Here is a 57,671-nt window from a genome sequence, read left to right on the forward strand (position 1 = left end):
CACAATAAGGGAAAATGTTGTGGCACGCCAACTCGTTATGTCCCGGAAGCCTTGATTTTCCGGGGTTTTGTTGGGATTGGGTGTTAAAGTTCAGTTAATGAGAGATAAACGGTTACTGGCAGCTATTATTGGTTTCCTTGAGGTGTCGATATTTATTTTAGCACTCAATAAAGTACTGGCCGGGGGGTTAGATGATCCATTAAAAGTGATCGCATACGCAGGTGGATTTGCAACAGGTAACTACATTGGTAGTTTTATTGAGAACAAGCTTGCCCTGGGATACCTTTCACTGCAGGTATTTCCCGAACCACAATTAACCCCGCATCTTATTAATAAATTGCGTCAGGAAGGTTTTGGTGTTACCAGCGTAGATTGTCAGGGCCAGTGTGGAGAAAGAACGGTACTGTTTGTCTTATTGAAGAGACGAGATCTGCAAAAAGCTTTATCCATTTTAAATAATTTAGACCCCAATATATTTTTTAATGTATCCGATGCACGATTAATCCATGGAGGAGTATTTCCAGCTAAAGGTAGCAGATTGGGAAAATAGTTTTCAATAATCGGGTACCGTAATTGCAGCCCGGTCGCTCGATGGTGAATTTTCTTTTAGTGGAATAACTGCTGGAGCACCATTCAGTCCGGTAATAACTAAATACTCCTGTCCAGTTACAGTATCCCGTAAAACAGTAAAGCCGCCTAAATTCTTTGTCTCAGGATGTTCATAAATTACTTTAAAACGTTCAAAACGTTCTCCAGATATATCAGGTACCTGGTTATTATTTACCTTATCATCAACCCGTGAACAGGCAGTTAGCGTTACAAAAAAACAAACAAAAAGGAACATGAAAATATTACGTAACATAAAATTATAACCCCCCATAACAAAGCTAAAATAGGCCATTTACATCTATATTATAATTCAATTCGATTTGTATTCAATGACTTGATTTATAAAGACTTGATTTATAAACAGCCGTGAAGCCACAGGGCTTTTGCAAGCGCAGTGCCCGGCCCGGAGCGCGCCGAAGTGGCAGGAGTTTCCGGGGCCGGTTGACATAATACTTATTATAGGAACTTATAGGAACTATCCTGTGAAATCGAAATGGTCGTTTGTAATTAGTTTAATAAAGTGACTAGAAAAACGATACACTACTTACATTTGCCTAGTAAGTAGCCATCCATATATATATGATATGTATCAAGCAACATTAAAAAAAGGAGGAGTAGTAAAAATACTACTCCCAAAAGTTTAATGCCGCCGGCTTACCCCTTAAAACCATATTATTTAATTATTCAATTCTTCTATGGAATTAATAGTTACGTATTTCGGAACGACCAGACCTATCTTTGCTCCCTCCAGATTGGGGCCAAGGTTTTCTACCTTATCCTTTACCTGATCGTAGTAATCTCCGTGGGTATACGGTAACCAAGCAGCTACAATGGCATCAAATTGCCCGGCACCAATACCCGTCCACATAACTCCAGCATCCACTGCTTTGAGTTCAACATCATAACCCATCTTTAAGAGTACATGCTTCACCACATGAGTACTAGCAATTTCAGAATCCCACTCCACATAGCCCAGGCTTAGTTTTTTCTGGTTACCCAAAGGTACCCCTTCTGGAATCCATTTATTAACCGTATCCTCATTTTCACGGATCCATTTTTGAGCTGCTTCATCGGGGTCCATATTGTTAACATTAATATCCAGCATTACCGCTTCCATATCAGATGGTTGCCAGTAAAATGCATCCAGCATTTGATACGCGGCCGGAGCATCATCCTTTAAACCTTTGCGCACAATGGTGGCTATATGTTCTTCTTCCCCATAAACTCCTTTGGGGTCATCCAGGTACTTGAGGTCCCACCTGGCAAACATCCAGTGGGGCGTCCAGCCGGTAACCACAATCCACTTTTCATTTTCAATAGCCGACTTCAATGCAGCTACCATAGCGGCACTGGAACTATCTTTTAAAGTATAGTCAAGATTGTATTCTTCAATTGCTTTTTCAGTGGCCTTCATGATTCCTGCCCCAGGTTCGATACCTATAATCTCCCCGTTAAATTTCTCCTTAACCGATCCTCCACTGCTTTCCCTTTCAGCTGCTGTTGTCGTACAGCCAAATACGGCAGCTACAAGAAATAACATCAATACAGGCAACATCATTACCCGGTATTTTCTGAGCATGGTCAATTCCCCTTTCTTTTATCTTTCTGCCCTAAAGCCTGGGTAACCCTATCCAGAATGATGGCCAGGATAACAATGGCCAACCCGCCTTCAAAACCCCGGGGAATGTCCAGCCTTTGCAGGCCACGCAACACCTCGCCACCCAAACCTCCAGCCCCAATCATAGCCGCTATTACGACCATGGATAGTGACAACATGATACACTGGTTAATACCAGCCATAATCGTGGGCAAAGCCAGCGGCAGTTGCACTTTTAATAATTTTTGGGCACGTGTGGAACCGAAGGCTTCCGCTGCTTCCAGAAAATCCACGGGAACCTGCCTGATACCCAGACCCGTTAGCCTGATCACCGGCGGCATGGCAAAGATTACCGTAGCCAGAAGAGCCGGTACCCTGCCAATACCTAATAGAATTACTGCGGGTACTAAATAAACAAAGGGAGGCATAGTCTGCATAAAATCGAGAATGGGCATGGTCACCCTGTGCACCAGGTTGCTCCACGCAGTTAATATACCCACAGGTAAACCTAGAATCAGGGCTAATAACGTTGCACAAATTACCAGAACCAGGGTTTCCATAGCCGCTTCCCAAAGGTTAAGGTTATAAATAAGCAACAGACCAATACCACTCCATAAAGCTACATTTCTCTTGCTAAAAAACCAGATCAGTGCAACTAGCAATATAATCAAAATGTACGGGTTTATCACCAAAAATAGGCTGGTTAAAAGCCCCATCAAATTATCAAGATTATCATTGATAAAGTTAAAAAAACCACCGCAATGTTCCTTGAGGAAATTTATAAACAGCTCTACCCAATGACCTAAAGGAATACTGAAAATCACTTCATTCCCCCTTTCCGTACCAGGGCTGCTAGCAATGCTCCGCGCACAATAACTCCTAACAGACGTTTCTGATCATCGATAACGGCCAGGGGAAATTTGGAATGGACCAGGAGGGGGATAAGATCATTTAAAGGTGTTTCTGGAAGAGCCGTGGGAAAATCATGACGTAAAATTTCCGAGAGGTCTTCTTTATCTTTTTCGCTCGCTTCCAATGCCTCTTCCGCCGTGATCAGTCCAGCCAGCTTACGATCACGGGTTACCACAAAGATACTGGAATATCCTTCCTTGCGCATGCGACGCAAGGCTACCCTGGGCCCGTCTTTTAAGGAAACAGACCCAGCTGGCCTCATTACATCTTCAGCTGTCAATACCCTGGTGACATCCACGTCTTCGATAAATTTGGCCACATATTCATTGGCCGGTCGGGTAAGAATTTCCTCAGGGGTGCCTACCTGGACAATGCTTCCGTCCTTCATCAGGGCAATACGGTCGCCAATTTTCAAAGCCTCGTCCAGGTCATGGGTAACAAAAATAATGGTTTTATTTACTTTGCTCTGCAAGGACAGTAACTCATTTTGCATTTCACGGCGAATCAATGGATCCAGTGCACTAAAAGCCTCATCCATTAAAAGGATATCAGGGTCACTTGCCAGGGCACGTGCTAGCCCAACCCGTTGCTGCATTCCCCCGCTAAGCTGGTCCGGCAGAGCCATTTCCCATTCGTTCAACCCTACCAATGCTAGCATTTCCCGTGCCCGGGCATAACGCTCGTCCTTTTCCACGCCTTGTATTTCCAGTCCGTAGGCCACATTGTCCAGCACCGTACGGTGAGGAAAAAGAGCAAAACGCTGAAAGACCATACCTACTTTTTTGCGTCTAATTTCTCGTAAACGTACATCGTTAGCTGCAGTAACATCTTCATCATCAATGAACACTTTTCCTCCAGTAGGCTCTACAAGGCGGTTAATACAGCGTAAGACAGTAGATTTTCCACTTCCGGAAAGCCCCATAATAACAAAGACTTCCCCTTCACGCACTGTAAAATTGACGTTAGTAACAGCAACAGTTTGCCGGGTTTTGGCTAATATCTGCTCTTTACTATAGCCCTGTTGGAGCAGGGATAAGGCACTTTCAGGATTAGGACCGAAAATCTTCACCAGTCCCTGGACTTTAATTTTATCCGTATGTATCCTCCTTTCCTATAAAATCTTTTTATCTAACCTTTTATTTTATCAATTACTATTTTATCAATTATCATATTACCCAGTCAACCCATCCAAACCTAATAAGTTGCCGGGAATAAATAAAAAAATAAATAAAAACGGCCAGCCCGTCGATGGACTTGCGCAAATCGTTAGCCCGTATTGGATTGTAAACCCGGCGATGCCTAATTCGTTCAACATAACGATACCAGAACCCGGACTACCTGAGAAAGCAAAGCTGGATCAAAACCGGGTTTTACCTCGATATTTCCTTCTTCCACAATACGCCCGTCATCCATAAACAGAACCCGATCTCCCACCTCCCGAGCAAATCCCATCTCGTGGGTCACAACCACCATGGTCATACCCTCCCGGGCCAGATCCTTCATTACGGAAAGAACTTCACCGACCATTTCGGGATCTAGAGCTGAAAGGCCTGGTAGGTAGCCCCCACAATGAGCTGACCCCGGCGGAAAAGTTCCTCAAAGCCGATGACCGAAAGGAGGGAGGTGTCTTTAAGCATGGCGATAAACTCGTTGCCCAGGGGGGGGATCACCCGCTTAAAAGCCTGGGGTAAAATAACGTAGCGCATGGCCTGTCCATGGGTCATCCCCAGAGAAAGGGCTGCTTCCATCTGCCCTTTCTCAATGGACTGAACGCCGGCCCGGAAAATCTCAGCAATATAGGCTCCACAGGCCTGTACTAGCTGATTTTGAATATCTTTTAAGATCTGGGGGATGCCAAAATAAACAATCACGATCTGAACCAATAGCGGAGTACCCCGGAAAAAATCCACATAACAGACGGACAGAAAACTTAAAACACGATTACGGGAAAGCCGCAATAACCCGGCAATTAAACCAAGAATACACCCGATAAACGAGGTTGCCCGCCGCAACCGGCCACTGCCAGGGCCAAAAGCCCGGTGTTTTTGCTGCCATAGGTGTAGTCCTGGCCGCCACCGGGCTGGGGTTATTGTCCCTGGGAAGAGGATTAAGTATTAATTATGGGGATTTGCTGGTTTTCTTTTGTGCCCTTTGTTTTGCGATACATATCATCACGGTTGGGCGTTATGCCCGCCACCTCCACCCTCCCCTGTTGGCTTTAATTCAGATCGGAATTGTTTCCCTGGCCGGTTTTCTTTTTGGACTGGCTACCGAGACCTGGCCGGAGCAAATTAAACCGCCCGGTATGGATAGCTCTGCTGCTGACCGCTATACCGGCCACCGCCCTGGCCTTTCTGATTCAAAATAACGTTCAACGCTTTACCTCCGCTACCCATACGGCGATTATCTTTACCATGGAACCCGTCTTTGCCGCTTTAAGCGCCTATTTTTTAGCAGGGGAAATACTCACCCCGCGCCAAATCATAGGATGCATCTTAATCCTTAGTGGCATGTTGCTGGCCGAACTGAAGGGAAAACACATCCGCATGACAAATAATAAATCAAAAGAAGTGCAAACCAGCACCCTGTAGGCAGGAGGAACGCATATTGATTGTAGGTATACTGGTAATGGAGTTACGCATGAGTGAAGCTGATTCTTTAAAAAGCAAGCGGCGGGTGTTAAAAAGCTTGCTGGATAAGGTAAAGGCCCGCTACAACGTTTCCGTAGCCGAAGTAGATAAACAGGACACCTGGCACTTCTCTACCATAGGGGTATCTTTTGTCAGTAATGACAGTGCCCATGTTCACCAGACCCTGGCGGCAGTGGTACGTTTTGTTGAGGACCTGGGAACGGTGGAACTGCTGGATGTACGGATGGAGCTACTATAAATTTTGACGGCATCATATGAACCAGCTTTCCTCTCCCCTTGTTACATTTACCCTTATAAATTCGTTAATAAGGGTATTTGGCTTTAAACATATATTGTCTTTAAAAAAGCGGGACTGACGGTATTGTACCGCAGTCCCTTTATATTGAAGAAGGAGGTAGTGGGGCATAGGATAAAGGTTACGTAACCCGGCTTAAAAAGTAAGCTAAAAAGCCGGCAGTGGTGCGCTGGGCCAGGCCCAGCAGCACACCGGTGACTTCGTGATATTCCTGCCCGGCGCTAACCCGGGGGTAATATTCCCTGGCCAGGCGGGCATTGGCATAAACCCAATCACCGGCCCGGGAAGCAACCTGGTAATAGCCACCGCTGTCAACCCTGAAGAGGCCACAGTGTTCTCGCACCCAGGCTTCATATCGTTGATGCCCGTTAAAAGCTACGCCGCGCGCATGATGGGGAACACATAAATCCTGCACCAGGTGAACGGCGGCTCCCAGGTAAAAAAAGGCCAGATCCTTTTTCCCTTGATACCAGCAGGACAGCGCCCGCTGAAAATACTCCTCGCACTCACCAGCCGCATCAGGCCACGATCCGAGGCCCTTTCCGGAACGAGGGTCCAGGTAGTGGGCGAAACATTTCCACCCCCGGTCGGCCCAGAGTGTACCCCGGTTGAATGTCACCAGGTGCCTGCGCAACAACCGAACCTGTTCTTTTAAACCATCCTGTTCTAAAATGGTTAAGGCCTGCTGGTTACAAAAAGTATGGGTTATCCCCCCGCGGTCCACCAGGTTTTGCAAAGGATCGGCCACGGCTAAGAACCGCTTGGCTATGGCCCACGTCGAAGGATTAATCACCAACGGCAAGTCCTCCCCCGTAAGCGCTCTATTATCATAACCTGATTTTGCAAGGATTAATCAGCACACACGGGGGAAAACTCGACCCCGCCCTCTTTATCGGGGTGGAGGGACTGTTACCCCACTTTACTAAACAGTTGCTCGTCCAACCAGAGACGAGCTCCCACCGCAAGAAACTTGGAAAGCACCTTGTCCTGGGCATTGATCACTTCCACCCGGATACCTCGTTGAGAGAGTTGATCAATGAAACTAAAAAGCTGGCATACTCCCGGCTCATCAATAAACTCTAGCTCACGCAAATCCAGGACAATACGCCCTTCTTCCCGGGCCGTATCTTCCAGTACCTTTTGTAACTTCTTAAAATGGTGGTTAACTACAATGCCACCCACGCGAAGAAAATTACGATCTCGCCAAATCTTAACCAACGGCCTCACCTCCTGACTCCTATTATAACGTTTTTTATTAACCTGCTGGTAAGTTTTAATTAAACCATGGTTAATTATTTATGAACTTTTAGCAAGTTTTGCGTAACCTTTTCACAGCTAGATTAAAAAGGCCGGCCAATGGGTGGGAAAATGCCTGCCGGGCCGGCCAGTTAAATTCTTCCTGGGCTTATCTACTTAATTTGCTCTCCCCGCGTGATGAGTGACAAAATTACGTGGCGGTCAAACGGCGGTAGATGCGCCGGCCCAGCCAGCGGGCACAGATATTAAAAAGCAGTACAACCAGAATAAGCACGGCAGACGAACCGTCGGCCACCCGGCGCACATCGGGGATCAGGGCTTCGGAATTGATTTTCCAGATGTGCACCGCCAGGGTTTCGGCTGGACGGAAGGGATTTAGGGGCGAAGTGGGACTCAAGGGATTGAGATCGGAGAAATTTAAGATGGGGCTGCTCATGCCGGCAGTATACAGCAAGGCCGCCGCCTCACCAAAAACCCTACCGGCAGCAATAATGGCCCCCGTAACCAGACCGGGAAAGGCGGAAGGCAATATCACCCGCCACATGGTTTCCCAGCGAGTGGCCCCCAGGGCCAGGCTGGCCTCCCTTAGCTCAGAGGGAACGCTGCGAATGGATTCTTCGGAAATCCGCACCATTAGCGGCAAGTTAATCACCGCCAGGGCCAGCGCCCCGGACATTAAGCTATACCCCCATCCGGTCATGTTGACAAAGATAAGCAGACCAAACAAGCCCACTACAATGGAGGGCAGGGAGGTAAGGGTTTCGATGGACAGGCGGATGTATTCGGTAACACGTCCCTTACCGGCGTATTCGGCCAGGTAAATACCTGCCAGCAAACCGAGGGGGGCGGTAATGAACATGGTTAACAGGAGCAAATAAAAGGAGTTGAAAATCTGTGGTCCCACCCCACCGCCTGCAGCAATGGTCTGGGGGGGCATGGTCAGAAAACGCCAATCAATAACCCGGATGCCGTGCCAGAGAATATAACCCAAAAGTAATGCTAAAATGGCCAGAACCGCAGCGGCACCCATCCAGAACATGATGGTAGCCAGGCGATCCGCCAGCCGGGCATTCATCTAACCATCCCTCCCCGCACAACCACCCGAATAACCAGAATAAACAGGAAAGACATGAGCAGGAGAATCAAGCCCATAGACCACAGGGCGCTATTCCACAAGGAGCCCATGATGGTATATCCCATATCCATGGTAATGGCGCTGGTTAAAGTAATCGTTGGATCGAGAAGGGAATGGGGAATGGTCCGGGTGTTGCCGATCACCATTTGTACAGCCAGGGCCTCACCAAAGGCCCGGGCCAGGCCCAGGACAACGGCTGTAATTAAACCCGAGCGGGCCGCCGGCACCAGTACCAGGCGGATGGTTTGCCACCGGGTGGAACCCAGGGCCAGCGCTGCCTCCTTCCACTGGGGCGGCAGGGCCCGCAAACTGTCGGTAGATACGCTGATTATGGTTGGTAAAATCATGATCGAAAGAACAATAAAGCCGGCCAAAACGGAAAACCCTTCCCCACCTAAATAATTGCGGATAAAAGGCACCAGCAGGCTTAAACCCACATATCCGTAAACCACCGAGGGTATGCCGGCGAGAATCTCAATGGCCGGTTGCAATACTCTCTGTCCCCATACGGGCGCAATTTCCACCATAAAAACAGCAACAACGACGCTCAAGGGTGCGCTTACGGCCACCGCCAGCAGGGAAACCAGGAGGGAACCCAAAATGAAAGTTAATGAGCCAACAGCAGGGCCGCCTTCCTCAAGGGGCCGGTCGGGCCACCATTGGGTGCTGAAAAGGAACTCGGTAACCCTGACCCCGTGTACCGTAAAGGTGGCCAGTCCTTTACTCCCAATGAAATAAATAATAGACACAGTGAGTAACACTACCAGTGCTGCTGCCAGAAAGGCCGCCGAGCGCCCCAAAAATTCCCCGCATCTTTTGCGCCTTTGAATATTCCCTTTATCCGGGACCCGGAAGCTTTTTTCTGCATCCGGCTCCGGGGAAAATTCCTTGTGCATAACTACCTCCTCTTCTGACAACACGAAAGGCAGCGAGGCAGTGCCGGTTCCATAACCGCCGGCTGCCCCGCCACCGTCTAAAGCTGAATCCTAGACCTTATTTCTTGGTTACATTACCCTGGGCATCCCGTTCTACCTGCATCTTGGTAATGGGGATATAACCCATTTTCTCAACCAGTTGACCCTGTACCTCGTCACCGAGCATGTAATCCAGGAAGGCCTTCTTTAAGCCGGTGGGTTCACCTTTGGTGTACATGTGCTGGTAAGCCCATACCGGATACTTGCCGTTGACAATATTTTCTACAGTGGGTTCCACCCCATCGAGCTTGAGGGCCTTAACACTATTGTCAATGTAAGACAGTGCCAGGTAAGAGATAGCGCCCGGTGTTTCGGCAACCATCTTGCGCACGGTGCCGGAAGAATCCTGCTCCATACCGGGGGCGCTGTCTTCCACGCCACCCAGGGCAAATTTCTTGAAGGTGGCGCGGGTGCCGGAACCCTTGGGCCGGTGGATGACCACAATTTTCTGATCTGGTCCGCCAACTTCCTTCCAGTTGGTAATCTTGCCTGTGAAGATATCCACCAACTGCTGTTTGGTCAAGTTATCCACCGTTACGCCGGGGTTGACCACGGTGGCCATCCCCACCACACAAACTTTGTGGTCCACTAACTGGGAGGCATCAATACCGCTCTTTTCTTCAGCAAAAATATCGGAGTTACCGATATCCGCCGCACCGGAGGCCACCTGGGTCAGGCCTGTACCGCTGCCGCCACCCTGGACCACAATCTGTGCCTTGGGATTTTTAGCCATGAACTGGGTGGCAGCCTGTTCCACCAGCGGTTGCATGGCTGTAGAACCAACCGCCGTAAGGTTACCTGCAATCTCTGCTTGTCCACCGGAAGGCTGCTCTCCACCACCGCAACCGGCCAGGGCCACTACCAGCACCAGCACTGCAGCCAGCACCAGCATCCACTTTGCCCTGTTACCCAACATCTGCTCCCCCCTTTTCTTTTTTACTATTTTTATCTCAAGCAGCCTCTGGGGGCTGCATTATTTTTACCAGGAACATTGTAAAGTAGAAGTGTTACGGGTGAGTTATCCTTCGGTTAGCTATAGATTAAATTTATGTTAAAAGGAATTTAATTTACATGCTTTCCGTGCTAAACCAAATTCAAAACAAAAAGCGCCAGCATATCGCCGGCGCTCAACAAGTGACTCCAGGGGAGTTTTGTCCACATATATTTAAGCGGGGTAGAATTCACTGCCTTGGGCAGCCAGTTCCAGGTCCACTTTTAACTTTTTGGCCAGGCGTTCTTTTAAAAACTGAGGTGCAATCTGCGGGAAGAGGGCCACTGAAATAACATCTTCCTCCTTTTGCATATAAGGAGCCGCTTCTTTGCGGGCAGCAGGCAATCCGGGCTCCAGCATGTCTGCCGGCCGGCAGGTAATGGGCTTTTCATCACCAATGATCATTTTACGTACTTCCTCATCCACCGGGGCTGGAGGCTGGCCATAGTATCCCCGCATGTATTGTTTAACTTCATTGGTAGGCAGTTTATAACGGCCAAATAACACATTAAGCACAGCCTGGGTACCCACAATCTGACTGGAAGGAGTCACCAGAGGCGGATAGCCAAATTCTTTGCGTACCCGTGGCAGTTCCTCCAACACTTCGGGTAAGCGATGGAGAGCATTTTGCTGGCTGAGCTGGGAAATAAAGTTGGACATCATCCCGCCAGGAATTTGATAAATCATAACGTTGACATCAACATTTGGTGACGCCACATCAAATTCCTTATAATGCTTACGCACTTCCTTAAAATACTCAGCAATTTCAGAAAGCAGTTTTAAATCCAGCCCCGTATCGTAAGGCGTACCCTGCAGGGCGGCTACCATGGTTTCAGTAGCTGGCTGGGATGTTTGCAAGGCCATGGTGGAAATGGCGCAGTCAATGATATCCACTCCTGCATCTATAGCCCGCAGGTAAGCCATAGAAGCCATACCACTGGTGTAATGGCAATGAAGCTGCACCGGTATCTTCAATACTGATTTCCATTCTTTAATAATTTCATAGGCAGGTTGAGGAGCGAGAATACCCGCCATATCTTTTAAACAAATGGAGTCAGCACCCATTTCCTCCAGGGTCTTGGCGGTTTTTACGTAATACTCCAGATCATGAACGGGACTGATGGTATATACTACCGTGGCCTGGGCATGGGCACCTTCTTGTTTAACCACCTCAATAGCTTTTTGCATATTGCGCACGTCATTCAAGGCATCAAAGATGCGGAAAATATCCAACCCGTTATAAACCGTCTTTTTAATAAATTCAGTAAGAACGTCATCAGGATAATGTTTATAGCCCACCACATTCTGTCCCCGCAGGAGCATTTGCAGGGGTGTTTTCAAATGACGGCGCAAAATGCGCAACCGCTCCCAAGGATCTTCGTTGAGAAAACGCATGCACGCATCAAATGTGGCTCCACCCCAAACTTCCAGTGAATGAAAACCCACTTGATCCAGTTTCTCGCAAATGGGCAACATATGCTCTATGCGCATACGGGTAGCCAGGAGAGACTGGTGACCGTCCCGCAGGGTGGTATCGGTGATTTTAACTTTCCTTGGTTCAGTCATTTCTATCCTCCCCTCAACCGGCAAAATTTTAAAGCTGCGGCAATACCTCCATCAACCTGCGCACGGAGTTTGCTGACTTATCCAGGGCAGCCTTTTCTTCGGGCGTAAGCTCAATTTCAAGCACCTTTTCTACGCCACTCCCGCCAATAATTGCCGGTACACCAAGGTAAATATCGCGGTAACCGTATTCCCCTTGCAAATAAGCAGCCACAGGCAAGATTCTCTTCTTATCCTTTAAAACAGCTTCAACCATTTGTATGACGGAGGCACTGGGAGCGTAATAAGCGCTGCCGGTCTTCAAGTAGTTAACAATTTCACCGCCGCCCTTACGGGTCCTTTCCACCATGGCTGCAATACGCTCGGCAGGAATCAGCTTTTCAATGGGGATTCCCCCGGCATAAGTGTACCGCACCAGGGGTACCATATCATCACCGTGGCCACCCATGACAAAGGTGGTAACATCCTCAAAGGAGATACCCAGTTCCAGGGCAACAAAAGTGCGGAAACGTGCTGAATCCAGTACACCCGACATACCGAAAACCCGGTTGGGCGGGAAACCGCTGGTTTTCAAAGCCACATAAGCCATTACATCCAGCGGGTTGGTTACCACAATGATATAGGCGTCGGGTGAATATTTAACCACTTGCTCGGTAACAGACTTAACAATTTTACAGTTCGTTGCCAGCAGGTCATCCCGGCTCATCCCCGGTTTGCGGGCAACGCCGGCGGTAATTATCACTATATCGGAGTCCCTGGTGTCTTCGTAATTATTGGTGCCGGTGATCAGGGCATCAAACCCTTCTACAGGTGCTGCTTCCATCAGATCCAGGGCCTTACCCTGGGGAATTCCTTCCACTACGTCTATAAGCACGATATCGCCCAGTTCTTTGGCTGCAGCCCAGTGGGCGCAGGTTGCACCTACGTTTCCAGCCCCGACGATGGTTATTTTGTTTCTCTTCAAAACAGGTCCCTCCTTAAAAGATTCAGTAAAAACTCTTTCATGTTAACCTATGATAACCAGAATATCGCCATTATTAACGGTTTGTCCCGGTTTTACCCTTACTTCCTTCACCGTCCCGGCTACCGGGGCAGTTATTTCGTTTTCCATCTTCATTGCTTCCAGGATTACCAGTGGGTCTCCCACCTTGACCTGGTCTCCCACTTTAACTTTAACGGCATTAATATTCCCGGGCATGGGAGCGGTAACCGTTCCTTCCCCGGCCGGAGCTGCCGGTTTCGGGGCAGACGGAACGGCAGCCTGTGCCGGCGCCTGTGCCGGGGTGGTAGTGGCTGCTGCTGGAGGAGGCGCAGCCTGGGCCGGCGGAGCCGGGGGAGCAGCCGGGCGGCTCTGTACCACCTTCATACTTGGTGGAACAGTTGCCTCCTGAATTTCCTGTACCTGAACTTCAAAGGGCTCTCCGTTAACCAGTACCTTAAACTTTTTCATTGTTTTCCCTCCTGTTTACCAAGCCCAAAACTATAAGCTATTTAAATCTCGACCAAGCATTAATTCGCGCAAACCGGCCATTTTCCAAGGGTTCATACGTTTAAGAGAACGAACGGAAGCAATCCGGCTACCTTTGCTCAGATAGCCAGCAGCAACCAGGGCAGCAGTAATAGCCGCCACGACCTGAGGACGTACATTTATGGATACTACTGGCTTATTCAAAGCCACATTACGCAACCCCCTTTCGATTACACCGGCATGTTACCATGCTTTTTACGGGGCCTTGTTTCCCGCTTACCAGCCAGCGATTCCAGGGTAACAATTATTCTCGATCTGGTGTCACGGGGATCGATAACATCTTCTATATAACCCCTGGCGCTGGCAACATAAGGATTGGCAAACTTCTCCCGATATTCGGCGGTTAACCTGGCCCGCATTTCCATGGGGTTCTCCGCTTCAGCAATTTCTTTCCGGTAGATGATGTTCACGGCTCCCTCGGGACCCATCACGGCAATTTCGGCTGTTGGCCATGCAAATACAGCATCCGCTCTTAAGGAACTGCTGCACATGGCCAGGTAAGCTCCCCCGTAAGCTTTTCTCAGGATAATGGTGATCTTGGGTACAGTGGCTTCGGAGTAAGCATAAAGCATCTTGGCCCCGTGTCGTATAATTCCACCATATTCCTGTGCAGTTCCTGGAAGGAAACCGGGTACATCCATAAAAGTAATCAACGGCAGGTTAAAACAGTCACAGAAGCGAACGAAGCGGCTGATTTTATCGGAAGCGTTAATGTCCAGACAGCCGGCCAGATAATCGGGCTGGTTGGCTACTATTCCCACGGCCTGCCCATTTATCCGGGCAAAACCAATTACAGCATTACGAGCATAAAGAGGCTGTACCTCAAGGAATTGTCCCCCATCCACAATCAGGTTAATTATCTTGCGCACGTCGTAAGACATATTCGGGTTATCGGGGATAATCTGCAACAGCTCTTCCGGATTGCCTGCCGGTTCCTGAGGAGCATATAACGGGGGTTCCTCCAGGTTATTGGAAGGCAGATAACTCAGCAGCAAACGAACCATTTGCAGGCAGGTTTCTTCATCAGGGGCCATAAAATGAGCAACACCGCTGGTCTGGTTATGGGTGGCCGCCCCGCCCAGGGCTTCCATGGTCACCTCTTCACCGGTTACAGCCTTAATTACCTGGGGCCCCGTAATAAACATCTGGCTGGTACCTTGAACCATGAAAATAAAATCAGTCAATGCCGGTGAGTATACAGCTCCCCCTGCGCAAGGCCCCATTATCACGGAAATCTGGGGAATTACTCCGGAAGCAATGGTATTCCGGAAGAAAATCTCACCATAACCGTTCAGCGCATCCACACCTTCTTGAATACGCGCTCCCCCGGAATCGTTCAAACCTACCACCGGTGCACCTGTCTTCATGGCCAGATCCAGTATATGGCATATTTTGGCAGCATGGACGCGTCCCAGTGATCCTCCGGCTACTGTAAAATCCTGGGCAAAAATGTAAACTTTACGTCCGTCAACTTTGCCGTAACCGGTTACCACACCTTCACCGGGATTTTTAAGATTAGAAACATCGGGATCGCCGGCAAAGGTATTTATTTCAACGAAGGTACCGGGATCGAAGAACATTTCAATCCGTTCCCGCGCAGTCCTCTTACCGGCTTCATGCTGCTTCTCGATACGTTTTGGGCCACCGCCCGCTTGGATTTTTTCACGCAGCTGTTTTAGCTGTTCCAACCTCTCCTGCATACCCAATGGCTTCCCCTCCCCTTTTAATCCTCACGTTCGCACAATTCCACCAGTGTCCCAAAGGTGGACTTGGGATGAAGAAAAGCAATCCGGGCCCCTCCGGCGCCCCGGCGAGGCTTTTCATCAATAAGCCGCACACCCTTAGCTTTTAACTCCTCAAGAACCTGTTCCAGATTATCCACCCGGAAGGCAATATGCTGGATACCTTCGCCATTTTTCTCAATAAACCGGGCAATAGGACCATCTGGAGTCGTGGACTCCAGGAGTTCCACCTCACTGTCACCGGTAGGCAAAAATGCAACCTTCACTTTTTGCTCCTCGACTACTTCGGTGCCTGTCACTTTTAACCCCAGGAGTCCTTCATAAAACTCAATAGCCTTGGTCAGATCTTTCACAGCGATACCCACGTGATCAATTTTTTTAATCTTTACCATCGTTTTCCCTCCCTTTGGGGAATCTTTTAGCCACCTCTTCCCGTATAAAACGAATTATTTCCGTGGTGGGAGTACCGGGGCCAAAAATTTCCGCAATTCCCGCTTCCTTTAAAAGAGGGATATCCTCATCGGGAATAATGCCCCCGCCCACTACCAGTATGTCATCAGCTCCCTGAGCCCGCAAACCTTCCACAACGGCCGGGAACAGGTGCATGTGCGCCCCCGAGAGAATACTCAAACCTACTACCTGCACGTCCTCCTGGAGTGCCGCTTCTACAATTTGCTCGGGAGTCTGTCGCAAACCGGTATATATAACTTCCATTCCGGCATCCCGCAGAGCCTGTGCTATAACTTTAGCTCCCCGGTCATGGCCGTCAAGGCCCGGCTTGGCCACCAGGACCCGAATGGGCCGTTCACTCATCCTGTTTTTCCCTCCTTACCTTAAAAGACAATTTGCTGGCGATATTCTCCAAAAACTTCCCGCAGTGTATCGCAAATTTCTCCCAGAGTAGCATAAGCTTTCACGGCATCAATGAATAGGGGCATCAAGTTTTCCTTGGTAGATGCCGCTTCCCGCAGGTTGCTTAATACCTTTTTAACCTTCTGGTTGTCCCGGCGCGCCTTCAATGCCCGCAGCTTGGCCGTCTGGCGTTCTGCCACTGCCGGATCAACCTTTAACAGATTCTTGGGCTTTTCGTATTCCATCTGGAACTTGTTAATGCCAATAACTACCTTTTTACCGCTTTCTATATCCATTTGATAGCGATAAGCACTATCCTTAATTTCTTTTTGCATAAACTCGATGGCCTCGGGAGCACCACCCAGCTCATCTATCTTTTTAATGTAGGCCATGGCCTTTTCTTCAATTTCATTGGTCAGGCTTTCAATATAGTACGAGCCGCCCAGAGGATCCACCGTATCGGTAACACCAATCTCGTATCCTATTACCTGCTGCGTCCGCAAAGCTATAAGCACCGACTCATCGCTGGGCAGGGCCAGAGCTTCGTCGTAAGAGTTGGTGTGCAGGGACTGGGTACCTCCCAGCACTGCGCTCAAGGCTTCAAAAGCCGTCCGCATAATATTTACCATCGGTTGTTGAGCCGTCAGGCTGCAACCCGCCGTTTGAGTATGGAAGCGCAACATCCAGGAGCGAGGATTCTTGGCCCCAAACCGTTCCTTCATGATCTTGGCCCAGAGTCGCCTGGCGGCCCGGAACTTGGCAATTTCCTCGAAAAAGTTCAAGTGAGCGTTAAAGAAGAAAGACAGGCGGGGAGCAAAATCGTCCACATTTAACCCGGCATCAATAGCCGCCTGGACATAGGCAATGCCATCGGCCAGGGTAAAGGCTACCTCCTGCACCGCCGTGGAACCGGCCTCCCGGATATGGTAGCCGCTGATGCTGATGGTATTCCAGCTGGGAACATTCTTGGAACAATAGGCAAAGATATCAGTAATCAGGCGCATGGATGGACCCGGCGGGAAAATATAAGTTCCCCTGGCAATGTATTCTTTCAAGATATCATTTTGTATGGTCCCATTGAGCTTATCAGGTGTAACACCCTGCTTTTCTGCCACAGCTATATACATGGCCAGCAGGATGGCAGCCGGGGAATTAATGGTCATGGAGGTGCTCACTTTGTCCAGGGGAATTCCCTCGAACAGGGTTTCCATATCCTCCAGGGAATCAATAGCTACCCCTACCTTGCCCACCTCGCCCCGGGCCAGGGGATGATCCGAATCATAACCAATTTGGGTGGGAAGGTCAAAAGCCACGCTCAAGCCGGTCTGCCCCTGCTCCAACAAATAACGGAAACGGGCATTGGTTTCCTCGGCTGTACCAAAACCAGCGTACTGACGCATGGTCCACAGACGACCCCGGTACATGTTGGGCTGTACTCCGCGGGTAAAAGGGTATGAACCAGGAAAACCGAGATCCCGCTCGTAATCAAGATCAGCTATATCCTCCGGAGTATACAGGGTCTTTATTTCAATGCCCGAATCAGTAGCAAAGCTCGCCTGTCTCTCCGGTCTCTTTTTTACCTGAGCTTCCAGCCGCTCCTGGTACTCCCTGGTCGCTGCCCGGATGCTTTCCAATTTTTCTTTTTCGAACATCCATCTCCCTCCCTAAAAGCTCAACCCAGAGCTTCCTTAATTAACTCCGGAACCTCAAATGGCAGAGTAGCTACCCGGGCACCGGCAGCCGTAAGTGCCTTAACCTTGCCCTCAAAAGTGCCTTTTCCCCGTTCAATGATCGCCCCGGCATGGCCCATGCGTTTACCGGGCGGTGCGCTCTTTCCAGCAATATAAGCTACAACAGGTTTGGTCATTTTCTTAATAAACAGGGCAGCCTCTTCTTCCGCATTACCTCCAATTTCACCAACCAGCACCACGGCTCTGGTCTCCGGGTCCTTTTCAAATTTCTCCAGCACATCCACAAAGGATAAACCAACAACCCGGTCGCCACCCAGGCCAACTACCGTTGATTGTCCCAAGCCGCTGGCTGTTAGATTGGCAACAATCTCATAAGTCAAGGTACCGCTGCGCGCTACTACACCAATGTGACCCGGCACAAAAAACTGGTTGGGCGGAATGCCAATCTTACACCTTCCCGAAGAAACAATCCCAAAGGTATTGGGGCCAATTATTATTGTGCCCCGCCGCCGGGCAAAAGCAATGATCTCCATTTCATCATGAACAGGTATATGCTCGGTTATAATAACTACTACTCGTATTCCCGCAGCAATGGCCTCAAAAGCAGCATCTTTGGCAAAGGGCGCCGGAATGAAAAGCACGGAAGCATCGATCTGGTGGTTTTCCATGGCTGCAGCCACGGTATCATACACAGGAACTCCTTCCACTGTCTGGCCACCCTTACCCGGTGAAACCCCAGCAACAATCCGGGTTCCATAGGCCAGCATCTGTTTGGTATGAAACGTACCCTGGTTACCTGTAATCCCTTGAACCAGAACATTGGTTTTTTCACCAACTATAATGGCCACTCCTGACCGCTCCTTCCTTCTCGGAGGTATTCTTCAGTTCTGGGCTCTGGCCAGTTCTACAGCCTTGGCCGCAGCCTCATGCATAACTTTATAAGCTTCAATGCCGTGTTCCCTGAGTAGACGCACACCTTCTTCTTCGTTGGTACCAACCAGTCGAATAACTACTGGAACATTGATTCCTTTCTCCTGCTTCACCTTTACCAGAGCCCTGGCCACATCGTCACAGCGGGTAATACCCCCAAATATATTGATAAATATCACCCTGGGATTGGTGGACAGGAGAATTTCCAGGGCTTTAGCGGTAGCCTCCATTCCGGTGCCACCACCGGCATCCAGGAAATTGGCAGGAGCACCACCATAATGCTGGATAATATCCAGAGTACCCATGGTAATACCTGCGCCATTTGCCATCACAGCTATATTCCCATCCAGCTGAACATAAGAAAGTCCCAGGGCGTGGGCCTGCCGCTCGGCTTCAGTACGGTCATCAACCACTGGCAAATCCTTTTGCCGGTAAAGAGCCTCATCGTCGATGGTAACCTTTGCATCGGCAGCTATTAACTTCTCACCGCTTAAAACCAGCGGGTTAATCTCCACCAGCTCGGCATCCTTTTCCCGGAAAATACGGTAAAGGATTGGCAATAACCGGCTGAATTCTTTAGCCACAGCACCGGTTATACCCAACCGGCGGCATACTTCCCGGCACAAATATGGCTGGATGCCCAGGCAAACATCCAGATGTTCCTTGACAATAAATTCGTCGGGAACCTCTTCTATATCCATACCACCCTGGGCAGAAGCTATTAAAACGGGCGCTTTGGCCGCTCCATCCACGGTAATGGCTACATAAAACTCGTGATCAATAGCCAGTTTTTCTTCCACCAGGATCATTTCTACCTTTAATCCCTGGACAGTCATACCCAGAACCTGGGCAGCAGCCTCGCGGGCCTCTTCAGGTGTATCGGCGAACTTTATCCCGCCCCCTTTACCTCGCTTACCCGATAGCACCTGAGACTTAATTACCACCGGTGCCCCAATTTCCGCCGCTACTGCTGCTGCTTCCTCTGGCGAGGCAACCATTTTACCCCGTGGTATGGTCAAACCATACCGATTAAAAAGCTCTTTACCCATGTATTCATAAAGTTTCACAGCATTTCCCCCTTTATCACCAGCCGTTACCGGCCGGCATAGATCTTTACACCCTCATCATACAGGTCAGCACCTAGAACATCATTTACCACAATTACCGGAAAATCCTCTACTATTAATTCGTGGATAGCCTCCGGTCCCAGCTCCGGATAGGCTACAACACGACACGATTTGATCGCCCGGGCCAGCAATGCCGCTGCACCACCCACAGCAGCGAAATAAACAGCCTTGTACTGTTTCATAGCTTTAATTACTTCTGGAGAACGTTTTCCCTTACCTATCATACCTTTTAAACCCAGGGCAATTAACCGCGGTGCATAGGGATCCATCCGGCCACTGGTGGTTGGCCCGGCAGAACCAATCACCCGGCCAGGTTTAGCTGGCGAAGGTCCCACGTAATAAATAACCTGTCCTTCCAGGGGGATGGGTAATTTTTCTCCCCGGTCCAGCAGTTCCACCATTTTCTTGTGAGCCGCGTCCCGAGCCGTGTAGAGCACACCATTTAGTAAAACCCGCTGACCAATACGCAGCTTTTCTACCACCTCATCGGTAAGGGGCGTTGTCAGCCTAATCTGGGGCAAAACTTTCTACCTCCCAAAACACAATACTCGCTAAAGTACCGCTTCTTTATGTCGACTGGCATGGCAATTAATATTTACGGCTACCGGCAGGCTGGCTATATGACATGGATAGACTTCTACGTGTACTGCCAGAGCAGTGATACGGCCGCCCAATCCTTGAGGCCCGATACCCAAGTTATTGATAGCCTCCAAAAGCTCCTTCTCCAGAGCAGCAACTTCAGCATCAGGATGGGACTGTCCTAAAGGACGCAGAAGGGCTTCCTTGGCCAGCAGGGCAGCTTTTTCAAAGGTACCACCGATCCCAACACCAACCACCACTGGCGGACAGGGATTGGGTCCAGCTGCCCTAACCTGCTCGATGACAAAATTCTTAACCCCCTCCACTCCCTCAGCCGGTTTAAGCATACGCAGGCCACTCATGTTTTCGCTGCCGCCCCCTTTAGGCGCGACAACAATCCTGAGTTTGTCGCCGGGAACAATACGGGTGTGAATAACAGCCGGTGTATTATCTCCTGTATTTTTACGGCGCAGGGGATGATCAACAATAGATTTGCGCAGGTAGCCATCCCGGTAACCCCGGCGTACTCCCTCGTTAACAGCTTCGTACAGGTCCCCTCCGGTAATCATTACTTCTTGCCCAATTTCCAGAAATACAACGGCAAAACCGGTATCCTGACACATGGGGACCTGTTCTTCCCTGGCAATACGGGCATTCTCCAGCAGTTGTTGCAGGACATCTTTTCCTGTTAACGATATTTCCTGGTCCAGAGCTTCATTAAATGCCCTTAAAACATCTTCCCCCAGCTCATAGTTTGCTTTCTGACACAGTTCGGCTACCGTAGCAGTGATGGTAGCGGCGTCTATAAAGCGCAAAAAGTTTTTCCCTCCTTCCAATTATTTAAAGCAACTATTTCACAAGAGCAATTTTTATACCAAATCAGAATAAAACATACAAATGAGCAAAAATGCGATATTATAGCACCTGGAGGCAATTTCTAATCTTTATAAACATACAGGGCGCCAGTTATTATTTCTAAAAATTATAAAGAATGGCTGGAGGCACTTAAAATCTCTAAAGTAAAAATGGTAGACATTTTCTTATATTTAGAATTAGTCTAAAAATTCCAACTCCTATCAATTGGTAAATTCTTCAATCCTGCTTTTCTTTAACTTGTTATAAAGAGTAGCCAGAGAAATATTCAATGCTTGAGCGGCCCGTCGTTTGCCTTCTACACTGGTACCATATTTTGCTATGGCTTTTTTAATCAGTAGCTGTTCCATCTGATCGATGGGAATAAGCTCTATATCTTTTTCTGGACAGGCCTTAAACTGATTTATATGTTGAATAAAATGTTTTTTGGTAAAAATCTCCTCATCCACAGTTACCATTATCCGTTCAAACACATTTTCCAGTTCCCGGATATTTCCCGGCCAATCATAACTATAAAGAATCTCCTCGGCATCCTTGGATAAGCCTTTAACTTTTTTACCTAATTTTCTATTTAATTTAATAATTAAATGGTTAATTAAAATAGGTAAATCTTCTTTCCTTACCCGTAAAGGCGGTATGGTAATTTCAACCACATTTAAGCGATAGTACAGGTCTTCTCTAAACTTACCCTGGCGGATTAACTCCCGCAGATTACGGTTGGTAGCCGCAATAACCCGCACATCAACTTTAATGGTCTGGGTACCACCAACCCGTTCAAATTCCATTTCTTGTAATACCCGGAGCAGTTTCCCCTGTAAATTAAGATTCATGTCACCAATTTCATCGAGAAAAATAGTTCCGCCATGGGCCAGTTCAAATTTACCAATTTTAGATTTAACTGCCCCGGTAAAGGCTCCTTTGGCGTAACCGAAAAACTCGCTCTCTAAAAGACTATCCGGGATGGCTGCACAATTAACTTTTATAAATGGCTTATCCCTGCGGGGGCTGGCATGATGGATTGCATGAGCGAACAACTCTTTCCCTGTGCCACTTTCTCCAAGCAGGAGGACGGTAGAATTTGTACGGGCTGCCCTTTCGGCCACCTGGATACAGCGGCGTAGCTCAGCACTATTCCCCAGTATATCGGCAAAAGTATACTTGCTGGTGGTAACCTGGCCGAATTTATCGGAGAGATTCTCAATAATACTGGTGCTCTGGCGCAGTTGTTCCATTAAATTCATAACGTCAGTAAAGTGCTGAAAAACCACCACCGCTCCTTCCATCTTGCCATCCACAAAAATGGGAGCAGCATTGGAAATTACTTCCGCATTACTCCCTCCCACTTTGGTACGGTGTCCCACCACACTACGGCCAGTGCGCAGTACCGTGGCCAGGGCCCCGTCGGGGGAAGCTTCGAAGATATTCTGACCAATCCTTTCCTTCTCACTGATACCGGTAATACGGGTAAAGGCCGGGTTAACGTACTTAATAACCCCGCGGGAATCCGCCACTTCAATGGCCTCCTGGACCGAATCGAGGATGGCGGCCAGCTCACCTTGCACCCGCCGTGCTTCCAGCAACTTCTCCTTTTCTTTTAAAACGGCCAGCATTAGATCCAGGGCCCGGGCCTCCATGATAGACATTTCCCGTGGTTTTACCCGGTGCAGGTGCAGCTGGACCTCCGGATCTCCGGTAGCCTCGATCAAAACATCTATGCCGGGTAAACGCAACAATTCTCCATAATCAGCAGTGGTAAAAACCCCATCTGCGGCCGCAGCCTTTATCCCCGGAGATGAAAGATCGGGATCGGCTACCCCCAAAATCTGTACATCCTTTACGGCTTTCAGCATACGGTAAATGGAATAACCATCCTCATTGCCCCCGATAATGGCTACGGATAACCTGGGCATACCACTTCACCTTCTACGTGGTCCAGAATTTAAAGGTTTATTTCGACGCTTATCTTCTATTCCCTTCTAAAAAATAAAATATAATAATAAAATCCGAACAATTGTTTTTTCCTTATTCGCTCTATGATATAATCCAAAAAAAAAGGAGGTTAATGGTCATCATGAACACCGACCTCACCCCCAGGGAAAAGATAATTTTAGAAATAATCAAAAAGTGTATACATAATAAAGGATATCCACCTTCGGTGCGGGAAATAGGTCAGGCAGCGGGACTTAAATCCAGTTCCACAGTACATTATTATTTAAAGCGATTGGAGGAAAAAGGTTTAATAAGGCGCGACCCCACCAAACCCAGGGCATTGGAATTACGGGAACACACTTTGCCTGTAAATCAACCCATTCGGATGATTCCCCTGCTGGGTAGAGTGGCGGCGGGAGAACCCATCCTGGCTGTGGAATTCCAGGAGGACGTTTTTCCCCTGCCGGCCAGTTTTACCGGAGAGGGTGAATTCTTCATGCTTACTGTCCGGGGCGACAGCATGATTGAAGCCGGCATCCTTGACGGAGACCTGGTGGTGGTAAGGCGCCAGTCCAGCGCAGATAACGGGGATATTGTGGTAGCTCTTGTAGAGGATGAGGCCACGGTTAAAAGATTCTTCCGGGAAGACGACCATATTCGCCTGCAGCCGGAAAACAAGGCCATGTCACCCATTAGAGTAAAAAACCCGCTTATTCTGGGCAAGGTGGTGGGCCTGCTGCGCAAACTTTAAATTAAACCCGTTTCCCTTTCCTTTTAATCCGACTTTTTACAGGCTGCCAGTTTCGGAGCATAATAATGGGCGGCATAGATAGCTCCCAGAGGGTTATGGGCCAGCACCCGATCCTTGACCGCCAGAACGGTAACCGGTGCTGCCGAATACTTGATAAATAAACTGTCGTGGCCCACGCAAAGACCAAGTAAAACGTTCAACTCCGTGCCGGCCCGGTTTAACAAGTAGGCCTGGGCGACGGGATTGCACATAGGTTCAAATTGACCGGGGCGAACCTTTTGCTCTTCGCGTATACCTAATAATTCCTTGGGTTTGGAGCCGGTTTTGCACATTACCGATGCAACGACAAATCCTGCTTGCTGGAATATCTTTGTCACCTGTGCTGCTTCCCTGCGCAATCCGACGCAGAAAGCCAGGCCCAATTTAGTAAATCCGGCCATACGGCTGAACTGGATGATCTCTTCCAGCCTGCTCCACCTGCGGTAACCGGCGGACTCAGTTAAGGCCGAGTTAAGGGCCAGATTGGCTGCAACCGGATCCTGCCGGTATTCTCTATCGACTTCCTCAAAAACATTACCTGCAGTATTCATGGGGCAGTGCTCCGGAATTTTCTCCGTCTGGCCCGTGTAGCAAGCGTAGATTCCACACTCTGCGCACCGGAACATCATGGCTCACTCCTTTAAATAGAATAATGTTATAAAGATAATGGTACCCAGGCTTAGTGATTCCTTAGTAAATCCTTCGGCAATTTTCTTATCTCCTACGGTGCATAACGGCGATTATATCGCCCCCAGAGTATGAGTTCAATTAAATCTTTGTACTCAGGATCTTTATCGGAGCTACTGTTTAAAGTTGTTGCCCCCTTTCGGGAGCTAGGTGTAATTCCCGAGGAAAGGGCTTGCTGTTGATTTCTAGGTAATAATTCGGTACAGGCCAACCAAAATGACGTCGTTGTCTTAAGCGGAAAGCGGCGGCATGCTTTTTTAATTCATAACCTATCCCGGCAGCCAGAGAATCAGCTTTCAATGAAATTGTTTCCACATAACCGCTTTTTTCCGCCCCCTCCAACAACTCTTCACCCGCTGGAGTACGTACCAGACAGGAAGATACTCCCACCAAATCTCGCTTTTCCCGCACCCGTGGCCTCCAGTAATCCCCTACTGACAAATCTGCCAATTCCGCAGACCAGTCTACACACATTTCACAACGATCCCGTTTATATGCAGGCATGAGATGATGGTACATATACTGATGGCGATCCAAAAGCAACTTCCGCCCATCCTTGAGTTCTACCGTCAGGTGACCCGGCCAATCACCGTCCCGGTAGTTCAAAGAAGTAATATCTTCTAGCTTCTCCACCTTTAAATGTTCTACCAGGAGGTGGTAAGTACCCTCAAAATAAAACTGGGAAGCACAGAAAAGCCCCACTGTTAACACCACCGCCCGGGATAGATATGCAGGCTGACCGTGATACTGCATCTTGCGCAAGCCGTGGATCTGACACGGCAGGCCCACTACCGCTAAGCGACGGTAACCTTCTTTATAAGCCCTGTTTAAAAGGGCACTTACTGGTACACAAGCGTATTTACTCTGGGCTGCGGCCAGGAGTTGCTGGCGGGTTACTGCCAGCTTTGCCTCGGTACGCCAGGGCTGGTCCGGCCGATATCCGGCCACTAGAGCACAATCAACAAGCCCCTTTTCTAGAGCATAAATCAGCAGAGCCGTGACCAATCCTCCGCTAGCACCATGTTTCCTGATATCCCTGTCGACTGCACAGCCAGCCCGCGCATAGCGGTACACACCAAGGTCGGGAATTTTTTCTTCCCTCACACGCCCAAAAACAAATTGTTCTAAAAGGGGAATATTAACCTCCTCTCCCGGACATATAATTGTGCATAAACCGCAACCTGTACAGCTACCAATTAATTCCGGTAGTGGTTCGTTGTCTTTATAGCCCCATCCAATAGCTCCTGCAATACATATTCCTGCACAAGTACCGCAGGCCGTACATAAACCCCGCTGGATAACCCGATTCTGTAATTCGACAAATGAATCACTCAAAACGTTTACCTCCCTGTATCCCACCGAACCGTATTGAAGTTCCACCGTTACTTTACCAAGCTGGTATAAATATTCCAGATACCGGCGGGCTGTTACCCTGGCCAGGCCCAGGGCAGCGGCCACCTCTTCAGCTGATAGGGATGCTTCTTCCTTTATAAGTAAAAGCAAAACCTGTTTTAAGGTAACTTCATTCAAACCCTTTGGCATCCCTTCGGCCGTCTCTTCAGTAGCTGCCACCGCTCTTCTCCGGGCCAGTCGATCAATATCATCCTGCTCCAGCTGGGCTTTTTTATTTAAACGATTATATAAAAATGCAAAATTCTCGAGGGCGCTTCTCAAGCGGTTAAATTTGAATGGTTTGATGATATAATCCACCGCTCCATAACGGAAAGCATTTTTTATGGTTTCTGCATCTTGAGCCGCCGTTACCAGCATTACATCGGTAGGTAAACCAAGCCGGCGAATTTCCTGCAGGGCAGCTAAACCGCTCATATCCGGCAGGTAAACATCTAAAAGGATCAGGGCAGGTTTTAACCGGGCTGCCAGCCTTACCGCTTCTTTTCCTGTACGGGCTACACCTACCACTTTAAAACCGGGTACGGCATTGACAAAACCCTGGTTTACTTCCACTACCATTGGATCATCCTCTACAATCAGCACATCAATGATGCCCACACGTTAACCCCCCGTAAGTTACCTTCACGGAAAAGTCTTTCAAAATATTACTTTTGAAAGAATGGAATACGAACCATAACGGTGGTTCCTTCTCCCGGCCGGGAATGGATGGTAATTTTCCCCCCGGCAGTATCAACATGCTTTTTAACCAGGTAGAGACCTATTCCACGCCCGGCTCCTTTGGTTGAAAATCCCTGCTCGAAAACCCGATCCTGCAGATGCTCCGGTATACCTGCTCCCCAATCCCGTATCATAATCATCAACTCCCCTGAATCTTCACTCATTTCTAATTCCACTCGCCTGCGGGAAGGTTCCATGTCCCGGACGGCATCGAGGGCATTTTCCAGAAGGTTGCCCAGCACAACCCCAAGGGCAGCAGCATCCATACGGGACGGTAACCTCAACAACCGGCAGGAACGATCAATAAGAAGGTCTACCTTTAGCTCCTTTGCCCGGCTGTACTTACCCAGTTATTCCCTCGCCCATAGCCTGCAACATGGCCGTGCGTTCTTCCAAAATACGGGCAATTTCCTCGGGCTCGAGAGCGAACATGGCTCCCTTAATCCTGCTGGCCAGGTAAAGAGAACCGAGCAAGCCTACCAGCAAACCTACGGCCAGGGAAGGATAAAGTTGAGCCTGGATAGCCTGATAAAGTTGAGCAAAGGTAGGAGTAATAATTCCTACTACCACCACCCCAACCTGTCGCGTGCCCTCATCCGTTTTTATGGGAGAAAAAGCACGAACGGCGGGACCCCTTATGCCGGCGGTACGGGTGATATATTCCTGGCCGGATAGAGCCCGGCCAAGGTCTCCACCCGAAAACTTACCCCCTATGCGTTCCGCTACCGGATGAGAGTAACGAATTCCGTTCATATCTACTACGACAATATATTCCACCCCTGTAGCCAGCCTGATTTTTTCAGCCAGAGGTTGAATAACATCAGCACCGCCGATATGCCCCACGTTATTTTGTATAACCTCCATCTGAGCAAGGGTCCTGGCAATGGCCAGGGCACGTCTCCCCATCTCCTTTTCAATTAAATGGGAAACTTTAAATCCCATAAATATAACGGCTACCATGATGGCCACCAGCACCGACACATAAGATAAAATGGCCAACCTGGTACGCAACGGCAAAATACGCCTGTAAACAATCAAATAAAGTATCTCCCTCCAAGAAAAATAAATGTTGAACCGAAATGCTAACTATTTCGATACCGCAGGAACCAAACCCTCCTTTACCTCAAAAGTGACATATTTCAGCAGGAAAAAGCGCGGGAGGCAAGAAAATAGCTTTGATATCTTTAAAAATAAATCTGGGAATAATAACCTGTAAAAACCGGTTGCTTCCAAGAGGTCAATGTTCCCTCCAGGCAGGCGTATAATTTAAAGTAAACCTCTGCCTGCGAGGTGATTACCTTTGGTGAAAATCAGGCTCTGGCAAAACCATGGAGAACAAAACGGAATTAAAGAACGCCGGAACTTTCCTGTTTTTTCACCAGGGGGGCAGGAGGAAAAAACTTTTGGCGGAAGTGGTGAAGACCAGCGTCAAAAAAATGTCCGGGAGATCATGAAAGAATTGGACTCACTGGTTGGCCTCACCGGAGTAAAGAAACTGGTGCGTGAAGTTCACGCTTTTGTAGAGATACAGCGCCGGAGGCAAAAAGAAAAGCTGGCTACCGAACCTCAGGTCCTGCACATGGTTTTTAAAGGTAATCCGGGAACGGGGAAAACCACTGTGGCCCGCATCATTGGCCGCCTTTTTAAAGAAGCGGGGGTTTTACCCAGGGGGCATCTGGTAGAGGTGGAAAGGGCCGACCTGGTGGGAGAATATATTGGCCATACAGCTCAAAAAACCAGGGAGCAGATTAAAAAAGCGCTGGGGGGCATTCTTTTCATCGACGAAGCCTATTCCCTGGCCCGGGGCGGTGAAAAAGATTTCGGGCGTGAAGCCATCGACGCACTGGTTAAAGGAATGGAAGATCACAAAGATAATTTAATTCTTATCCTGGCCGGTTATCGTCAGGAAATGGAGTGGTTTATGGAAAGTAATCCTGGATTACGCTCCCGCTTTCCCATTCATATTACTTTTCCTGATTATACCACCCCGGAACTTCTGGCCATTGCGGACCTCATGCTAAAAAAACGCCAGTACCATTTAACTCAGGGAGCGCGGGATGAATTGCGTCTTATTCTGGAGGAAAGCCGTTCCCTTCATGTACATAGCGGTAACGCCCGGCTGGTACGCAACCTTATTGAACGGGCCATACGCCAGCAGGCAGTCCGCCTGGTCCGCAAGAGCCAGGTCAGCAGGGAAGATTTAATGACCATCACCCGGGAAGATATTCTCCGGGCACGGGAATACAACCCGGGAACTTAGAATACAGCATGGTATACATAAACCGTTAACATTTCGTTGATTACCTTTAAAAGGGGAGTTATGGCTTGAATACCACAGATTTGATTACCCTGGCTGCAGAAGTAGAAAAAGAAGTACAACCTTATTATGAAAGAATAGACGCAGTAGCGCGCCGCAATCATAGCCGGGTACTGGCCGCTTTTCACCAGGCCCGGGTAAGCGATTATCATTTAAAAGGTTCCACTGGTTATGGTTACGGCGATCAGGGAAGGGAAACCCTGGAAAATGTGTACGCCCGGGCGTTTCAGGCTGAGGCCGCCCTGGTGAGGGGGCAGATAGTTAGCGGTACCCATGCCATTGCCCTGTGTCTATTTGGTGTTTTGCGTCCCGGGGATGAATTACTGGTAGCAACAGGAACACCTTACGATACCCTTCAAGAAGTAATCGGTATTAGGGGTAACGCCCCTGGTTCTTTAAAAGAGCTGGGCATCACTTACCGGCAGGTAGACCTGCTTCCCAACGGCAGGCTGAACATAGATGCTGTTGCCCGGGCTATTAATAAACGCACCCGTATGATAATGTTCCAGCGATCACGGGGTTATAGCCTGCGGCCTTCTTTAAATTTAAGCGAAATGGGCCGGGCAATAGCCTGGATTAAGAAAAATTATCCTCACGTAATAACTTTTGTGGATAATTGCTACGGCGAATTTGTAGAACCCCTGGAACCTCCAGCAGTAGGGGCAGATTTAGTGGCCGGATCGCTGATCAAGAACCCCGGAGGAGGCCTGGCCCCGGGTGGTGGTTACGTAGTGGGGGGAAAAACTTACGTAGAAATGGCCGCCAGCCGGCTCATAGCACCGGGACTGGGCAGAGAGGTAGGACCCAGCCCGGATTATCAGCGCTTACTTTTTCAAGGGCTTTTCATAGCTCCACATGTGGTAGCAGAGGCTTTAAAGGGAGCCATCTTTGCCGCCCGCCTCTTTGAGAGATTGGGCTTTACAGTAGATCCCGCGCCCCAGGAAGAACGTACCGACATTGTTCAAGCTATCCTTTTGGGTTCACCCGAAAGGGTAATTGCTTTTTGTCAGGGGTTACAGCAGTCTTCCCCTGTCGATTCACATGTGCTGCCCCAACCGGTGGACATGCCCGGCTATGATGATGCGGTAATCATGGCTGCGGGTACCTTTGTTCAGGGCTCGTCCATTGAGCTAAGCGCCGATGCGCCGATGCGTGAACCTTATGCGGTGTATATGCAGGGGGGGCTGTCCAAGGAATATGTTCAGCTGGCCGTGATCGCGGCAGCAAAGGCAGTACTGGCGGTGAATAAAGGATGAATTTAAAGCAACTGGAAGCTTTTTTAAGAGTAGCAGAACTGCAGAGTTTCACCAAGGCAGCCAAACATCTCTACATGAGCCAACCAGCAATAAGTTTTCAAATCAGGTCCCTGGAGGAAAGCCTCGGTACGACCCTTTTTTACCGGGGAGATAAAAAAGTAGAGCTCACCGAAGCCGGACGGCTTCTATACCCGGAAGCACAGCAGATACTGCGCCACTTTCAAAAAATTAAATCCGAATTAGATGAACTGAAAGGACTTAAAAAAGGTCATCTCAATCTGGGAGCCAGCACCATTCCCGGTGAATATCTCCTGCCTCTGTTGATTGGCCGTTTTCACCGGGACTACCCTGGAATTGAGGTTACCCTGCGAATAGCGGGAAGCAGTCAGGTTATCCGCTGGGTACAGGAGAGGGAAATAGATTTGGGAATAACCGGGGCACCTGTTAAAGAGGATGGGCTCGAATGTTTGCCCTGGTATCAGGACAGGCTGGTACTTATTGTCGGGCCGGAACATCCCTGGATAAACCGGGACGCAGTAAGCCCGGCTGAATTATTGACCCAGCCTTTGATCCTCCGCGAGCCGGGTTCGGGCACCCGCCGCTCTATGGAAGAAAAAATGGCCCAGCTGGGCCTTTCCGTGAGAGATGCACAGGTGGTAATGGAACTGGGTAGCACCCGGGCTGTAATTACAGCTGTACAGGCTGGCCTGGGAATTAGCCTGGTTTCTGCCCTGGCTGCCGCTGAACCGCTGGCCCTGAAAAGGGTATATCAAGTAACCCTAAAAGAGTTAGATCTGACCCGTTACCTTTACCTGGTTCATGTAAAAGAGTGGCCGCTGAGTTTTGCTGCTGGCGCTTTTTGGGATTATATAACAAAAGAAGGGGAGACGGGTAAGTAATATCCCAAAACAAAAGGCCCCTCCAACGGAGAGACCATTTATTAACTATTATTGTGCTTATTGTGCTTTTTGCTCGGAAAAAGAGGTAGTCATAGGACGCATTGGGCTGACGGTGGATATGGCGTGCTTGTAAACCATCATCTGCTTCCCATCGCTTTCCAAAATTACGGTAAAGTTATCGAAACCCCTGACCACGCCCTTAAGCTGAAAACCGTTGACCAAAAAGATGGTCACGGGAATATTTTCCTTGCGCACCTGATTTAAAAATGCATCCTGCAAATTTATTTGCGGCTTACTCATTGGAAGGTCCCTCCGTCGGTAGTATTTTTTTCTAATTTGTCTTCGACGTATTTAATAAGACTCCTTCTGCTCGTTTCGTAATTTCTTGTGCTATTTCTGTGATACCGGTATAATGCCCTATATTTATCCAGTTAATCCGCGGGTCCCGTTTAAACCAGGTAAATTGTCTTTTAGCAAATCTTCTTGTATTTCTTTTAAGTAAGTAGATTGCTTCCTCTATTGTGGACAAACCCCGGAGGTAAGCGATAATCTCCTTATAACCCAGACCCTGCATCGAGGTCAGGTAAGGACTATACCCCCTTTTTAAAAGACTCCGTACTTCATCTACAAGGCCCATCTCTAGCATTTGTTCTACCCTGGCTTCAATGCGCTGGTAAAGCCTCTGCCGATCCATGGTTAATCCAATAATGAGGGTATTATAGGGAGGACCATCGCCTTTTTGCCTTAAAGCACTTGACATGGGATGCCCCGTAAGGTGATAAACTTCCAGTGCCCTGATTACCCGTTTAAGATTGTTGGGATGAACCTTCGCTGCTGTCTCCGGATCCACTTCGACAAGGCGCTGATAAAGGGCCTGCGCGCCCTTTTCCCTCGCCTCTTTCAAAAGCTGGCTGCGGAAATGCTCATCCACACCCGCACCTGTGAAATGGTATGGCTCAATTACAGAACGAATATAGAGTCCGGTACCCCCTACTAAAAGGGGAAGCTTGCCCCGCTCCCATATTTCCCGGATATGCTGCCTGGCCTGTGCCTGGTATAGGGCCACGCTGTATGACTCATCAGGATCAATGATGTCAATCATATAATGGGGAATACCCCGTCGTTCCTCCATTGTTGGTTTGGCTGTACCAATATTCATATAGCGATAAACCAGCATCGAATCGGCAGAAACAATCTCCCCCCCCAATTTCAGGGCCACTTCCACCGAAACGGCAGTTTTACCCACAGCTGTAGGACCAACCAGGACCAGCAGGGGTATGGATTTCTCCATCAATCAGTTCCCCCTTTTTTCTCGATGATCCCGTAAGCCACAGGGGAATATTTGCCACCCAGCACCCGGGTAAAACCCAACCGGGCAAATTCTCCGCTGTCCCTGGTTTCCTTCATCACTACCCTTCGCCGGGCCACTCTTATGGCTTCCTCTACTGCCTGAATGGAGAGGGGAGCAGGATTGGCCACCAGGCGTACCGGGCCAATGGCTTTAGATTTTTGAAGAGGTTTGCGAAACATGGGATCAAAATAAACGACATCAAAGCTTTCTGAGGCTAGATTTTTTAAATAGGATAAGTGATCGGCACAAACTACCTCAATACGGGCCATGGCTGCAAGCAGTTCCCGGGAGACGTGATCACGATAGGTTTTAAGACCGTGCTGCACAAGAACAGCCAGCACAGGAGACGATTCCACCCCTACCACCCGGCCCTGGTTACCCACTACAAAGGATGCCACGATAGCGTCCGCTCCCAGACCCAAAGTACAATCCAGGACCCAATCCCCCGGTTGAAGACCCATGGCTTCAATCATCCAATCAGTTTTTCCAGCTTTTATTTCCTTTATACGCAGCTTGGCCATGCTGGGATGCCAGAAAAGCTCCTCACCATTACAGAAAAAAGAAACCCGGCGATTTGAAACCACCAGAACACCTGAAATCTTATATTTGTTGATCAGGGCGGGAATAGATAATCCCCTACGGGGTACCAGGGGTACTCCTAACCACAAGCTTAACCTGGCAGCCAGTTCCAGTTCCGGAGCACCGGACCGGTGGCCCGTGGTGACCACGTACGTGGCCTGCAAGAACATCACCTCTACTTCAGGAACGCTTGAAGCGCTGGGCCAGTTCACGATATGAAATATGGATAATGGTAGGTCTTCCGTGGGGACAGGTAAATGGATTCCCGGCTGCTGCCAGCTGTTCTAAAAGAGTTCTGGCCTCTAACCCGGACAACCCTTCACCGGCTTTTATTGCCGCCCTGCAGGCAGCCTGAGCCGCCAGATGATGTACCAGAGCCTCCCGGGAAGGAGAGCGACCGGACTCATCCAGGTAACCAATGATGTCCTGTAAGAAGAGTTCACCTTCTCCTGGTGGGAAACCCGCTGGTAACCCCCGCACCACCACCGTATCCTGGCTATAAAAATCCAGTATAAATCCCAGAGAAGCAATAAATTCCCGGTGTGTTTCCAGCAGGCGTGCTTCCCGGTGAGTTAGAAAGACATTCAGCGGTAGGGCAAGGATCTGGGAAGCTGCCTGCGGGCCGGCCAGCGCGGCCCGGTATTTCTCATAGAGCACCCGCTCGTGGGCCGCATGCTGGTCGATAATATACAGGCCTTCCTGCCCGGCAGCCAGTAAATAGGTCGGCAGGAGCTGACCAAGATATTCCATTGCGGGAAAAGAACCTCCGGCATGTTCATATACCGTCGCTGCTTCCGCCACATAATTTTCCCTGCCAGCAGAAAGAAGGGAGCACGGCGGATGTTCTGGAAATAAAACCCGGTTTTCCACATCTTCCGAGGAAATAAAAGAGGTGCTTGGAAGCCGGGACTTTTCCAGACTTAATAAAGGCTTGTCTTCCTGCGGCCCTGTGCCTGGAATAACCAGCCGGCTGCCTATTAAGGATTTCCGGACAGCGCGGGAAACAGCCTCCAATATTTCCCTCTCCCGGGCCAGGCGAACCTCCAGTTTGGCCGGGTGTACATTGACATCCACCAGTTCTGGAATGATAGTAAGCGAAATTATCGCCACCGGGTAACGGCCGGCCGGTAAAAGGGTATGATATGCTTCGCATACCGCCGTGGTAACCAGGGAGCTATACACGTAACGGCCGTTGATAAGCACGGTGATCTGCCGGCGATTACTGCGGTGCAGGGTGGGCCGGGCGACAAAGCCCTTTATTTCCAGCCAATCTCCCGGAGAGTCCTCTACCGGTACCATCTGCCGGGCAAGCTCTGCCCCGTAATAAGAAGCAATAACATCCAGCAGGTTGCCTGACCCCGGCGAAGTAAAAACCTGCCTCCGGTTATGGGTAAACCGAATGGCCACCTCCGGCCTGGCCAAAGCCAGGCGGAAAATATAATCTCCTACCACTCCCCCTTCAGTACCAGGAGATTTCATATATTTTTTCCTGGCCGGGGTGTTATAAAAAAGGTTTTCTACAGTGACGATGGTCCCCGGGGCCATGGCAGCGGGACCTTTACCGATTACCTTTCCCCCTTCCACTTCCAGAAAAATTCCCCGGTCGGCAGCAGCGGTACGGGTTTTCAAGGTCATCTTGCTAACAGCTGCAATGCTGGGTAACGCCTCCCCTCGAAATCCCAGCGTAGTAATACGGGAAAGATCCGCCGGCTCGCGAATTTTACTGGTTGCGTGGCGCATGAGAGCAAGATGGGCATCTTCTTCATCCATGCCGCATCCATTGTCACGAACGGTAATGCGTCTCAATCCACCCTGCTCAACCTCTATTGAAATAATAGATGCCCCTGCATCAAGGGAATTCTCCAGCAACTCCTTAACCACCGAAGCCGGCCTCTCTACCACCTCACCGGCGGCGATCTGGTTGGCCGTAGTCTCATCCAGAATAACGATATTCGGCAATTATTCTCCCACCCTTGGACCTTCGGAAACCCACTCCTGGCCTTTATCCCGGTCAAAGGCCAGGAATGTGTCGGTAGATTTATCCTGCAGATAAATATACTGGTACTGGCTGGACTTCCTGGCCTGTTGGTAAACATCGTAGGCTTCAGCCTGACAGGCTCCACAGGCCGCAAAAGGTATGGACACACAAAATACATGGCTGGGATGACCGTAACCATGATCGGCCCGGGAGTCGATGGTAATATAACCAGGACAATTGGGGCAACGGCGTACTTTTTCCAACTGTTCCTCTTCAATATAATCGGTATCGTAATAAATGTGTTTGCGGCGCTGATAAAATGTACCGGTACCGAAAATTTTATCCAGATCCACCCGGTCCCTATTTTCCCATATATCCCTGAGTTGATCCACTATCCGCTTAACCATAGCCGCCCGTTCAGGATTTTCCTGCATTCTCCCAGGTCGTTCGGGCTCCTCGATGTAAGAATAGTCATGCCCGGCCAGGGCCAGCAAAATAGCCAGGTTTACGTAAGGTAATGCCGTTTCAATGGCATATCCCCCTTCCAGCACCGCCAGGTGCGGGTTAAGCTTGCGGGTAAACTCAGCGTAACCCCTGGCGGTAAAACGCATGCTGCCCAGGGGATCGGTAAAATGATTGTCCTGCCCGGCCGAGTTAATTATAAATTCCGGCTTAAAATCATCCAGTATGGGCAAAATCAAATTGTCCACCACATAATGAAAGGTCTCATCACCCAATCCCGGAGGCAGGGGTACATTAATAGTGCGGGCATAGGCTCCTGGTCCTCCCAGTTCGTTGGGAAATCCCGTTCCGGGGTATATAGTACGCCCGTCCTGGTGAAAAGAAATAAACAGTACATCGGGGTCGTGATAAAATATATCCTGCGTGCCATCCCCATGATGCACATCCGAATCCACAATGGCAATGCGCTTGATACCATGATGGCGGCGCAGGTACTCCACCAGGATAGCCTCATTATTAATATTACAAAAACCCCGGTTACCGTGAACCACCCGCATAGCATGGTGACCAGGAGGTCGAACCAGGGCAAAACCGTTCTTTAATTCTCCCTGGATAATGGCATCGGCCAGTAAAGTGGCTGAGCCGGCAGCGATAAGATGTGCTTCAGTAACCTGGCTCTGTACCCGGGGAACACAAAAATGCACCCGCGCAACATCATGAATAGTGGCCAGGCGAGGGGCATATTCCTCTATTTCCGGTAAATCCAGCACTCCTTCTTCAAAAATTTGATCCCGGGTATAGAGAAGGCGTTCCTCCCGCTCCGGGTGAGTAGGTGAAATAGCCCAGTCAAAAGCAGGGAAAAATACGAGTCCCGTTTTTTTATTTTTCATGCCGGTACCCCCCCCCTCCCACGTGGTACAAAATTCCCCGCCGGGTTTGAACGGTAACATCAAACAGGCGACCAACGGTCACCCAGTCCCGCACCATGTTAAAGACCTCACGCCTGATAACTTCCAGCCCTTCCACACAGTCTTCCAGCCCGTAACGTGAAGCCCGCCTGCACAACCATTCTTTAGCCAGCTCTAAAGCTTTTTCTTCATTAAAAGAATGATCGGTGATTTTTCCCTGGTAGCCTTCTTCCTGGATGATATAAAAACCCTGTTCCGTGTCGGCTCTTAAGGTTACCTGAAGGGTAGGACGGGCTACCGCTGCACCAATGGCGTTGGCAACTGGAGCATAAGGTGGTATCACCGGGTAACCTCCCAGGCGGGCAGCAATCTGGGAAATAAAACCGGCTGCACCACCACCTACACCTACTACTGTAGAGGGTCGCACCTTCTTTTTCTGGAGCACTTCCCAAACCCGGTAAGCCGGCTCCTGTTCCCATCGGGTAAACATATTTTCAATTTCCTGGACGATGGTTTCAATGACCTTACCGGTAACCTGACTGGCCACTTCAGCGGGGGAAAGCCCTAAAGGTTCTCCCAGGATTTGCATTGCTTCCCGGGCACGTTCGGCATCGCCAAGCCTTGTTAATCCCAGCACTCGTAAAGCATCGGTGGGAGTAGGAACGGGTCCACCCAGGCAATAGGGGGCACCCAGGCGCTCGGAATAAATAATGATATCCTTCCCCACCCGTTCAACTACACTATCGCCTCCCACCGGGACCGATTTAACCGCCAGCGCCCGTACGTGGGTAAGCATATCATCAACCCTGACTCCACGGGAAGCTAAAAGCGGCTGGCCGCTTAAGATCAAGGCCAAATCGGTGGTAGTACCACCAACATCCACCACCACCGCCGACTCACCCGGAGGCATCAGCGCCTGCACCCCCAGCGTACTGGCCGCAGGACCGCTGAATATGGTTTCTACCGGCACCTCCAGGGAGCTTTCCAAAGGCAGGGTACCACCATCGGCTTTAAGAATAAACACACCGCCTTTAATCCCCCGCTGCGAGATGGCTTCCTGAATTGAACGAACAAAAAACTGGTATTTTTCCCTGGTAGCACAGGTAAGATAAGTGGAAACTACCCGGCGGGGAAAATTTAACTGCCCGGCCACTTGATGGCCTTCTTCAATATGCCAGTTGGGATAATTCCACCGCAGGCGGGCAGCCACTTCTTTTTCATGCCGGTGGTTACGACACGAAAATTTACCTACCACGGCTACCTTGCGGTAACCCCTGGCAGCCAGCTCTTCCGCCACCCGATCGACCTCGGCCAGTCGCAGTGGTATTATTTCCCGCCCCCGGTAATCAATAGCTCCTTGAATAATATATGTATCGGTGGGAAATCGGTAAAGGTTGGGATTTAAACCGGGCCCGGGCATAAGAATCAACCCCACGGGATCATATTTCTTTTCGGCTATTAAATTGGTAATAACGGTGGTACTGAAAACCACCCGTTCTATCAACTCACCATTTATTCCCTTCATAACTTCGTCCAGCGCTTCCAAAAGAGTTAACAGAAGATCCTCCCGGGTAGATACCTTAGCCATGGCCCGGACCGTTCCCCTGTCCAGAAGAACCGCATCAGTACAAGTACCGCCAACATCTATACCAATATACACGTTAAAATTTCACCCCCTACCGATTTCCCCAAAACTGCCTTAACTTTTATCGTCCCTGACGGGTAAACGTTTCAAATCCTGCTTTAAGCTTAACTGCCAGGCAGCTATAGTATTCAAAGCTTCCAGAGGAGTCATTTGCCATAAGTCAAGCTTTATCAGTTCATCCAGGATAGGATGCCGGGGAGGTTGCGATTTTTCTTTATAAACTGGCAGGTTTTGGGGTGCTGTTTTATCAACTTCCCCCCCGTTCCGGCGGAACTCCAGATCCTGTAATATTTCTGCTGCCCTTTGCAGAATCTCTTCAGGCAGGCCCGCCAGGCGGGCCACCTGGATACCATAACTCCGGTTTGCCCGCCCGGGGTGCACCCGGTGCAGAAAAACCACATTTTCTCCTCTTTCTTCGACAGCAACAGTAAAATTTTTCACCCCGGGTAAGGCATCCAGTTCAGTTAACTCGTGATAATGGGTTGAAAAAAGAGTCCGTGCACCAATGCGCTTTACAATATACTCCACCAGCGCCCGGGCGATACTGATGCCATCATAAGTACTGGTGCCCCGCCCCACTTCATCCATGATGATCAAACTCCGGGAGGTGGCTGCACTGACAATTACCCGGCATTCACTCATCTCCACCATAAATGTGCTTTGCCCCGCAGCCAGGTCATCACTGGCCCCTACCCGGGTAAAAATGCGGTCCACAATACCGATTTCTCCTGAAGCAGCGGGGATAAAACTACCTACCTGGGCCATCAACACCAGCAGGGCTACCTGGCGCATATAAGTGCTCTTACCAGCCATATTTGGCCCGGTAAGCAGGATCAGGCGAGTATCCTCTCCCAGCTCCACATCATTAGGGACAAATTCCCCTGGCCCCAAAACCTGTTCCACCACGGGATGCCTTCCATCCCGAATGAATATCCGGTAGCCATCGTTTACTTCTGGACGTACGTATTTTCCTTTTACTGCTGCCTCAGCCAGGGAAAGAATAGCATCGGTACGTGCCACCGCGCCGGCAGTCCGCTGGATGCGCCTAACCTGAGCCGCCACTTTTTCTCGAATTTCAGTAAATATCCTGTATTCTAGCTGCACAAGTTTTTCTTCCGCCCCTAGAATTTGTTCTTCTAGTTTTTTTAATTCAGAAGTAATAAAGCGCTCTGCTCCCGCCAGAGTCTGCTTGCGTATATAATCGGGAGGCACCAGATTAAGATTGGGGCGGGTTACTTCCAGGTAATAACCAAAAACCTTGTTAAAGCCTACCTTCAGGGAGCGAATTCCGGTGCGCTCTTTTTCCCGGGCCTCCAGCTGGGCCAGCCAGTTTTTCCCTTCCCTGCTGGCCTGGCGCAAGCGATCCACCTCAGGATGATATCCTTCCCGGATAATACCCCCTTCCCTGGGACTAACAGGGGGATCATTATTAATAGCTTCATCCAGAACCCTTACTATATCTTCCAGGCAATCCAGGTCGCTGATAACATCCTGCCAGAAACAGGTTTTTTTATTACCTAAAACCCTTTTAACCTGTGGTAAAACAGCCAGGGAATTTTTTAAAGCAAGCAAATCCCGGGGTCCAGCGGTACCGTAAACTACCCGGGAAGATAACCTCTCCAGATCATACACGGCCCGGAGAAGCTGCTGCAGTTCCTGGCGGGCAAGACTATCGTTAACCAGTTCCTCCACTGCATCCTGACGCGCGCGAATAGCTTTCACATCCAGTAAGGGGCGCTCCAGCCAGGACTTTAACAAACGCCCACCCATGGCCGTTACCGAATGATCCAGTACCCACAAAAGGGTACCCCAACGGGTGCCATCTCTTAAAGAACTGGTCAGCTCTAGGTTACGCCGGGTGACTGCGTCCAGGTGCATGTACTGGCCCGCACTGTATATTTCCACCTGGTTAATCTGACCCAATTCACGTTTTTGAGTTGCTTTCAGGTAATGCAATATTCCACCAGCACATAGAACAGCCAGGGGCAGGTTACTCAAGCCGGAACGGTTCCAGCCCATCCCTAGCTGTTCCTGTAAACTGCGTATTGCCTCTCCGCGCTCGAAAGCAGCAGGGTCCCAGAAGGAAATAAAAGACCTGGATAAGCGGGACCTTATCTTTTCTGATAGCTCCCGGTATGGAAGTAAATCAGGTAATAGAATCTCAGCCGGTTCAAGGCGACACAATTCATCCAGCAGGGCTTCCCGGCCATTTACCTGGGTAACCATAAACAGGCCCGTGGTAACGTCAACCACGGCCAGGCCATTAATCCCTTCCTTCTCCACTATGGCTGCCAGGAAATTGTGTTTTCTTTCCTCCAGGCATTCCATAATGGTCCCTGGAGTAATTACCCGGGTCACTTCCCGTCGCACGATTCCCCTGGCATCTGCGGGGTCTTCGACCTGTTCGCAAATGGCCACCTTGTAACCCCGCTCAACCAGGCGGGCAATATATGTATCTGCAGCATGGTAAGGCACCCCACACATGGGCACCCTTCCTGATGCTCCAGCATCCCTGCCAGTAAGAGTTATTTCCAGCTCCCGTGAAGCCACCAGGGCATCATCAAAGAACATTTCATAAAAATCCCCCAGGCGAAAAAAGAGGATGGCATCTTGATAATTCCGTTTAATCTGTAAATACTGCTGTATCATGGGGGTATAGGACACACCAATCCCTCCCGGAACCATTATAGCACAAATAAATGGTAGAAAAAAGGAAAATTCGACCCCATGTTCTCCCTTAATCTGCTTATGAAAATAAGTTTGCGCCTTTGCTCCAAATAGGATATAATACGAGGAGTAATGGGAAGGGATCAATCATGGGCAAAAGGATACCTACCTATGAAGTAATTACTTTTGGATGCCAGATGAATGATCATGACTCTGAAGTAATGGCCGGCATGCTCGAGGCCATGGGCTACGAACCAGCTGCCAGTACCGATGAAGCCGACGTTATAATGATCAATACCTGCTGTGTGCGGGAAACGGCAGAAAATAAGATTTATGGCCTATTAGGACGTCTGGCCAGTTTGAAAAATAAAAAACGCCACCTGATTATTGGTATAGCCGGATGCATGACCCAGCAACCGGAAGTGGCCCGCAAAATCAAAAACCGTTTCTCCCATGTAGATCTTATCCTGGGCACCCATAACCTGCACCGCCTGCCCGATCTCCTGTCCCGGGTACGGGAAAACCGGGAAAGATTGGTGGAAGTTTGGGAACAAGCCGGCCAGGTTATGGAAAACCTGCCCATCCGCCGTGCCTCTAACGTAAAGGCCTGGGTTAATATTACTTATGGTTGCAATAATTTTTGCACCTATTGCATTGTACCTTACGTACGCGGGCGAGAGCGCAGCCGCAAACCGGAGGATATCTTAAATGAAATCAGGCAGCTGGCACAGGAAGGATACCGGGAAGTTACCCTTCTGGGTCAAAATGTAAATTCTTACGGCAAAGATTTACCCGGAAAGTACAATTTCGCCAACCTTTTAAGCGAAGTAGATCAGATTCCGGGCCTCTGGCGCATTCGTTTCACTACTTCCCACCCCCGGGATTTTACCCAGGAATTGATTGACACCATTGCCCGCTGTACCCACGTATGTGAGCACATTCATTTACCCGTACAGGCAGGCAGTAACCGCATCCTGAAGATGATGAACCGGGGTTACAACCGGGATTATTATTTTGATCTGGTAGAGCGTATTCGCCAGGCCATACCCGGCGTAGCCATTACCACTGATATCATGGTTGGTTTTCCAGGGGAAACGGAGGAGGACTTTGCTCAAACAATGGAACTGGTGGAAAGGGTGCGCTTTGATAGCGCCTTCATGTTTGTTTATAATCCGCGCCCGGGTACCCCGGCCGCACGTTTCCCCGAACAGGTACCCGACGAGGTAAAAAGTAAGAGAATCCAGGAACTTATAGCAAGACAGAATGAAATTACCCTGGAATATAATCGTTCTTTTATTGGCCGGGTGGAACAGGTTCTGGTTGAAGGAGAAAGTAAAACCAATCCTGAAATGATGAGCGGCCGCACCAGAACCAACCGGCTGGTAATTTTCCCCGGTTCTGGAGACCTCGTTGGACAACTGGTGAATGTAACTATTACCGGAGCCCGTTTAACCCACCTGGAAGGTAATTTAGAGGCGACGGTAGGAGCAAATTTTTCGGATGGGAGGTGATTGATGTGTCTGTAATCGCTAAAGCCCGGGAGCTGGGGAAAGAAATTGCCCGCTCCCAGGAGCTGGCAGCTATGCTCAAGGCCCAGCAGGCCATGCTGCAAGACCCTGGCGCCAGGCAAATCATCGATGAATTCCATGAAAAGCAGCGGTTCCTGCAAATGCTTCAGAGTCAGGGCCTGGAGCTTACCGAAAGCCAGAAAGCCGACGTTGAAGATCTGGAAAAGCGTATGCTGGACAACCCTTTGATTACGGAGTTTTTCCGTGCACAGCAAAGTTTTGAGCAGCTACTGGAAGAAATTAACCAGATTATCAGCGAAGCAATTTCCGGCAGCCAGTCTTCCTGCTCCGATGAAAGCTGTAGCTGTTGCTGTGGCTGTGATTCATAGTTATAACTGCTGGCGCACCTGCAAGCGGCGGTAGCGGTTAATAGCAGCAGCAATCTCCTGTACCCGGGGGCGAGCATAATCCCCCGGGTGCTGGCCTTTAAAGGGAGATATTACATCGAGCCCTTCCTTATCTATATCTGCCATTACCGCCAGTATTACTTCCTTCAAGGTCAGTTTCCCATTTATATATCGTTTAGCCGCGTACCTGATGATTTCAGCTATAGCTCTTAGCTGGGCGGGATCGACCAGTTGTTCCACATCTTGAAGGTCAATATCCAGATGACCATAGATAATTTCATCGGTACCCCGTGCTTTTACTTTGACACGCTCCTCAATAATAAAAGATGAAGGCAAAGGAATACGGTTAGTAACCTTATTCAAAACATCAACAGCTTCTACCTGCCGTTCATGACGATGACGCAAGGCAATCTCCCTGGCCCGCCGGGTTACATCCCGCGGTATGTAATTTTGCATCATTATAACCCGGTCTGCTACCGAAAAATAATCACCCGAACCGCCTACCACAAGTATGGTTGAAACACCCAGTTGTTCGTAAAGCTGGCGCACCCTATCAATAAAAGGGGTAATAGGCTCAAATTCCTTGGCCACCAGCTCCTGCATACGGCCATCCCGGATCATAAAGTTCGTGGCGCTGGTATCTTCATCTAAAAGTAATAAGCGGGTTCCTGCTTCCAGCGCTTCTATAATGTTAGCCGCCTGCGAGGTACTGCCGCTGGCGTTTTCCGTAGAAAATGCCCGTGTATCCTGTCCATGAGGCAGGTTGTTGATAAAAGCGCTGATGTCTACTTTTTCTATATAGCGGCCATCCTCAGCACGGATTTTTACCGCATCCCCTACGGTAATGACCAGTTCTCGCCCGTCCCCGGGGATATGGTTGTAAACCCCCCTTTCCAGGGCCCGTAGAAGGGTGGATTTACCATGATACCCTCCTCCCACGATAAGTGTCACACCCCGGGGAATGCCCATGCCTGTTACCGTTCCGCCATTAGGTAACTCAAAAGAAACCTCCAGTTCAGGTGGGGACTGAAAGGGAATTACTCGACCCCGGGTCAAGGGGCGATCGCTAACCCCGCTTTCCCTGGGCAAAATAGCTCCGTTGGCTATAAAGGCTACCAGACCTTTTTCGTCCAGGTGTGCCCTCAAAAATTCCTGATCTTCGACCAGTTCAACCTGTTGCTTTATGGCTTTCGCATCCAGGCTTTTATAAAATAAAGATTCGTTAACAATATTCGGTAATTCTTCAAAGAAAATACGGATAGCTTCATGGCCGGTAATGGTTCGCCCGCGGGCAGGCATACCTACTGTAAAACGTATCTCCACATATTCTTTATTTACCACGGCTCCGGTACGCTCAAGGATTTCCTGGCCGCAACGATCAACAGCAATCAGTCCACTTTTGCCGGTTCCCCGGTGTCCCCGGGCATGGCGGCCGATAGCCCGGCTAAACTGCCGCATCAGGTAGTCCTCCAGGGCGATCCTGCGGGGATAACTGGCATATAACTCGGGTGGAAATCCGGCCAAACGCTGATCCACCCGTACGCGCAGGCGGCTGGGGGGCGCAAAAGGATCGCTTTGAACATGATCAATGAAAAGTAAATATTTGTCAAAGCTATAACAGCCAGCGATAGATTTATAGGCACCATAACCGCGTCCATCTATGTTTAGCAGGCGGGTACGCAGTGCTTCCTGGTTAAACAAGAGATACACCTCTTTAAGAATTAATTTCAACTACTTACTTAAGGTTTCTTTTTTATTGGTATTATTTAGGAGAAAAAATCATTAATAGGGGCCACCAATGTGGCCCTGATTAATACAAAACCCGGCTCAGGTTTAGCAGTAGCCAGAGACGATCATTCTTTTTTATTACCCCCCGGAGGAACTCCATGTTATCGCCTGCTACGGCCGGTGGTTCTATCTCATCATCGCTGTACCGGGCCACCTCCAGAACGTTATCAACGATCATACCCACTTTCTGTCCTTCATACTCCACCACAATAATCCTGGTGTTATCTGTACACTCCTGCACAGGAAGATCCAGGCGCTTGTTCAGATTTATAACCGGTACGATGCTCCCCCTCAGGTTGATAATGCCCTCAACGTAGCTCCTGGTATTAGGAACCCTGGTGATGTCTGTCATACGAATTATCTCCTGCGTTTCCTGAATAGGCAGGGCATACTGCTGATCATTCAACTGGAAAATTACTACCTGTTGCTCAACCATATTAAACTATACCACCTTCCTTTATTGCCGGGGTGCATTTTGATCTATTTTTTGGGTTGAGCTTCTTTAACCAGCTTATCCTTAGTTGCCCCACATGATTTGCATTTACCAGGCTTGCAACGAGCTTCCACCATATTTCCACACTCCTGGCATTTCCAAACGGCCATATTCTCACCTCCTTATATTTTCCGTTACCCGCCGGATATCCCTGATAGCAGCTGCCGGATCCGGAGCGCTAAATATCGCCGAGCCAGCTACCAGAACCGTCGCCCCGGCACGTACCACCAGCGGGGCGGTGGAAGGATTGATGCCACCATCCACCTGAATTTCCACGTCCAAGCCGGCACCATCTATCATTTTACGGATTTTTTCGATTTTAACTAAAGTCTGGGGAATAAAAGCCTGTCCACCAAAACCCGGGTTAACGGTCATCACCAGCACCAGATCGAAGAGCCCGGGCAGATACTCCAGCACCTCCGGCGGAGTAGCTGGATTCAGGGCCACCCCGCTCCTGGCTCCTTTATCCCGAATGTGGGTGAGCGTACGGTGGAGATGACGGCAAGCTTCTGCATGTACTGTGATCAGGTCGGCTCCTGCCTCAATAAAAGCATCTATATAGCGATCGGGATCCTCAATCATTAAATGGACATCAAAAGTAAGCTGGGTATAGGGCCTTAGAGCTGCTACCACCAGTGGCCCGATAGTAATATTGGGCACAAAATGACCGTCCATAACATCAAGATGTAGATAATCTGCACCGGCTTTCTCCACTCTTAGCACATCATCAATGAGACGGGCAAAATTAGCCGATAAAATTGACGGCGCTATTTTGATCACCAGTATCTCCTCTCCAGTTCCATTACTTCTTGCAGCAATTGAACATAGTTCTCATAGCGAAAGGTGGAAATTTCCCCTGCCCTGACGGCCTCTTTTACTGCACAACCTGGTTCCTGGAAATGCAGGCAACTGTTAAAACGGCAATCGTTCTGGTAAGCTAAAAATTCTAGATAAAATTTCCCCAACTCTTCCCGCTTTATTTCCGGTAAGTAGAGGCTGGAAAAGCCGGGAGTATCAGCAACCAGGCCTCCCCCGGGTAAACGTAAAAGCTCCACGTGCCTGGTAGTATGCCGGCCACGACCCAGCTTACGGCTTACTTCCCCCGTTTTCAGGTTTAAACCGGGAATCAGGGCATTGAGCAGGCTGGATTTGCCCACCCCGGAAGGCCCGGCCAGTACAGTAATATGACCTTTGAGAAGAGCACTTAATTCTTCAAGCCCCCTCCCATCCCTGGTACTGGTACAAACAACCGGATAACCCGCCCGGCGATAAACGTTATAAATATCTTTGATATTTTCCTCTCCCAGGTCCACTTTGTTAAAGCAAATAGCTGGATTTACCCCTGCATGCTGGGCTTGGACTAAAAACCGATCCAGTAAAAAAGTATTGGGAGGCGGTTCCTTCACTGAAAACACAATCAGCGCACGGTCAACATTGGCTACCGGTGGACGAACCAGACGGGTCTGGCGAGGGCATATATCTTCAATTACCCCCTGACCGCAGGAATGGGGGGAAAAGATAACCCGATCGCCAACGAGTATTTGCTGTTTCTCCCGGCGCAAACGCCCTCTCACAGCACAATCGTATATCTCCTCGCCCAAGGACACATAATAGTGTCCGCCACAGGCCTTGATTACCGTTCCTTCATGATGCATATTTTAAGCCGTTTATTCCCCCCTTTCAATCATCGTCATTTTTTTTCCCTTCTTTGAGAGATTTTTGCTTCACCAGTTTATTATCAATGTAAATTTGAATGGTGGCCTGGCCGTAATAACGTACAGTTGTTATAACTGTTTCCCCGGGCTGGTGCGTATTTACGTAAGCCAGAGTAGTTCCCCGTACATCGTTGATCACAATCTTTACCTGATGGGTCTGGCCATCGTTCTCAAGGGGCACCTTAACCTGAGCCTCCCCGGGTACTGGACCCGGTCCTTTGCTCAAAGTTACTTTTACCACTGAACCCTGAGTAACCAGACTGTCGGGTTCAGGTTCCTGATCGATAACTTGATTTTGAAAATATCTGGTGCTTTCTACCCATTCTACATTTTCATCCAGGCCAAGGTTATTTTCAGCCAGTTTAGCCCTGGCCTGCTCCAAAGTTAACCCGATCAGATTTGGTACCCGGGATTCTTTTGGTTTTGGCCCAAGGGAAAGATAAACTTTTACCGCAGTACCAGGAGCCACCCGTTCCCCCGCAACAGGAGATTGCTGGAAGATTAAATCCGGGGGAACATCATCATTATACTCCTTAAGTACCTGATCGGCCAGAACCAGACCTCTCTCAACCAGGCGCAAACGAGCATCCTCCAGGCTCAACCTGTACAGGTCCGGTACTTCCCGCAGATCAGGCCCCAGGCTAACCGTAAGGGTAATATCCCGCGGAGGCTTTACGGGACCGTCATCCGGACCGATATCCTGTTCAATAACGTATCCCTCAGGAATTTCAGGATGATGTTCTTCACGCACCCTTACCTGAAATCCCATGTCTGTAAGAATTTTCTGGGCTTCGGATAATCTCTTGTTCACTACTGACGGTACTGTAACAGGCGGAGGACCTTTGAGATAATCACTCAGCGCATAGAACCCCCCTGCCAAAAGTGCAAGCAGCAGCAAAGCCAGAGAAACCCAGCCTGCAGCGCGCAACCTGCGGTGGGGCTTTTTTTCTACCGGCTGGAGCACACGGGTGGCCATATCATCCAGGGGGATGAAACGGGTAGCCTCCTCCCCGCTGGACGCAAAAAGATTTTCCAGGCGTCGGGCCATTTCCCGTGCGGAACCGAAACGCAACTCGGGATTTTTTTGCATCGCCCTCATTACAATTTGCTCAAGGGCGGGAGAAATAGCAGGATTGCGATAGGAAGGAGGTTCGGGTTCTTCCTGAATGTGTTTGATAGCCACGGCAATGGGACTATCTCCACTAAAGGGAACGCTGCCGGTAAGCATTTCATAAAGCACAACACCCAGGGAATATAGATCCGAACGGGGACCGGCCAGCTCACCCTTCGCCTGTTCAGGGGAGATATAGTGTACAGATCCTACAATAGTATCGGTCTGAGTAATTGTTGCTGTTGAAGCTTCCCGGGCAATACCAAAATCAGTTAATTTGGCCCGCCCGCCCTTAGTAATCAAAATATTGTGGGGCTTGATATCGCGGTGCACAATATTATTCTCATGGGCATGTTCCAGGGCTTCCAGTATCTGGTACGCAATCTGAACTGCTTTTTCCGGAGGCAAGGCACCTTCCCGGCGGATAATTGTCTTTAAATCTTCACCGTCTACATACTCCATTACCAGGTACTGGGTATCCCCTTCCTGCCCTACATCGTAAATAGATACGATATTGGGATGGGAAAGGCTGGCCACTGCCTGAGCCTCACGGCGAAAACGGCGGGTAAAATCTTTATCCGAGGAAAATTCCGGACGCAAAATCTTTATGGTAACCAGGCGGTTCAAAAATGTATCCCGGCCTTTATAGACAACGGCCATTCCTCCACCGCCCAGCCGTTCCAGAATTTCATACCGGTTTCCCAGCTGCTTCCCAATCATTCCTTGTCACCTCAAGCCTTGGTTGGGTAGTTTAGCCTTTTTGCTTCCTTTTTATTCCATGCCGCTGGCCGGGTTTAATACCGCCCGCATTATCTCCCGGGCAATGGGAGCGGCCACTATACCCCCTGCACCACCATTCTCTACAATCACCGCCACCGCTACCCTTGGTTTTTCTGCTGGAGCAAAACCGACAAACCAGGCGTGAGTTTTTCCCCTGGGATTTTGTGCCGAACCAGTTTTTCCTGCTACAGTTATACCAGGAATAATCGCTTCCTTACCCGTGCCACTGTTTACTGCCTCCACCATGGCCTCATTAATAATCCTGGCCACTTCAGGTTTAATTGCAGTGAGCCAGGGTCGGGGGGATGACTGCAAAATTACCCTCCCCTCCGGATCCTGAACCCGGATCAGGAGGTGGGGGTGCATAATTACCCCCTCGTTGGCAATAGCAGCTGCCACAAGAGCCATTTGCAAAGGGTTGACCAGCACCTCTCCCTGACCAATGGCGCTGGAACCAAGCTGGGGCTTATTCATTTTTTCTGGATGGGTGAGAGTCCCCGGCCTGTAAGCAACTTCGTTCAGAACATCCGTCCAGGGATTTAAAGTTAAACCAAAGGCACGGGCAGTTTGATAAAATCTTTCTGCCCCCATCTCCAGTCCCAACCGGGCAAAAGTGGAATTACAGGAAACGGCCAGTGCTTGAAAAAAATCCACCCTTCCATGGGCAGCAGTATCGGTAAGCCGGAAACCATCAATGATTAAACTTCCCTGACAATTAAAAATACGTCTGCTTACCCCCGGATCTGTGGTCAAAGCACCGGCGGCTGTAATTAATTTAAAAGTTGAACCAGGTGGGTAGGCCCCCTGGGTCGCTCTATTCAGAAGAGGAGCCTCTTTATCATTTTGTAACAAATCGTACACGGTGACAACCTTCCCGCCGGAAGAACGACCGGCCGGTTGTTCGATTATATTGGGATCATAACTTGGCTTGCTCACCAGGGCCAGAATTTCCCCATTTCTTGGATCGAGTACTGCCACTGCCCCTTTCCGGTCGCCCAGAAGTTGCGTGGCCAACTGCTGAAGGCGTGAATCCAGGGATACAATGACATTGTTACCCAGAAGAGGACGCCCCAGTAACCGGTTAATATTCATCTTTATTTTGTCATTGCCGTTCATGGCCAGTAGATAACGATCATAAGCAGCTTCCAGACCGGTGCGTCCATAACGCTGGGAAACAAAGCCAATTACATGAGCAGCATCTTCACCGAGAGGGTAAACGCGCCTACCCTCCTTGCTTACCGCTAAAATTTCCCCCCTGCGATCAAATATGGTTCCCCGGTGGATACTGGCCTCATAGGCTGCCAGACGCCGGTTATGCGGATCCGAAGCCAGGGTCGGCCCCATAAAAACTATAACGTAGCCAATATAAAGGCACAGGATAACAAATGATCCCAGGACCATGTAGCTTAACCGGCGAACATTTGCTTTCATTTTTCATCCCCACTATCTGGCTCTTTTATGAGCGGCCTGAAGTTATTTGCACTTCGTGGGAGATATTTAATAAAAACCCTAAAATAATAAAATTGGCCACCAGAGAGCTTCCCCCGTAACTAAGAAAAGGCAGTGTAATCCCCGTCAGGGGCAATAATTTAATTACTCCAGCAATAATAATGAAGGTTTGCAGCCCCATCAAAGCCGTGAACCCGGCCGCTAAAAGGCAGGCGAAATCATCTTTAGCAGCCAGAGCAATTAAAAACCCGCGGTAAACAAAAAGCATATAAATCATTATCAAACCAAGGCTTCCGGCCAGGCCCAATTCCTCTGCTATGGCCGCAAAAATGAAATCGGTATGTACCGCAGGTATAAACTGGGGCATCCCTGCACCCAGCCCCGTTCCGGTTATGCCACCGGCCGTCAGGGCAAAAAGGGACTGGACAACCTGATAACCGGCGGCTTCCGCCTGTTGCCAGGGATCAAGCCAGATCTCAATACGCAATCGAACATGTTCAAACAGAGAATAAGCTGCTGCTGCCCCGGCTAAAAAAAGCGCTCCACCCAGGCAAACATAAGCTACCCGTGCCGTACTGGCGTAAACCATGGCCAAAAATGTAGTAAAATAAATTAAAGCGGCACCCAGATCTTTTTGAAAAATTAAAAGCAAGAGGGAAATACCCCACATAATCAGCATGGGCCCCCATTCCTGCGGGGCGGGCAGGGTAATTCCCCAAATTCTTTGAGTTCCTTCTGCCAGGGCAAGCCGGTTTTCGGCCAGAAAGGCAGCCAAAAAGAGCACCAGCAGGATTTTTACAAATTCTGAAGGCTGCACCTGGAAAAAACCGAGATCCAGCCAGCTTTTTGCTCCTCCCTGCTCGATACCAAAAAAGATGGGCAATAAAAGGCCTATTATTCCAGCCAGAGCATAAATATACTTATATTCCGCCAGTAGTCGATAATGAAGAAAGTAGCGGGTCACTACCCACAGAGCAAAAAGGCTGGTCATTAACCATACAAATTGCCGTTCTGCATAAGCCGGGTTCAGACGGTAAAGGAAAATAAGGCTGGTAGAGGAAAAAAAAGCGACCAGTGGCAGCAAAAAGGGATCCGCAGCAAAATTGAACCGGCACCAGAAAAGGTGCAGGATCCAGAAACCTATCATGGCAATTAGCGCACCTGCCAGCACCACTAACGCAGGCAGCAAAGGCTTCCAGAGGTAAAGTGTCCCGGCTCCTATTAGCAGGTAAGCACTTACCCAATAAAGCAATTTTCGTTCGACAGCCCTTAATCGGGATGCCGCGGAAAGAGTCATTTTCAATCCACCGCCAGTAGGATGACTGTAATATTATCACTGCCACCTCTATTAAGTGCAGCCTGAATCAGTTTACTTACAGCCCTATCCGGATCAGGGTTTTCCTGCAGGAGCATAAGAATGTCTTGAGGTGACAGGTGTACCGTCAGGCCATCAGTACACAGGATGATTTTATCGCCTTTCTGGATTTTCACCCGGGCTCCATCCACTTCTACCCTCGGTTCGATACCCAGTGCACGGGTTAGAATATTGCGCCGGGGGTGATTGCGAGCCTGTTCTTCACTGATCCCGCCCAGGCGAACCAGCTCTCCAACCAGGGAGTGATCTTCTGTAAGCTGGTGCATTTTACCCTTACGCAACAGGTATACACGACTATCTCCTACATGAGCCAGGTACAGGTATTCATTTTTTACCAGAGCGGCGGTCAAAGTTGTACCCATACCTCGATAACCTGGATTACTAAAAGATAACTGATAAACCAGACGGTTGGCCTCCTGTATCCCCTGCAACAGCAATGATCCCGGATCACGTGGAAAGGGATAATGTGCTTTAAGAAAACGTACCAGCTCATTGATGGCCGTTCGGCTGGCAATTTCTCCTGCTTGATGACCACCCATTCCATCGGCAACAGCAAATAGCCCCAACCCGGGCTCAACGCACATGCTGTCCTCATTTACCTGTCTTACAAGTCCAGCATCACTGGCCTGACTCCACTTCATAAGCCCACCTCACAAACTGAAAGGTTACATTACCGATACGCAAACAATCACCATCGGCCAGAACGGTGGGCCGGTCCAGGCGCACCTCGTTAAGGTAGGTACCATTCAAACTGCCCAGATCCTGTATCCAGTACTGATGTCCATGCATGTAAATTACTGCATGCTCATGCGAAGAAAAGGGGTCAGGAATTACTACGTCGTTATGCTCTCCACGGCCCAGGGTAACCTTTTCCCCTAGATAAAAACTAGTTCCTTTTCCCAATCGTGAATTGGGACTGGCCAGAACCACCAGCCGCGCGCCAGCTTTGGGAACACTTTTATCCCGGGAACCAGGAAGAATATTGGTCTCCCTGGCACCGCCCTCACCGAAAGTATCAGGGACGGTTATAAATGAGTGCTCCTTATGCAGGCCCCGGAACATATAGCGTACAACCACAAATAAAAAGGCATAAAGGAGAAACAGAAAAAGATAGCGCAGGATGGTTAATAAAATACCTGCCAATTCATTCCACCTCAAAAACACAAAGGGTAGTTCCCATTTTTATGGTATCACCTGGTACCAGGACTTTGGTATGTACCCGAACGCCATTTATATAAACACCATTGGTGCTGCCCAAATCCGTAATCACAAACTCTCCGCCCCGGTACTCCAGCTGGGCATGGCGCCGGGAGACACTGTTATCAGTGAGAATCACATCACAGGTATCACGACGGCCTATAACCATGGTAGCAGGCTGAAGAGGGAAAACTTTTCCCGCCTGTGGACCAGCCTTAACCACCAGGCGTGCTTTTAGGCCTGCGGGAACTGCCGATGCCGGCGCGGTATTTTTAACCGGCTGATATTCCAGAGTATTCTCGAGTTCCTCTTCCCCGTCACCCACCGGGCCAGGCTCTTCTTCGCCAGGAATATGTATTGCTTCCCCAAAACGACCTTCAATGCGCATCTGTCCTTCCGGAACCGTGGCATCTTCCTGAATTTCCACTTTTGGAGGAGCAACCAGGGTAAAATTTTTTTCCTCTGCTTTCCTGGCCAGGTAATCCTGCAACTCCCGGATCAGATAAGGTGTTATGGAAGAAACAGCCCGATAATCCTCGGTATGTAAATAAATGGTGAACTCATTGGGTACATAAACCCGGGTGATACTTATCCGCTTCCGGTCACGCATTTCCCGGGCCAATCTTTTGGCCATTTCCACAGGTTGGACCCGGCCTTTAAATTTATCACGGAAAAAGCCTTCTATGTACCTTTCCAAACTACCTTCCAGGCCGGAAAAGAGTCCCATTCTGGGTCCCTCCCCCACTTATAACAAACCCAGGACACGGCGCCGCAGCTGCCCGCAAGCAGCATCAATATCACTGCCCAGTTCCCGGCGAACCGTTACCGCAAGACCGGCCCTTTCCAGTATGTTTTTAAAATATTTTACACGGGTAGCCGGAGGTCGGGAAAACTTTTTCCCGCTTACAGGGTTTACGGGTATAAGATTAATATGACATAGCAGGTCCTTTACCAACCGGACAAGTTCCTCAGCAAAGCGCGGACTATCATTTACCCCGGATAACAGGGCGTACTCGAAAGTAATACGCCGGCCGGTGCGTTTTACATACTCGCGACAAGCAGGGATAAGTTCTCCCAGGGGGTAACGCCGGTTAACGGGCATAAGGTGACTACGCAATTTATCGTTAGGTGCATGTAGCGAAACGGCCAGGGTCACCGGCAGGCGACGCCGGGACAACTCTAAAATTCCCGGGACTATCCCGCAGGTGGAGATGGTTATATGGCGGTACCCAATATGCAAGCCGTAAGGAGCATGAATGTGGTCCAAAAAAATTAGTACGTTATCCAGATTATCCAGTGGTTCCCCGGAACCCATCAAAACTACGTGATTGATTTTTTCACCGAAATCAAATTGCATGGCTAATACTTGATCATACATTTCGCCGGGGGAAAGATTGCGAATAAAACCACCAGCAGTAGAAGCACAAAAGCGGCATCCCATGCGACAACCTACCTGAGTTGAAATACAGGCAGTACAACCATAATGATAGCGCATTAAAACACTCTCTATTGCCTGGCCGTCCACCAGACGGTACAGGTATTTTACAGTATCCCCCCGCAATGATACCTGTTTTTGCATTAATGTAAGGTTTTTTAATTGAACCATATCTTGTAACTTAACCCGCAAATCCCGGGGGAGATCTGTCATTTCCTCCCAGGACTGACAGCACCTTTGAAAAAGCCAGCGAGCAAGCTGCGATGCCCTGTACGGCGGTTGATCCAGGGAGGATAAAAATTCCTTTATCTGGTCAAAGGTTAGATCTTTCAAATTTATGCTCATCATAAACACGGCCCCGTTTTCCGTCGACATCTTCTTCCATCACTATATTATACCATACCCCCGGGAAAAAAATTTGATAAAGCGCCATTCTGCGAATACATGTTATACAGGGAGCTTCTTCCGGAAGCGAGCAATAAAAAACCCATCCATTCCATGCCGGTGTGGTAATAACTGAATATAACCACGGGAGAGGGTTTTCTGGAAATCCAGGCCGGAAGGCAAATATGGGGAAAGGTCCTCCAAAGAAAACTCAGGATGACGGGCTAGAAATTCATTTACCTGATCAAGATTTTCTTCCCTGGTTATGGTGCAGGTACTGTATACCAGTATCCCGCCTGGTTTCAAATGAGGGGCCACCCCTTCCAGCATCTCCCTTTGCAGAATTGTCATTTCCTCAATGGAAGCCCTGGTTTTGCGCCAGCGAGCATCGGGTCGCCGGCGCAGTACCCCCAGGCCGGAACAGGGTGCGTCCAGCAAGATAAAATCCCACGGGTCCATACCATGGTCGAGGTAACGGGCATCCGCCGATACGGCCCTGACGCAGGTAATACCCAGACGACGGCAATTGGCAGCTATTAATTTAATTTTATGAGGGTGAATATCCAGAGCAGTTATTTCTCCCTGGTTATTCATCAATTGAGCCAGGTGAGTTGTTTTAGTACCGGGAGCGGCCGCTGCATCCAGGACTCGCGCTCCCGGGTAAGGTGATAGAGCATGTCCGACCAGCATGGAACTTTCATCTTGAACCATAAAAAGGCCTTCTTTAAAAGGCGTAAAATTATGCAGGGTGGGAAATCCAGCTATCTTTAACCCTTCCGGAGCGTAGGAAGTGCATTCAGCTGCTACACCTTCCTTCCATAACCGTTGTTTAAGTTCCTGCCTGGTGTTCTTCAGGGTATTCGTTCGGATTGTGTTGGGAGCAGGATCATTATTGGCCTGGCAAAGAGCAACGGTTTCATCCACGCCAAATTCCTCCAGCCACCGCTGTACAAGCCAGGATGGGTGAGAGTAGCGCAGTGCAATATGGGCAACCGGATCATCATTTAAATCGGGAAAGGGTATGTTTTTACCCCTGCGGGCCAGGTTGCGCAAGACACCGTTTACAAAACCTACCGCCCCTGCATGACCGTAGCGGCGGGCCAGTTCACTGGATTCGTTGCATGCAGCTGCATCAGGAACCCGTTCCAGGTAAATTATTTGGTAAGCACCCAGGCGAAGTATATTACGTATCCACGGATTCTGGGAAGCCAGGGGCTGATGTAAAAAATGACCCAAAAGCCAGTCAATGGTATTTAAACGGCGCAGGACACCATATACCAGTTCAGTTGCGAAAGCCCGATCCAGCTTACCCGGACGGTAGTGTTCCAGAATACGATCCAGGGCCAGGTTGGCATAAGCCTGTTCCTGATCCACGGCATATAAAACTTTTAAGGCTACTTCCCGGGCATTTACCCGATCCAACACTTATCACCCCTTATTCGAGCCGCAAAAGTACCGGATTGCTCTTTCCACTGAAGGTACGGAAACAGAGGTATTAAAACAGGGGCCAAAGGGACGTTCATTGGTCACCCCCAGAACAGGAATGGGATTGCTATCCAAAATGCCGCTGACCAGATCCCGTTCGCAAGCTACAGCTACAATTGCCCGGGGCCGGTATTCCCGCACGTATTTACGAGCCAGGGTACCTCCCGTAGCCAGACCCATATTAAATCCATATCTATCTCTTAAATCCAGTAACTTACTTATACAGCACCTGCCGCAGCGGCGGCAGTTATCCATGTGAACTGTAATTTTATACGGGCATTCACTGTATTGCAGGCAATGGGGTACAAGCAATAGCAGTTCTTCCGGAGGTACCCTGAGGTTTCTGGCCTGTACCATCTGGTTATTAACTTCAATAAATGATTTCTTTATCCGGTCAGGATCTATACGTAATAACCGACCAAGGACAAGGGCTACGGGAAAAAATAAATTTACAGCTATTCGTATTGGCGCCTGCAGGGGCTCAAAGGCACGGGCTGCCAGCAAGGTAATTACTATTCCTGCCAGACCACTTAAAGCCAAGAAGAAAATCCCTGCCAGAAGAAAAACCATGATCAAGAGGATTACCTGATAGGCCAGGGAACGGGCCGGATTAAAAATCAAGTACCAGGTGCCTACCGCCAAAAATGCTACCAGTAACAGGCTGGCTCCTAAAAGACCTAAAAAAAGCCGCTTATGGGTATTCATCGCCCTTCACCGACCCAGAACCGTTCCTGGAACCAGGTTATGGCCGCGTAAAAAATCTGCGATCGGTAAACGTCGCCCTCCCTGCAGCTGTACCTCCTGTAAAGATAAATAACCCTTTCCTGTAGCCACCAGCACCTCTTCACCTGCGGTAACCACCTGGCCGGGAATCACTCCTTTTACTGGATTGCCTTCTCCCTTTATCGACACCCGCCATACTTTTAAAACCTTTCCTTCCCACCAGGTTCGGGCGCCAGGCCAGGGGTCCAGTCCCCGGATCTGGTTATATAAGTCCCGGGCCGCTCTCTCCCAGTTGATTATTTCATCTTCCCGGGTTAAAGGTGGTGCGTAAGTGGCCAGGCTGTCCTCCTGAGGACGTCTCCGGAGATTACCCTGTTTTAAAAGTTGGAGAGCCTTTAGCAAAAGTTCCGCCCCCAGCAGGGCAAGCCGATCATGGAGCACCCCGGCGTTATCTGTTTCCTCAATTGACACGGCCTGTTGCAAAAGAATATCACCCGTATCCAGGCCTTCATCCATAAGCATAATGGTAACACCGGTTTCCCTTTCTCCGTTCATAATTGCCCGGTGAATAGGAGCTGCCCCCCGGTAGCGCGGCAATAAAGAAGCATGAATATTAACACAACCCCTGGGCGGAAGGTAAAGTATGGAAGGTGGCAGGATCTGCCCGTAAGCCGCTACCACAATTATATCCGGCTTAAGTTCTCTAAGCTGTTCGATAAAATAATCATCCCTCACCCGCACAGGCTGCAAAACTGGTAATCCCATACGCAGAGCAGCTTGCTTTACTGGAGGGGGCTGTATTCGCCCACCCCTCCCCCTGGGGCGGTCGGGCTGGGTAACTACCCCTACCACCGGATACCCTGCATTTACCAGGGCATGCAAAGCGGGCACTGCAAAGTCCGGTGTGCCCATAAATA

General features: G+C 49.4%; 57 protein-coding genes and 2 pseudogenes (1 of these 59 running past the window's edge). 9 read left to right on the plus strand and 50 right to left on the minus strand.

All coding sequences use genetic code 11. From position 1 onward, the window contains the following. The first annotated feature begins 76 nt into the window (after nt 1–76). Nucleotides 77–550, plus strand: a complete 474-nt coding sequence (locus BR83_RS15250; protein WP_242839642.1) for a DUF2179 domain-containing protein — start codon at nt 77–79, stop codon at nt 548–550. 3 nt (nt 551–553) lie between these two features. On the opposite strand, the gene BR83_RS0106695 is transcribed toward BR83_RS15250, so the two are convergent. The 6 genes and pseudogenes from BR83_RS0106695 to BR83_RS15255 form a co-directional block, all read right to left on the minus strand. Next, the gene (locus BR83_RS0106695; RefSeq protein WP_027356434.1) at nt 554–862 is read right to left on the minus strand and encodes a hypothetical protein; all 309 of its coding nucleotides are present in this window, start codon (nt 860–862) and stop codon (nt 554–556) included. 423 nt (nt 863–1,285) lie between these two features. Continuing rightward, complete coding sequence (locus BR83_RS0106700) at nt 1,286–2,188, minus strand: glycine betaine ABC transporter substrate-binding protein (protein WP_027356435.1); 903 nt, start codon at nt 2,186–2,188, stop codon at nt 1,286–1,288. Between the two features lie 2 nt (nt 2,189–2,190). Continuing rightward, entirely contained in the window at nt 2,191–2,766 is a 576-nt protein-coding gene (locus BR83_RS0106705; protein WP_407637324.1) for an ABC transporter permease, read from the minus strand. 260 nt (nt 2,767–3,026) lie between these two features. Next, entirely contained in the window at nt 3,027–4,187 is a 1,161-nt protein-coding gene (locus tag BR83_RS0106710; protein ID WP_407637325.1) for a quaternary amine ABC transporter ATP-binding protein, read from the minus strand. Nucleotides 4,188–4,426: 239 nt separating this feature from the next. Continuing rightward, nucleotides 4,427–4,663, minus strand: a pseudogene (locus tag BR83_RS0106715) (hypothetical protein); the annotation flags it as partial. Beyond that, nucleotides 4,657–5,109, minus strand: a pseudogene (locus BR83_RS15255) (amino acid ABC transporter permease); the annotation flags it as partial. The pseudogenes BR83_RS0106715 and BR83_RS15255, both read right to left, overlap by 7 nt. A gap of 267 nt (nt 5,110–5,376) precedes the next feature. Here BR83_RS15255 and BR83_RS17580 point away from each other — a divergent pair. Both BR83_RS17580 and BR83_RS0106735 read left to right on the plus strand, forming a co-directional pair. Then, complete coding sequence (locus tag BR83_RS17580; protein ID WP_242839643.1) at nt 5,377–5,709, plus strand: DMT family transporter; 333 nt, start codon at nt 5,377–5,379, stop codon at nt 5,707–5,709. Nucleotides 5,710–5,725: 16 nt separating this feature from the next. Beyond that, the gene (locus BR83_RS0106735) at nt 5,726–6,007 is read left to right on the plus strand and encodes a DUF503 domain-containing protein (protein ID WP_027356440.1); all 282 of its coding nucleotides are present in this window, start codon (nt 5,726–5,728) and stop codon (nt 6,005–6,007) included. Between the two features lie 178 nt (nt 6,008–6,185). Here the strand turns inward: BR83_RS0106735 and BR83_RS0106740 are convergent, their stop codons facing one another. From BR83_RS0106740 to BR83_RS0106820, 18 genes are all read right to left on the minus strand, one after another. Continuing rightward, on the minus strand, nt 6,186–6,857 hold the full coding sequence (locus BR83_RS0106740; protein WP_242839647.1) for a zinc dependent phospholipase C family protein: 672 nt from the start codon (nt 6,855–6,857) through the stop codon (nt 6,186–6,188). Between the two features lie 116 nt (nt 6,858–6,973). After that, the gene (locus BR83_RS0106745; RefSeq protein ID WP_027356442.1) at nt 6,974–7,282 is read right to left on the minus strand and encodes an STAS domain-containing protein; all 309 of its coding nucleotides are present in this window, start codon (nt 7,280–7,282) and stop codon (nt 6,974–6,976) included. Between the two features lie 229 nt (nt 7,283–7,511). After that, nucleotides 7,512–8,396 carry a phosphate ABC transporter permease PstA gene (gene pstA, locus BR83_RS0106750; RefSeq protein ID WP_013822470.1) on the minus strand — a complete coding sequence of 295 codons (885 nt, stop codon included), beginning with the start codon at nt 8,394–8,396 and terminating at the stop codon, nt 7,512–7,514. Further along, the gene (gene pstC / locus BR83_RS0106755) at nt 8,393–9,352 is read right to left on the minus strand and encodes a phosphate ABC transporter permease subunit PstC (protein WP_114679202.1); all 960 of its coding nucleotides are present in this window, start codon (nt 9,350–9,352) and stop codon (nt 8,393–8,395) included. The genes pstA and pstC overlap by 4 nt, the downstream gene beginning before the upstream one ends. Before the next feature lie 97 nt (nt 9,353–9,449). Further along, nucleotides 9,450–10,346 carry a phosphate ABC transporter substrate-binding protein gene (locus BR83_RS0106760; RefSeq protein ID WP_034634681.1) on the minus strand — a complete coding sequence of 299 codons (897 nt, stop codon included), beginning with the start codon at nt 10,344–10,346 and terminating at the stop codon, nt 9,450–9,452. Between the two features lie 249 nt (nt 10,347–10,595). Continuing rightward, nucleotides 10,596–11,987: an oxaloacetate decarboxylase subunit alpha gene (locus BR83_RS0106765; protein ID WP_027356445.1), complete on the minus strand. Its 1,392-nt coding sequence runs from the start codon at nt 11,985–11,987 to the stop codon at nt 10,596–10,598. A 28-nt stretch (nt 11,988–12,015) separates the two neighbouring features. Beyond that, nucleotides 12,016–12,948 (minus strand): malate dehydrogenase, encoded by a 933-nt coding sequence (gene mdh / locus BR83_RS0106770; protein WP_027356446.1) that lies wholly within the window; start codon nt 12,946–12,948, stop codon nt 12,016–12,018. A gap of 42 nt (nt 12,949–12,990) precedes the next feature. After that, nucleotides 12,991–13,434, minus strand: coding sequence for a biotin/lipoyl-containing protein (locus tag BR83_RS0106775; protein ID WP_027356447.1), 444 nt, complete (start codon nt 13,432–13,434; stop codon nt 12,991–12,993). 30 nt (nt 13,435–13,464) lie between these two features. After that, nucleotides 13,465–13,662, minus strand: coding sequence for a hypothetical protein (locus BR83_RS17160; RefSeq protein ID WP_131821567.1), 198 nt, complete (start codon nt 13,660–13,662; stop codon nt 13,465–13,467). Nucleotides 13,663–13,682: 20 nt separating this feature from the next. Further along, nucleotides 13,683–15,218: an acyl-CoA carboxylase subunit beta gene (locus BR83_RS0106780; protein ID WP_027356448.1), complete on the minus strand. Its 1,536-nt coding sequence runs from the start codon at nt 15,216–15,218 to the stop codon at nt 13,683–13,685. 17 nt (nt 15,219–15,235) lie between these two features. After that, a complete protein-coding gene (gene mce / locus BR83_RS0106785) occupies nt 15,236–15,646 on the minus strand; it encodes a methylmalonyl-CoA epimerase (protein WP_027356449.1) in 411 nt (136 codons plus the stop codon). Then, a complete protein-coding gene (locus BR83_RS15265) occupies nt 15,633–16,067 on the minus strand; it encodes a cobalamin B12-binding domain-containing protein (protein WP_051617991.1) in 435 nt (144 codons plus the stop codon). Before BR83_RS15265 ends, mce begins: the two co-directional genes overlap by 14 nt. Before the next feature lie 20 nt (nt 16,068–16,087). After that, on the minus strand, nt 16,088–17,758 hold the full coding sequence (locus BR83_RS0106795; protein WP_027356450.1) for an acyl-CoA mutase large subunit family protein: 1,671 nt from the start codon (nt 17,756–17,758) through the stop codon (nt 16,088–16,090). Nucleotides 17,759–17,778: 20 nt separating this feature from the next. After that, entirely contained in the window at nt 17,779–18,645 is an 867-nt protein-coding gene (gene sucD / locus BR83_RS0106800; RefSeq protein ID WP_027356451.1) for a succinate--CoA ligase subunit alpha, read from the minus strand. 33 nt (nt 18,646–18,678) lie between these two features. Continuing rightward, nucleotides 18,679–19,794, minus strand: coding sequence for an ADP-forming succinate--CoA ligase subunit beta (gene sucC, locus BR83_RS0106805; RefSeq protein WP_027356452.1), 1,116 nt, complete (start codon nt 19,792–19,794; stop codon nt 18,679–18,681). A 26-nt stretch (nt 19,795–19,820) separates the two neighbouring features. Further along, nucleotides 19,821–20,375, minus strand: coding sequence for a Fe-S-containing hydro-lyase (locus tag BR83_RS0106810; RefSeq protein WP_027356453.1), 555 nt, complete (start codon nt 20,373–20,375; stop codon nt 19,821–19,823). A 30-nt stretch (nt 20,376–20,405) separates the two neighbouring features. After that, nucleotides 20,406–21,248 (minus strand): fumarate hydratase, encoded by an 843-nt coding sequence (locus tag BR83_RS0106815; RefSeq protein WP_027356454.1) that lies wholly within the window; start codon nt 21,246–21,248, stop codon nt 20,406–20,408. 261 nt (nt 21,249–21,509) lie between these two features. Further along, nucleotides 21,510–23,216, minus strand: coding sequence for a sigma 54-interacting transcriptional regulator (locus BR83_RS0106820; RefSeq protein WP_027356455.1), 1,707 nt, complete (start codon nt 23,214–23,216; stop codon nt 21,510–21,512). Between the two features lie 161 nt (nt 23,217–23,377). Between BR83_RS0106820 and lexA the strand changes: the two genes are divergently transcribed. Further along, nucleotides 23,378–23,986, plus strand: a complete 609-nt coding sequence (gene lexA / locus BR83_RS0106825; RefSeq protein ID WP_027356456.1) for a transcriptional repressor LexA — start codon at nt 23,378–23,380, stop codon at nt 23,984–23,986. Nucleotides 23,987–24,009: 23 nt separating this feature from the next. On the opposite strand, the gene BR83_RS0106830 is transcribed toward lexA, so the two are convergent. The 4 genes from BR83_RS0106830 to BR83_RS17590 all read right to left on the minus strand — a co-directional run bounded on the left by BR83_RS0106830 (nt 24,010) and on the right by BR83_RS17590 (nt 27,880). Further along, nucleotides 24,010–24,651 (minus strand): DUF1847 domain-containing protein, encoded by a 642-nt coding sequence (locus tag BR83_RS0106830; protein WP_027356457.1) that lies wholly within the window; start codon nt 24,649–24,651, stop codon nt 24,010–24,012. 181 nt (nt 24,652–24,832) lie between these two features. Continuing rightward, on the minus strand, nt 24,833–26,722 hold the full coding sequence (locus BR83_RS0106835; protein ID WP_322786310.1) for a Coenzyme F420 hydrogenase/dehydrogenase, beta subunit C-terminal domain: 1,890 nt from the start codon (nt 26,720–26,722) through the stop codon (nt 24,833–24,835). Nucleotides 26,723–26,769: 47 nt separating this feature from the next. Beyond that, entirely contained in the window at nt 26,770–27,108 is a 339-nt protein-coding gene (locus tag BR83_RS17585) for a sensor histidine kinase (protein ID WP_027356458.1), read from the minus strand. 76 nt (nt 27,109–27,184) lie between these two features. After that, nucleotides 27,185–27,880: a sensor histidine kinase gene (locus tag BR83_RS17590; protein WP_027356459.1), complete on the minus strand. Its 696-nt coding sequence runs from the start codon at nt 27,878–27,880 to the stop codon at nt 27,185–27,187. Between the two features lie 262 nt (nt 27,881–28,142). Here BR83_RS17590 and spoVK point away from each other — a divergent pair, with 262 nt between their 5' ends. The 3 genes from spoVK to BR83_RS0106870 all read left to right on the plus strand — a co-directional run bounded on the left by spoVK (nt 28,143) and on the right by BR83_RS0106870 (nt 31,314). Further along, nucleotides 28,143–29,102, plus strand: a complete 960-nt coding sequence (gene spoVK, locus BR83_RS0106860; protein WP_027356460.1) for a stage V sporulation protein K — start codon at nt 28,143–28,145, stop codon at nt 29,100–29,102. A 65-nt stretch (nt 29,103–29,167) separates the two neighbouring features. After that, the gene (locus BR83_RS0106865) at nt 29,168–30,415 is read left to right on the plus strand and encodes a methionine gamma-lyase family protein (protein ID WP_027356461.1); all 1,248 of its coding nucleotides are present in this window, start codon (nt 29,168–29,170) and stop codon (nt 30,413–30,415) included. After that, nucleotides 30,412–31,314: a selenium metabolism-associated LysR family transcriptional regulator gene (locus BR83_RS0106870; protein ID WP_027356462.1), complete on the plus strand. Its 903-nt coding sequence runs from the start codon at nt 30,412–30,414 to the stop codon at nt 31,312–31,314. The genes BR83_RS0106865 and BR83_RS0106870 overlap by 4 nt, the downstream gene beginning before the upstream one ends. Nucleotides 31,315–31,371: 57 nt before the next feature. On the opposite strand, the gene hfq is transcribed toward BR83_RS0106870, so the two are convergent. From hfq to mutS, 7 genes are read right to left on the minus strand one after another with little or no spacing between them, the layout of a single operon-like run. Continuing rightward, nucleotides 31,372–31,614, minus strand: a complete 243-nt coding sequence (gene hfq, locus BR83_RS0106875; protein WP_027356463.1) for an RNA chaperone Hfq — start codon at nt 31,612–31,614, stop codon at nt 31,372–31,374. A 31-nt stretch (nt 31,615–31,645) separates the two neighbouring features. After that, nucleotides 31,646–32,605, minus strand: a complete 960-nt coding sequence (gene miaA, locus BR83_RS0106880; protein WP_027356464.1) for a tRNA (adenosine(37)-N6)-dimethylallyltransferase MiaA — start codon at nt 32,603–32,605, stop codon at nt 31,646–31,648. Beyond that, on the minus strand, nt 32,605–33,408 hold the full coding sequence (locus BR83_RS0106885; protein WP_051617993.1) for a class I SAM-dependent methyltransferase: 804 nt from the start codon (nt 33,406–33,408) through the stop codon (nt 32,605–32,607). The genes miaA and BR83_RS0106885 overlap by 1 nt, the downstream gene beginning before the upstream one ends. Before the next feature lie 16 nt (nt 33,409–33,424). After that, the gene (gene mutL / locus BR83_RS0106890) at nt 33,425–35,203 is read right to left on the minus strand and encodes a DNA mismatch repair endonuclease MutL (protein WP_027356466.1); all 1,779 of its coding nucleotides are present in this window, start codon (nt 35,201–35,203) and stop codon (nt 33,425–33,427) included. Next, the gene (locus BR83_RS0106895) at nt 35,204–36,574 is read right to left on the minus strand and encodes a histone deacetylase family protein (RefSeq protein ID WP_027356467.1); all 1,371 of its coding nucleotides are present in this window, start codon (nt 36,572–36,574) and stop codon (nt 35,204–35,206) included. Next, nucleotides 36,564–38,252, minus strand: a complete 1,689-nt coding sequence (locus BR83_RS0106900; RefSeq protein ID WP_027356468.1) for a hydantoinase/oxoprolinase family protein — start codon at nt 38,250–38,252, stop codon at nt 36,564–36,566. Before BR83_RS0106900 ends, BR83_RS0106895 begins: the two co-directional genes overlap by 11 nt. Nucleotides 38,253–38,291: 39 nt before the next feature. Further along, on the minus strand, nt 38,292–40,886 hold the full coding sequence (mutS, locus tag BR83_RS0106905; RefSeq protein WP_034634701.1) for a DNA mismatch repair protein MutS: 2,595 nt from the start codon (nt 40,884–40,886) through the stop codon (nt 38,292–38,294). A 167-nt stretch (nt 40,887–41,053) separates the two neighbouring features. Here mutS and miaB point away from each other — a divergent pair, with 167 nt between their 5' ends. Together miaB and BR83_RS0106915 are read left to right on the plus strand one after the other, a co-directional pair. After that, nucleotides 41,054–42,415 (plus strand): tRNA (N6-isopentenyl adenosine(37)-C2)-methylthiotransferase MiaB, encoded by a 1,362-nt coding sequence (gene miaB, locus BR83_RS15275; RefSeq protein ID WP_051617995.1) that lies wholly within the window; start codon nt 41,054–41,056, stop codon nt 42,413–42,415. A 5-nt stretch (nt 42,416–42,420) separates the two neighbouring features. Next, nucleotides 42,421–42,801, plus strand: a complete 381-nt coding sequence (locus BR83_RS0106915) for a YlbF/YmcA family competence regulator (protein ID WP_034634684.1) — start codon at nt 42,421–42,423, stop codon at nt 42,799–42,801. On the opposite strand, the gene BR83_RS0106920 is transcribed toward BR83_RS0106915, so the two are convergent. The 15 genes from BR83_RS0106920 to fmt all read right to left on the minus strand — a co-directional run. After that, nucleotides 42,802–44,520 (minus strand): ABC-ATPase domain-containing protein, encoded by a 1,719-nt coding sequence (locus tag BR83_RS0106920; RefSeq protein WP_027356471.1) that lies wholly within the window; start codon nt 44,518–44,520, stop codon nt 42,802–42,804. A gap of 109 nt (nt 44,521–44,629) precedes the next feature. Beyond that, nucleotides 44,630–45,043, minus strand: coding sequence for a chemotaxis protein CheW (locus BR83_RS0106925; protein WP_027356472.1), 414 nt, complete (start codon nt 45,041–45,043; stop codon nt 44,630–44,632). A gap of 44 nt (nt 45,044–45,087) precedes the next feature. Beyond that, nucleotides 45,088–45,210, minus strand: a complete 123-nt coding sequence (locus BR83_RS17865; RefSeq protein WP_027356473.1) for an RCKP-type rubredoxin-like domain-containing protein — start codon at nt 45,208–45,210, stop codon at nt 45,088–45,090. Nucleotides 45,211–45,214: 4 nt separating this feature from the next. Then, complete coding sequence (gene rpe / locus BR83_RS0106935; protein ID WP_027356474.1) at nt 45,215–45,880, minus strand: ribulose-phosphate 3-epimerase; 666 nt, start codon at nt 45,878–45,880, stop codon at nt 45,215–45,217. Next, nucleotides 45,877–46,755: a ribosome small subunit-dependent GTPase A gene (gene rsgA / locus BR83_RS0106940; RefSeq protein WP_027356475.1), complete on the minus strand. Its 879-nt coding sequence runs from the start codon at nt 46,753–46,755 to the stop codon at nt 45,877–45,879. The genes rpe and rsgA overlap by 4 nt, the downstream gene beginning before the upstream one ends. A 25-nt stretch (nt 46,756–46,780) precedes the next feature. Continuing rightward, nucleotides 46,781–48,646, minus strand: coding sequence for a Stk1 family PASTA domain-containing Ser/Thr kinase (gene pknB / locus BR83_RS0106945; protein ID WP_027356476.1), 1,866 nt, complete (start codon nt 48,644–48,646; stop codon nt 46,781–46,783). A 51-nt stretch (nt 48,647–48,697) separates the two neighbouring features. Beyond that, nucleotides 48,698–50,137: a peptidoglycan D,D-transpeptidase FtsI family protein gene (locus tag BR83_RS0106950; RefSeq protein WP_027356477.1), complete on the minus strand. Its 1,440-nt coding sequence runs from the start codon at nt 50,135–50,137 to the stop codon at nt 48,698–48,700. A gap of 25 nt (nt 50,138–50,162) precedes the next feature. After that, nucleotides 50,163–51,452: an FtsW/RodA/SpoVE family cell cycle protein gene (locus tag BR83_RS0106955; RefSeq protein ID WP_027356478.1), complete on the minus strand. Its 1,290-nt coding sequence runs from the start codon at nt 51,450–51,452 to the stop codon at nt 50,163–50,165. Nucleotides 51,453–51,454: 2 nt separating this feature from the next. Then, nucleotides 51,455–52,171 (minus strand): Stp1/IreP family PP2C-type Ser/Thr phosphatase, encoded by a 717-nt coding sequence (locus tag BR83_RS0106960; protein WP_027356479.1) that lies wholly within the window; start codon nt 52,169–52,171, stop codon nt 51,455–51,457. Further along, on the minus strand, nt 52,149–52,673 hold the full coding sequence (locus BR83_RS0106965; RefSeq protein ID WP_034634686.1) for an FHA domain-containing protein: 525 nt from the start codon (nt 52,671–52,673) through the stop codon (nt 52,149–52,151). The genes BR83_RS0106960 and BR83_RS0106965 overlap by 23 nt, the downstream gene beginning before the upstream one ends. A gap of 1 nt (nt 52,674) precedes the next feature. Next, nucleotides 52,675–53,454 (minus strand): FhaA domain-containing protein, encoded by a 780-nt coding sequence (locus BR83_RS0106970; RefSeq protein ID WP_027356481.1) that lies wholly within the window; start codon nt 53,452–53,454, stop codon nt 52,675–52,677. 18 nt (nt 53,455–53,472) lie between these two features. Further along, a complete protein-coding gene (gene rlmN, locus BR83_RS0106975) occupies nt 53,473–54,510 on the minus strand; it encodes a dual-specificity RNA methyltransferase RlmN (protein ID WP_027356482.1) in 1,038 nt (345 codons plus the stop codon). A gap of 99 nt (nt 54,511–54,609) precedes the next feature. Continuing rightward, nucleotides 54,610–55,968 (minus strand): 16S rRNA (cytosine(967)-C(5))-methyltransferase RsmB, encoded by a 1,359-nt coding sequence (gene rsmB, locus BR83_RS0106980; RefSeq protein WP_027356483.1) that lies wholly within the window; start codon nt 55,966–55,968, stop codon nt 54,610–54,612. Between the two features lie 6 nt (nt 55,969–55,974). Next, nucleotides 55,975–56,736 carry a DUF116 domain-containing protein gene (locus BR83_RS0106985; protein ID WP_027356484.1) on the minus strand — a complete coding sequence of 254 codons (762 nt, stop codon included), beginning with the start codon at nt 56,734–56,736 and terminating at the stop codon, nt 55,975–55,977. Between the two features lie 6 nt (nt 56,737–56,742). Further along, nucleotides 56,743–57,671, minus strand: partial view of a methionyl-tRNA formyltransferase gene (gene fmt, locus BR83_RS0106990; protein WP_027356485.1) — the 3' portion only. Its footprint extends 10 nt past the window's final position; only the last 929 of its 939 coding nucleotides appear in the window; its start codon lies beyond the right edge, outside the window — the gene reads right to left on this strand; it ends in the stop codon at nt 56,743–56,745.

It is taken from the genome of Desulfofundulus thermocisternus DSM 10259 (assembly GCF_000686645.1).
Taxonomy (GTDB): Bacteria; Bacillota; Desulfotomaculia; order Desulfotomaculales; family Desulfovirgulaceae; genus Desulfofundulus; species Desulfofundulus australicus.

What these genes read in the sequence shown, in the direction of transcription:
- BR83_RS0106895 (WP_027356467.1), bottom strand. Translation starts at nt 36,574, where the DNA reads ATGAAAAATAAAAAAACGGGACTCGTATTTTTCCCTGCTTTTGACTGG.
- BR83_RS0106985 (WP_027356484.1), bottom strand. Translation starts at nt 56,736, where the DNA reads ATGAATACCCATAAGCGGCTTTTTTTAGGTCTTTTAGGAGCCAGCCTG.
- BR83_RS0106700 (WP_027356435.1), bottom strand. Translation starts at nt 2,188, where the DNA reads ATGCTCAGAAAATACCGGGTAATGATGTTGCCTGTATTGATGTTATTT.
- BR83_RS0106775 (WP_027356447.1), bottom strand. Translation starts at nt 13,434, where the DNA reads ATGAAAAAGTTTAAGGTACTGGTTAACGGAGAGCCCTTTGAAGTTCAG.
- BR83_RS0106695 (WP_027356434.1), bottom strand. Translation starts at nt 862, where the DNA reads ATGTTACGTAATATTTTCATGTTCCTTTTTGTTTGTTTTTTTGTAACG.
- lexA (WP_027356456.1), top strand. Translation starts at nt 23,378, where the DNA reads ATGAACACCGACCTCACCCCCAGGGAAAAGATAATTTTAGAAATAATC.
- BR83_RS0106760 (WP_034634681.1), bottom strand. Translation starts at nt 10,346, where the DNA reads ATGTTGGGTAACAGGGCAAAGTGGATGCTGGTGCTGGCTGCAGTGCTG.
- BR83_RS0106955 (WP_027356478.1), bottom strand. Translation starts at nt 51,452, where the DNA reads ATGACTCTTTCCGCGGCATCCCGATTAAGGGCTGTCGAACGAAAATTG.
- BR83_RS0106830 (WP_027356457.1), bottom strand. Translation starts at nt 24,651, where the DNA reads ATGTTCCGGTGCGCAGAGTGTGGAATCTACGCTTGCTACACGGGCCAG.
- pstC (WP_114679202.1), bottom strand. Translation starts at nt 9,352, where the DNA reads ATGCACAAGGAATTTTCCCCGGAGCCGGATGCAGAAAAAAGCTTCCGG.
- rlmN (WP_027356482.1), bottom strand. Translation starts at nt 54,510, where the DNA reads ATGATGAGCATAAATTTGAAAGATCTAACCTTTGACCAGATAAAGGAA.
- BR83_RS0106925 (WP_027356472.1), bottom strand. Translation starts at nt 45,043, where the DNA reads ATGGTTGAGCAACAGGTAGTAATTTTCCAGTTGAATGATCAGCAGTAT.
- BR83_RS0106795 (WP_027356450.1), bottom strand. Translation starts at nt 17,758, where the DNA reads ATGTTCGAAAAAGAAAAATTGGAAAGCATCCGGGCAGCGACCAGGGAG.
- BR83_RS0106765 (WP_027356445.1), bottom strand. Translation starts at nt 11,987, where the DNA reads ATGACTGAACCAAGGAAAGTTAAAATCACCGATACCACCCTGCGGGAC.
- pknB (WP_027356476.1), bottom strand. Translation starts at nt 48,646, where the DNA reads ATGATTGGGAAGCAGCTGGGAAACCGGTATGAAATTCTGGAACGGCTG.
- BR83_RS0106820 (WP_027356455.1), bottom strand. Translation starts at nt 23,216, where the DNA reads ATGCCCAGGTTATCCGTAGCCATTATCGGGGGCAATGAGGATGGTTAT.
- BR83_RS0106870 (WP_027356462.1), top strand. Translation starts at nt 30,412, where the DNA reads ATGAATTTAAAGCAACTGGAAGCTTTTTTAAGAGTAGCAGAACTGCAG.
- BR83_RS15265 (WP_051617991.1), bottom strand. Translation starts at nt 16,067, where the DNA reads ATGAGTGAACGGCCCATTCGGGTCCTGGTGGCCAAGCCGGGCCTTGAC.
- miaB (WP_051617995.1), top strand. Translation starts at nt 41,054, where the DNA reads ATGGGCAAAAGGATACCTACCTATGAAGTAATTACTTTTGGATGCCAG.
- BR83_RS0106970 (WP_027356481.1), bottom strand. Translation starts at nt 53,454, where the DNA reads ATGGGACTCTTTTCCGGCCTGGAAGGTAGTTTGGAAAGGTACATAGAA.
- BR83_RS0106950 (WP_027356477.1), bottom strand. Translation starts at nt 50,137, where the DNA reads ATGAAAGCAAATGTTCGCCGGTTAAGCTACATGGTCCTGGGATCATTT.
- mce (WP_027356449.1), bottom strand. Translation starts at nt 15,646, where the DNA reads ATGGTAAAGATTAAAAAAATTGATCACGTGGGTATCGCTGTGAAAGAT.
- BR83_RS0106960 (WP_027356479.1), bottom strand. Translation starts at nt 52,171, where the DNA reads ATGAAGTGGAGTCAGGCCAGTGATGCTGGACTTGTAAGACAGGTAAAT.
- rsgA (WP_027356475.1), bottom strand. Translation starts at nt 46,755, where the DNA reads ATGCATCATGAAGGAACGGTAATCAAGGCCTGTGGCGGACACTATTAT.
- miaA (WP_027356464.1), bottom strand. Translation starts at nt 32,605, where the DNA reads ATGGAGAAATCCATACCCCTGCTGGTCCTGGTTGGTCCTACAGCTGTG.
- BR83_RS0106705 (WP_407637324.1), bottom strand. Translation starts at nt 2,766, where the DNA reads ATGGAAACCCTGGTTCTGGTAATTTGTGCAACGTTATTAGCCCTGATT.
- mutS (WP_034634701.1), bottom strand. Translation starts at nt 40,886, where the DNA reads ATGATACAGCAGTATTTACAGATTAAACGGAATTATCAAGATGCCATC.
- BR83_RS17585 (WP_027356458.1), bottom strand. Translation starts at nt 27,108, where the DNA reads ATGGATGCTGCTGCCCTTGGGGTTGTGCTGGGCAACCTTCTGGAAAAT.
- BR83_RS17865 (WP_027356473.1), bottom strand. Translation starts at nt 45,210, where the DNA reads ATGGCCGTTTGGAAATGCCAGGAGTGTGGAAATATGGTGGAAGCTCGT.
- hfq (WP_027356463.1), bottom strand. Translation starts at nt 31,614, where the DNA reads ATGAGTAAGCCGCAAATAAATTTGCAGGATGCATTTTTAAATCAGGTG.
- pstA (WP_013822470.1), bottom strand. Translation starts at nt 8,396, where the DNA reads ATGAATGCCCGGCTGGCGGATCGCCTGGCTACCATCATGTTCTGGATG.